This is a genomic window from Eubacterium sp. ER2, from assembly GCF_000765215.1.
Taxonomy (GTDB): Bacteria; Bacillota; Clostridia; order Lachnospirales; family Lachnospiraceae; genus Claveliimonas; species Claveliimonas intestinigallinarum.
The window spans coordinates 1-42,468 of the sequence record NZ_JPJE01000037.1; the positions used below are offsets into that span (position 1 = coordinate 1).

Annotated in this window: 38 protein-coding genes; 4 read left to right on the plus strand and 34 right to left on the minus strand. The window is 55.9% G+C overall.

Going from position 1 to position 42,468, the window contains the following annotated elements; translation table 11 throughout:
- Positions 1-83: 83 nt before the first annotated feature.
- From NI21_RS0113025 to NI21_RS16135, 13 genes are all read right to left on the minus strand, one after another.
- Positions 84-1,172 (minus strand): DUF3878 family protein, encoded by a 1,089-nt coding sequence (locus NI21_RS0113025; protein WP_033126643.1) that lies wholly within the window; start codon positions 1,170-1,172, stop codon positions 84-86.
- A complete protein-coding gene (locus NI21_RS0113030; RefSeq protein ID WP_033126644.1) occupies positions 1,169-1,828 on the minus strand; it encodes a YkgJ family cysteine cluster protein in 660 nt (219 codons plus the stop codon). The genes NI21_RS0113025 and NI21_RS0113030 overlap by 4 nt, the downstream gene beginning before the upstream one ends.
- Positions 1,829-1,882: 54 nt before the next feature.
- Positions 1,883-5,080, minus strand: coding sequence for a UvrD-helicase domain-containing protein (locus NI21_RS0113035; RefSeq protein WP_369792831.1), 3,198 nt, complete (start codon positions 5,078-5,080; stop codon positions 1,883-1,885).
- 142 nt (positions 5,081-5,222) lie between these two features.
- Positions 5,223-5,861, minus strand: a complete 639-nt coding sequence (locus NI21_RS15915) for an Rpn family recombination-promoting nuclease/putative transposase (protein ID WP_052084102.1) — start codon at positions 5,859-5,861, stop codon at positions 5,223-5,225.
- Positions 5,804-5,962, minus strand: coding sequence for a hypothetical protein (locus tag NI21_RS17115; RefSeq protein ID WP_205155364.1), 159 nt, complete (start codon positions 5,960-5,962; stop codon positions 5,804-5,806). The genes NI21_RS15915 and NI21_RS17115 overlap by 58 nt, the downstream gene beginning before the upstream one ends.
- Positions 5,963-6,269: 307 nt before the next feature.
- Positions 6,270-7,220, minus strand: coding sequence for a D-alanyl-D-alanine carboxypeptidase family protein (locus NI21_RS0113045; RefSeq protein WP_033126646.1), 951 nt, complete (start codon positions 7,218-7,220; stop codon positions 6,270-6,272).
- A 133-nt stretch (positions 7,221-7,353) separates the two neighbouring features.
- Entirely contained in the window at positions 7,354-8,409 is a 1,056-nt protein-coding gene (locus NI21_RS0113050) for a sensor histidine kinase KdpD (protein ID WP_052084103.1), read from the minus strand.
- Positions 8,396-9,091: a response regulator transcription factor gene (locus NI21_RS0113055; RefSeq protein WP_033126667.1), complete on the minus strand. Its 696-nt coding sequence runs from the start codon at positions 9,089-9,091 to the stop codon at positions 8,396-8,398. The genes NI21_RS0113050 and NI21_RS0113055 overlap by 14 nt, the downstream gene beginning before the upstream one ends.
- Before the next feature lie 247 nt (positions 9,092-9,338).
- Complete coding sequence (locus NI21_RS0113060) at positions 9,339-9,944, minus strand: sugar O-acetyltransferase (RefSeq protein ID WP_033126668.1); 606 nt, start codon at positions 9,942-9,944, stop codon at positions 9,339-9,341.
- A 98-nt stretch (positions 9,945-10,042) separates the two neighbouring features.
- The gene (locus NI21_RS16785) at positions 10,043-10,216 is read right to left on the minus strand and encodes a hypothetical protein (RefSeq protein WP_156111854.1); all 174 of its coding nucleotides are present in this window, start codon (positions 10,214-10,216) and stop codon (positions 10,043-10,045) included.
- An 85-nt stretch (positions 10,217-10,301) separates the two neighbouring features.
- Positions 10,302-10,841, minus strand: coding sequence for a prolyl-tRNA synthetase associated domain-containing protein (locus NI21_RS0113065; protein WP_033126647.1), 540 nt, complete (start codon positions 10,839-10,841; stop codon positions 10,302-10,304).
- Between the two features lie 5 nt (positions 10,842-10,846).
- Positions 10,847-11,062 (minus strand): hypothetical protein, encoded by a 216-nt coding sequence (locus NI21_RS0113070; RefSeq protein ID WP_033126648.1) that lies wholly within the window; start codon positions 11,060-11,062, stop codon positions 10,847-10,849.
- A gap of 4 nt (positions 11,063-11,066) precedes the next feature.
- A complete protein-coding gene (locus NI21_RS16135; protein ID WP_147581198.1) occupies positions 11,067-14,186 on the minus strand; it encodes a SpaA isopeptide-forming pilin-related protein in 3,120 nt (1,039 codons plus the stop codon).
- Positions 14,187-14,530: 344 nt separating this feature from the next.
- Here NI21_RS16135 and NI21_RS0113080 point away from each other — a divergent pair, with 344 nt between their 5' ends.
- Positions 14,531-15,478 (plus strand): L-lactate dehydrogenase, encoded by a 948-nt coding sequence (locus NI21_RS0113080; RefSeq protein WP_033126649.1) that lies wholly within the window; start codon positions 14,531-14,533, stop codon positions 15,476-15,478.
- Positions 15,479-15,541: 63 nt separating this feature from the next.
- Entirely contained in the window at positions 15,542-16,444 is a 903-nt protein-coding gene (locus NI21_RS0113085; protein ID WP_033126650.1) for a DegV family protein, read from the plus strand.
- On the opposite strand, the gene NI21_RS0113090 is transcribed toward NI21_RS0113085, so the two are convergent.
- From NI21_RS0113090 to NI21_RS0113175, 18 genes are all read right to left on the minus strand, one after another.
- Entirely contained in the window at positions 16,441-16,806 is a 366-nt protein-coding gene (locus tag NI21_RS0113090) for an MGMT family protein (RefSeq protein WP_033126651.1), read from the minus strand. The two genes, NI21_RS0113085 and NI21_RS0113090, sit on opposite strands and share 4 nt — an antisense overlap.
- Before the next feature lie 4 nt (positions 16,807-16,810).
- Positions 16,811-17,554 (minus strand): peroxide stress protein YaaA, encoded by a 744-nt coding sequence (gene yaaA / locus NI21_RS0113095; RefSeq protein WP_033126652.1) that lies wholly within the window; start codon positions 17,552-17,554, stop codon positions 16,811-16,813.
- On the minus strand, positions 17,551-18,402 hold the full coding sequence (locus NI21_RS0113100) for a Cof-type HAD-IIB family hydrolase (protein WP_033126670.1): 852 nt from the start codon (positions 18,400-18,402) through the stop codon (positions 17,551-17,553). Before NI21_RS0113100 ends, yaaA begins: the two co-directional genes overlap by 4 nt.
- A gap of 38 nt (positions 18,403-18,440) precedes the next feature.
- On the minus strand, positions 18,441-19,163 hold the full coding sequence (locus NI21_RS0113105; RefSeq protein WP_033126653.1) for a hypothetical protein: 723 nt from the start codon (positions 19,161-19,163) through the stop codon (positions 18,441-18,443).
- Positions 19,164-19,204: 41 nt separating this feature from the next.
- Positions 19,205-21,337 (minus strand): ATP-dependent helicase, encoded by a 2,133-nt coding sequence (locus NI21_RS0113110; protein WP_033126654.1) that lies wholly within the window; start codon positions 21,335-21,337, stop codon positions 19,205-19,207.
- A complete protein-coding gene (locus NI21_RS0113115) occupies positions 21,321-24,005 on the minus strand; it encodes a DEAD/DEAH box helicase (protein WP_033126655.1) in 2,685 nt (894 codons plus the stop codon). The genes NI21_RS0113110 and NI21_RS0113115 overlap by 17 nt, the downstream gene beginning before the upstream one ends.
- Before the next feature lie 72 nt (positions 24,006-24,077).
- Positions 24,078-25,124, minus strand: coding sequence for an RQC-minor-1 family DNA-binding protein (locus NI21_RS17120; protein ID WP_242842867.1), 1,047 nt, complete (start codon positions 25,122-25,124; stop codon positions 24,078-24,080).
- A 9-nt stretch (positions 25,125-25,133) separates the two neighbouring features.
- A complete protein-coding gene (locus NI21_RS0113125) occupies positions 25,134-26,834 on the minus strand; it encodes an SWIM zinc finger domain-containing protein (protein WP_052084105.1) in 1,701 nt (566 codons plus the stop codon).
- Entirely contained in the window at positions 26,831-27,157 is a 327-nt protein-coding gene (locus tag NI21_RS0113130) for a hypothetical protein (RefSeq protein ID WP_033126656.1), read from the minus strand. The genes NI21_RS0113125 and NI21_RS0113130 overlap by 4 nt, the downstream gene beginning before the upstream one ends.
- 224 nt (positions 27,158-27,381) lie before the next feature.
- Positions 27,382-28,185 (minus strand): MerR family transcriptional regulator, encoded by an 804-nt coding sequence (locus tag NI21_RS0113135; protein ID WP_033126673.1) that lies wholly within the window; start codon positions 28,183-28,185, stop codon positions 27,382-27,384.
- Positions 28,186-28,295: 110 nt separating this feature from the next.
- Positions 28,296-28,898 (minus strand): hypothetical protein, encoded by a 603-nt coding sequence (locus tag NI21_RS0113140; protein WP_147581199.1) that lies wholly within the window; start codon positions 28,896-28,898, stop codon positions 28,296-28,298.
- Positions 28,899-28,982: 84 nt separating this feature from the next.
- On the minus strand, positions 28,983-31,538 hold the full coding sequence (locus NI21_RS0113145) for an ABC transporter permease (RefSeq protein WP_033126658.1): 2,556 nt from the start codon (positions 31,536-31,538) through the stop codon (positions 28,983-28,985).
- The gene (locus tag NI21_RS0113150) at positions 31,528-32,220 is read right to left on the minus strand and encodes an ABC transporter ATP-binding protein (RefSeq protein WP_033126659.1); all 693 of its coding nucleotides are present in this window, start codon (positions 32,218-32,220) and stop codon (positions 31,528-31,530) included. The genes NI21_RS0113145 and NI21_RS0113150 overlap by 11 nt, the downstream gene beginning before the upstream one ends.
- A gap of 114 nt (positions 32,221-32,334) precedes the next feature.
- Positions 32,335-33,255 carry a sensor histidine kinase KdpD gene (locus NI21_RS0113155; protein ID WP_033126674.1) on the minus strand — a complete coding sequence of 307 codons (921 nt, stop codon included), beginning with the start codon at positions 33,253-33,255 and terminating at the stop codon, positions 32,335-32,337.
- Positions 33,252-33,986, minus strand: a complete 735-nt coding sequence (locus NI21_RS0113160; RefSeq protein ID WP_369792833.1) for a response regulator transcription factor — start codon at positions 33,984-33,986, stop codon at positions 33,252-33,254. Before NI21_RS0113160 ends, NI21_RS0113155 begins: the two co-directional genes overlap by 4 nt.
- Positions 33,976-34,272: a hypothetical protein gene (locus tag NI21_RS0113165; RefSeq protein WP_033126660.1), complete on the minus strand. Its 297-nt coding sequence runs from the start codon at positions 34,270-34,272 to the stop codon at positions 33,976-33,978. The genes NI21_RS0113160 and NI21_RS0113165 overlap by 11 nt, the downstream gene beginning before the upstream one ends.
- Positions 34,273-34,301: 29 nt before the next feature.
- Positions 34,302-35,420 (minus strand): 4-hydroxybutyrate dehydrogenase, encoded by a 1,119-nt coding sequence (locus NI21_RS0113170; RefSeq protein ID WP_033126661.1) that lies wholly within the window; start codon positions 35,418-35,420, stop codon positions 34,302-34,304.
- Between the two features lie 79 nt (positions 35,421-35,499).
- On the minus strand, positions 35,500-36,534 hold the full coding sequence (locus NI21_RS0113175; protein WP_033126662.1) for a low specificity L-threonine aldolase: 1,035 nt from the start codon (positions 36,532-36,534) through the stop codon (positions 35,500-35,502).
- Positions 36,535-36,736: 202 nt separating this feature from the next.
- On the opposite strand from NI21_RS0113175, the gene NI21_RS0113180 reads away from it, so the two are divergent.
- Positions 36,737-39,034 (plus strand): glycoside hydrolase family 3 C-terminal domain-containing protein, encoded by a 2,298-nt coding sequence (locus NI21_RS0113180; RefSeq protein WP_033126663.1) that lies wholly within the window; start codon positions 36,737-36,739, stop codon positions 39,032-39,034.
- Positions 39,035-39,504: 470 nt separating this feature from the next.
- Here NI21_RS0113180 and NI21_RS0113185 read toward each other — a convergent pair whose 3' ends face one another.
- The 3 genes from NI21_RS0113185 to NI21_RS0113195 all read right to left on the minus strand — a co-directional run bounded on the left by NI21_RS0113185 (position 39,505) and on the right by NI21_RS0113195 (position 41,449).
- Positions 39,505-40,797 carry a glycoside hydrolase family 3 protein gene (locus tag NI21_RS0113185; protein WP_052084106.1) on the minus strand — a complete coding sequence of 431 codons (1,293 nt, stop codon included), beginning with the start codon at positions 40,795-40,797 and terminating at the stop codon, positions 39,505-39,507.
- 14 nt (positions 40,798-40,811) lie between these two features.
- Positions 40,812-41,006, minus strand: coding sequence for a DUF6472 family protein (locus NI21_RS0113190; protein ID WP_033126677.1), 195 nt, complete (start codon positions 41,004-41,006; stop codon positions 40,812-40,814).
- Positions 41,007-41,092: 86 nt separating this feature from the next.
- Entirely contained in the window at positions 41,093-41,449 is a 357-nt protein-coding gene (locus NI21_RS0113195; protein WP_033126664.1) for a hypothetical protein, read from the minus strand.
- A 170-nt stretch (positions 41,450-41,619) separates the two neighbouring features.
- Between NI21_RS0113195 and NI21_RS0113200 the strand changes: the two genes are divergently transcribed.
- Positions 41,620-42,468: phosphoribosylaminoimidazolesuccinocarboxamide synthase (locus NI21_RS0113200; RefSeq protein ID WP_255349852.1), on the plus strand; the 849-nt coding region annotated here is incomplete at its 3' end.

Here is a 42,468-nt window from a genome sequence, read left to right on the forward strand (position 1 = left end):
TTATTGTCATACAGTTTTCAAGGTACTGATTGCAACGAAAAGTCGTTGCCACTTTTTTACTTGACTTTCTTTAATAGTTAGTCTTATTTTTCCAGCTCTCCCATGAGCATGTCCAGATCATCCTCAATCCGGCCCTCACGTCCTCTGCCCTTGAAAAAGCCGCAGTTTCTTCCCATATCCTTCTCTTTTTTGCACCGGGAGACCATGAACCGGATGCGGAAGGTGAAATCCTCCGCCTCCATGGTGGTAAAGGGATGCTCCTCCGCGGCCACCACTTCCACGTTTCCCCTCGTATAGACGGGATACTTCCCGCAAAATCCGGCCCGGTGCAGTCTCTGGTGAACACGCTTTCTCGCCCTCAGGATCTCCCCGTCCAGGGCCTCCCCGTAGACTCTCTTCGGATATTTCAGGGAAGCGGCCCTCACCTTCCCGTAGATCGTCTCGTACAGTCTCTGCCTTGCCGGGTCACACAGCTTCCTTGCCAGCTTTTTCTTTAAAAATCCGAAGGGGAACCTGGCATACAGGCCGGCCAGCCTGGCGTAGCTCTTATCCCCCGCCTCCAGCGCCAGCCCCCGCATGCACAGGGCTCCCTCCCGGGTGGAGGGATACCGGTCGTCCAATGGCTCGTCTATGGGGGACCAGTAGCGGAAGGGCGGGAATTCGATGAGACGCATGAATTTCTTCTCGCCCTCATTGCAGGCCGCGTCGCCCAGATACTGGTACTTCTCGTAGACCGTCCCCGCCATATAGACGAGCTGTCTCCACTGCTCCTGCCCCTTTACCCAGAAGTGGCCGATCCGGTGATACTGATAGCACTGGAACACCTCTGTCAGCTCAGAAAACCAGATGGTAAATACATTCTCCCTGCCCTGCTTTACGATGAGAGCCGACCGGTCATCCCTCCAGGCAAGCTGCCCCTGTATAGGGTACTCCTCCTGATCCAGATCCAGATAATCTCCGGTCATCCAGGCATCCCTCAGCACCAGATAGCACTCCAGGGCATCGTTCATCATGTAGGGGATATAGTAATCCACCTTCCTGCCCCTGTCTTCTCCCAGGTGCAGTTCAAACACATGAAACTGAAAGATCTCCGCCAGCTTCCCGTAGCTCTCCGGCATGTCCCTTTGAAGCCCCGGCAGAAATTCCTTCAGCTCTTCAAATCTTTCTATCATAAACCAAGCTTCTCCTTTACCTGCGCCAGGCGTCTGTAGAACTCCCCATAGAAGTCCTCCCCGTCCCAGGGCGTCTGATAAAATGCGCGAAGCAGATACATCTGCAGTATTTTCAGGCTGTCCCCGTCCAGCCCCTCTGACTCCCTCTCACAGACTTTCAAAAAGCTGTGCCAGTCAAAGATATAGGTCTCATATCTCTTGAGATCCGGAATGTCCAGCCAGCTCCTGACCCTGACCTTGGTCCGATCCTTCTTGGGGCACTCGTGCACCTGGAGGAAATAGCGAAATCCCGTCTCCTCATAGTACCGCCCCAGGGGAAACATCCGGCAGATCCCCGGCCTGAAGGGGTGGATGGAGCACCGTCCCTCCCGGTCCAGAAAGGTGCAGGTCTCCTCCTTTCCCGCCATCCGAAGACAGGGCAGGACAATCCCGTCCGACAGGACAAGCTCTGCATGCTCTGCCAGAAGTCCCTCAAAGTCCTTCCCGGTTCCCTTTGTCAAAAGCCAGATATCCCGCGGATCCAGCAGGATGGAGCTTCCCATGCCTTGACAGCAGGCAGAGCATCCCTGGCATCCCCGGCAGTCCGCCCGCACCATGTCCTGCGCCGTGTAGAGCTTTCCGTCAGAGATATCCTTCAGTCTTACATTTCTCCTCATCCACTCATCCTCCTGTTTCTTCCTTCTGTTCTGTCCGGCTGCTGCCTTTATTCCTTAATTTCCCAGCTCAAAGAGGCTCATCTGATGGCAGGTCTCCTCCTTTTTTACCGGGATCTCCTTCTCCCGTTTGAGAACTGTCTCAGGCAGCTCTGCCAGGAACCTGGACTCCTCCCCGGAGCAGGTGAGGATCAGCTCCTCCTTTGCCCGGGTCATGCCCACGTAGAGAAGTCTTCGCTCCTCTTCTTCATCCGACGGACGCTTCTCATTTTCCAGAGGGATATTCCCCTCTCTGGCGCCGTAAATGAACACTGCCGGGAACTCCAGGCCCTTGGAACCGTGGAGGGTCATCAGGGTAACAGCCCCTGACGTGTAATTTTTCCCGCCGCATCGCTTCAGGTCGCTCTCCACGCCCAGCACAAGATCCCGCAAAAAGTCCGGCATGGTCTTGTAGAAGACGGTCATGGCTGCCAGCTTCTTCACAGCGTCCTCCTTCTGAAGGCCCTGTTCCTCCATCCACATCTCCAGGAATTTCCCCGGCTTCTTCTTTTCAAAGAGAGGGCGGTATTTCTCCGCCATGGCACGGATCATCTCCTCTGTCAGCTGGTTCCAGGAAAGTCCCAGGAGAAGCTCCGCCGCCATCTGCGCCGCAGACTCGTTCTCCGGATTTTCCAGATACTGAAAGAAGCAGATGCTTCCCTGCACCTTGTCATCCTCCAGAAATCCCTCCCTGCCGGCCACGATATAGGGGATCCCCTCTTTTCGCAGGCACATTTCCACCAGATCCGCCTGCCGGTGGGTCCTGGCAAGGACAGCGATCTCATCAAAGGACCTTGTCTGTCTCTCTTTGCTGCCGGACAGCTCCTGAGCCTCCAGCATGCCGATGCCTCCGGCCATACGCCCGATCTCCTTGGCGATGAAAATGGCCTCCCCCAGCTCGCTTCCCGCTCTCAGAAGACGCACAGGCGCTCCCTCCGGGCAGTTGGGATGCAGAGGCTCACAGCCCTGCATCCTGCGGGCTGCCTCCAGGATCTGGGGCGTGGAGCGGTAGTTCTCCCTAAGCTCCACCAGACAGAACTCCCCGCCGGCCGCCTCCACATCCGCCCGCAGCCGCTCAAAGCAGCCGGCGTCTGCCCCTCGGAAGCCGTAGATAGACTGGTTCGGATCCCCGATGACAAAGAGCTCTCTGGCATCCCGGTCCCAGGCTCTCACAAGTCTGTACTGGAGGGGATCGATGTCCTGAAACTCATCGATAAGCAGACAGGTGAACTGCTTTCCCGCAGGGGCGCCGCCCTCCAGCAGCCTCAGCGTCTCCAGAAGCAGGTCGTCAAAATCAAGGAGCCTCATCTCCTGCTTCTTCTTTTTGTAGAGCTCTTCCGCCTGCCGAAAGCGCTCCTCCTCACACACGGACAGGCCCGCCTGTTTCCGCGAGAGGCTCTCCAGAAATTTTCCGGCACCAACGGAAAGCCCCGCCTCCGACACAGCCTCCCCGGCCATCTGCCGGCACTGAGCCTCGCTTGCCAGGGAGAATTCCACTCCCGCCTTCCGCAGAAAATGCAGACAGATGCTGTGGAAGGTGCCGATCTGCAGACCGCTGACCCGCCGGCTTCCCATCTCCTTTTTCAGCCGCTCCCGCATCTCACCGGCAGCCTGGTTGGTGAAGGTAACCGCGGTGATCTCGGAGGGCTTTACCTTCCTGTGCTCCAGCAGATACTGGATCCGGGACACCAGGGTCTTTGTCTTTCCGGTGCCCGGCCCGGCAACCACCGCCAAATGCCGGCAGATCCTCCTCACAGCCTCCCGCTGCTCCGGGTTGAGGGAAGGAGCGCCGCCGGCAGCTGCCTCCTGCCGCTCCTCCTTCAAAGCGCTCACCGGCTCCTTTTCTGAAAGGACGGGCTGCGCCTCCCTCTGCCCCTTTTCGAGGGCTTCCGGCTCCACGCCGATGAGGCTGAAGAAATCCATCTGCCCATCCGTGTTCTCAAGCTCGTCCGCCGTAAAAAGCCGGATTGTCCCGTACTCCCCGTCAAATCCCGGGATCCGCTCCACCTTTCCCTGCCTGAGCCGCATGATGCCCTGGGCGATCCGGTGGCCCGCCGCCTTCTGGATATCCTCCTGGGGGATCGTCCGCAGGATCTCAAACTCCGGCCCCAGCTTTCCCAGCATTTCCTCATACTCTCTTAAGACCTTGCGGCTGACCGAAGAATGACCCAGAGATGCGCCGATGACCTCCGGCAGCGGCACCAGGCTCTCAAAGGCAGCGCCGTCAGTCCTGACATAATCCTCCGGCCGGTCGGCCAGCTCCTCCACCCGGTGGGAGACGCCGATGGTAATCTTCCGACCGCACACCGGGCAGACGCCGCCATATTTTTCCGTCTCAGAGGGCGTCAGGCACAGGCCGCATTTCCGGTGCCCGTCCAGATGGTATTTCCCCTCCTCCGGGAAAAACTCAATGGTACCCTGAAGCCCCGTCCCATCCTGGATAGCCCTGCGCAGCCCCTCGTAGGACATCTCGATGTCAAGTAGGTTGGCCTCCCGCCCCAGCTTAGCCGGGGAGTGGGCATCTGAGTTGGAGATGAGATGGTATCTGTCCAGGGCAGACACTCTCCAGTTCATGGGTGGGTCTGACGAGAGTCCCGTCTCCACTGCGTGAATGTAGGGCGTCAGATCCTCAAAGCACTCCTCCACCGTGTCAAAGCCGGAGAAAGCCCCGAACAGGGAGAAGTGGGGCGTCCAGATATGAGCCGGCACATAGATGCTCTCCGGGCAGGAGGTGAGCAGGATCTCCAACAGGTCATGGCAGGAGAGCCCCAGGATAGGCCGGCCATCAGAATGGATATTTCCGATCTCTTCCAGCCTGCCCGCAATCTCCTCCGCCGCCTCCAGACCGGGCAGAAGGATCAGGCTGTGAACCTTGCGCACTCTCCCTCCCTTTTTGTAGATGGAGCTGATTTCCCCCGTAACAACAAAACGAGGAGTCATACTGCCCCTCACTGTCTCATCCTCTATCCTGTATTCGTCTTTCAGCACGTACAGCCCGTCCTCCGCGGGCTTCAGTTTTTCCTTCAGCTCCTCCCTCCAGGCCGGGTGGGTGAAATCTCCGGTTCCCACAATGTGGATCCCCTTCCGCCTGGCCCACAGATCCAGGTGCTCCGGCGTACAGTCCTTACTGGTAGCCCGGGAATACCGGGAGTGTATATGAAGGTCCGCTATGTACATGATCATTCCCTCTTTCGTCTGCGCCCTGCCCGTTTCCACAGCTCCGCTTTCCCGGGCAGGGCTTATCTTATTTATTATAATATGGATGGCGGAAAAATACAATTCCCGGAGATTTCTATTCTGGATTTTCTATATATAGATTTCTATTCCACATTTTTCACGCATCCCGTCACAGGCAGGCCTACATGTTCCGGGCCTTTTCCACTTCCTCCTCCGTGGCCCCGGTGAGGCGCATGATCTCTTCCGGGCTGGTGCCGCCCTCCAGCATCCGGCGGACTATAGACAGCCGGCCCTGCTCTCTGCCTTTCTGCAGACCTTTCTCCATTCCTTTCTCCATGCCGGTCTCCCAGGCGCTGCTCATGATGGCATCGTGGTCCCGAATGGCCTTCTGCCGGGCCTCGTACTCCAGCCTGGCCCTCTCGTCCGCGCTCATCCTCTCCAGTTCCCTGTAGGCCTCCTCGATATATTCGCTTGTACTTGCCATATCCTCCAACTCCTTCCGGTCCTTCCCAGCCAGGAAGCGCATCCACTGGATGACCTCATCGTCCTCCCGCAGATCCCCCGGCAGCTTCTTCAGCTCCAGGATCTGCAGCTCCAGAAGGTCTGTGTACTTTTCCCCTGTCTGCTCATCGCACAGGCTGATGGTCCGGTGGCATTTCCTGTCATCCGCAAAGCGGATAAAGTCCAGTATGCTCACATGGATACACTTTTTCAGCTTCGTGTAGGGATCGCCCCTCCCGATCTGATCTGTGTACATTTTACTCAGATAAAACAGGGATCTGGCGTCCCACTGCCCGAAGGGGTACGCCTGCATCTCCATGTTGACCTGCGCCCCTTTCTCACCTTGGGATTGTACATCAGTCCCTTAAAGCACACGTCCACGGTGGGAAGCATGATAAACTTGTCGTTTTTCTTCGTCACTTGCCTTCTCCTTTCCTGGGTAGCTCATGCAGAAAAGGGGCATGTCTGTTTTTTGGCATATCCGGTCCGAATACCGGAGGCACGGCCCTCATTTCCTGCTCTGTTCAGTTGTGCAACAATCGGGTCATGCCTGGAAATCAGGCTCCGAATAGCCAGATGCGCCGCCTTGACTTTGCGGTGCACTTGATGTGTATGCCTGGCGGCAGATGCGCCGCCTTGACATATTCAGAATAACATAATTCATTTTGGACTGCAATAGAAAATTTGTATTTAAATCCGGTTGTTAAATCTGATTGAAATTCATTTTTTACTCCGCGTTTTCTCCGATCCGCCCGTACACCTTCACCGCGTCCAGCACGTGGTAGGGCTCACTCTGGTGATCTCCCGGCGCCCCGGCTGTCACAAGGACATACTCTTTTCCATTCACCTCAGCCAGGCTGGCCAGACAAAGGCCCGCTTCTTGCGTGTACCCGGTCTTTCCTCCCAGTATCTCTCCCCCTGTGACGGACGGATCTGAAAGGCTGGCAAAGAGAGTGCTTGTCACGGTAAATCCCCCGGGATGAAAGGCGGTGGATGCCATGGTGTAGGATCTGCTGGTAAAGGCCTGCCGGAAGGTGTCATTTTTCAGGGCATACACCACAAGCCGGGCCATATCCTCCGCCGTAGAGTAATGCTTTCTGTCGTGGAGCCCGGTGCAGTTGGTAAAATGGGTGTCCCTCATCCCCAGCTCCCGCGCCTTTTCATTCATCATCTCCGCAAAGCCGCTCTCGCTGCCCGCAATTTTCTCCGCAAAGGCCATGCAGCACTCCGCCCCGGAGGGAAGGAGCGCTCCGTAGAGAAGCTCCCGGTACGATACCTCCTCACCCGGCTCAAATCCGGCCATGGAGGCGTTTTCCTCATAGAGCTGCCCGTAGAAATCTCCCGGCATGGTGATAGTCTCATCCAGGCTGGAGATGTGCTCCAGCGCCACCACGGCGGTCATGATCTTAGTCATGGATGCAGGATAGATCCGCCTGCTCCCGCCGGCGGCTCCCAGCTTCTCACCGGTTCCGGCATCCACCAGAGCCGCCGAGGGACTGTACAGATCCTCCAGACAGGCGGACAGCCTCCCTCCGTCCCCGGATCCGGGAAGTCCCAGTCCCTCCATATTCATATAATTTCTCGCTCCAAGCCATATGAAAAACAGCATCAGCACCAGCAAGACAGCGGTGAGCCGGTTTCTCCTGCGTCTTCGCAGCTTTTTCTTTCTTCTATCCATAGCGTTCTCTCCCTTCTTCTGGCTCTTAATCTACCAGAGGAGGGAGAGTGGAACTTTAATATGAAATTGTTTGATTGCTAAGAAAAGATTAAGACTTTGTGAGTATCTGAAAGGATTTGCCCGGCAGCTGCGCCTAACACCAGGCCGGCAGGCGCACCTCGAACCTGGTAATCCTCTCCTCACTGTAGGCGGCGATGCTGCCGCCGTGCTGGCTGACGATCTCCTTCGCAATGGCAAGCCCCAGGCCGGATCCCCCTGTCTGGGCACCCCGTGCATCGTCCAGGCGGAAGAATTTGTCAAAGATCATCTCCAGCTTTTCCCCGGGTATGGTGACCCCTGTATTTTCAAAAATAATAGCGATCTCCTCCCCTGTTCGCTGGGTCCATATCTTAATGGGGGTATCCCGGTCGCTGTAAGCCGCCCCGTTCTTCAGCAGATTGTTAAAGACCCGGGCCATCTTCTCCGGGTCAGCGTAAATATACTCCTCCTCATCCACCTCATTTTCCACTTCGTTTCCGTGCTTTTCAAGGGCAGGGTAGAGCTCCTCTGTCACCTGCACAAGGAGGGCGCACAGATTGACCCGCCGTTTTTCCAGAGGCATTTTCTGGAGATTGTACCGGGTGATGTCAAAAAATTCATTGATCAGCCCCTCCAGACGCTCCGCCTTGGAGAGGGCCGTGTGCAGGTATTTTCCCCGCTGCTCTCCCGGCATGTCCGGCGCCTCGTCAAGAAGGCTCAGATATCCGATGACTGAGGTGAGGGGCGTCTTCAGGTCGTGGGCCAGGTAAGCGATCAGATCATCCTTTCGCCGCATCTCGTCCTCGATGACCTGGGCCTGCCTCTTCTGCTCTTCCTTCATGCTGTCCATACTCTCCCTGGCCTCCTGCCGGATTTTTGCCGTATTTCTCTCTGTAAAAACAAAGACAAGGAGGATGACAGCGGCCGCCACCACGGCCATGCTCCAGAAGATAAAATTTTTCAGGGAAGGCCAGAAAATCTCATCTCTCATAACCGTGTTCCCTGTCTGGGGATCATACCAGGCCGGCACCGAGGTGACAAAATTCCTCGTAAACCACTCTACAAACACGCCGTTGCAGACATAATCCACAAAATCAAACAGAAAATAGAGCGCCAGCAGAGCTGCCAGGACCCCGCCCGCTGCCTTCCAGTACTTTTTACTGTTCTTCAATTTTGTAACCACACCCCCAGACTGTCTTAATGTATCTCGGATGGTCGATGGAGTCCCCCATCTTCTCCCGCAGATGCCGAATATGCACGGTGATAGTGTTATTTTTCCGACTGTAGTACTCGTCCTTCCATATGGCGTGGAACAGCTCCTCGGAGCTGACCACGCTGCCTCTCTTCCGGCACAGGATCTCCAGTACGGAAAACTCTGTGGGAGTCAGCTTTAGGTCCTTTCCCCCAAGGGTGCACTGATGGGTTCTCACATTCAAGGTGAGGCCTCCCCGCACAAGCAGATCCTCCTCCTGGCCGGGACAGTTGTACTTCTTGCAGCGCCGCAGCTGGGCCTTCACCCGGGCCACCATCTCCAGAGGGCGGAAGGGCTTTGTGATGTAGTCGTCCGCCCCCAGAGCCAGGCCGTTGATCTTGTCGATCTCCTCCCCTTTTGCCGTCAGGAAAATAACCGGATAGGTGTCTTTTTTTCGTATCTCCCGGCAGACCGTAAGGCCGCTCACCCCCGGCATCATGATGTCCAGGATGGCAAGGTCCGGCTTCTCCCGGCGTATTTCCTCCAGCGCCTCCTGGCCGGAATAGCACACTCTTGTCTCATAGTTTTCGTTCTGAAGATAAAGGCAGACGAGATCCGCGATATCCGGTTCGTCGTCTGCCACTAAAATCCTCTCGTTCATCTGTTTCTCTCCTTCCTGCCCTCCCATAAATAAAACAAATGGGAAAGGTACCACCTCCTGTAAGAAATGGTACCTTCATGATAGCAGGAAGACTTTAATGTTTTCCTTGCAAAATCTTAAGATTTTATAAATCCTTTTTCCCCTTTCTGTGCTTCACGCACTCTGTCAGGAGATACTCGATCTGCCCGTTCATGGAGCGGAAGTCGTCCTCCGCCCACCGGGCAATCTCATCGCACAGCTTTTTTGTCTATAGCCCCCTGTCGTAGGGAAGCTTCTTGAAATAATACTTTTTGTCCTCCTCCGTGATACAGCGGATCACCTTTGCCGGGTTTCCTCCTACGATCACGCCGTCCGGCACGTCCTTTGTGACCACGCTGCCGGATGCGATGACGCAGTCATTCCCAATGGTCACTCCGGGATTGATCACGCTTCTGCCGCCGATCCACACCCGGTCTCCGATCTTCACCTCCATGGCGTACTCCCACTCTGTACAGCGGGTCTCGGGGTGCACCGGATGCCCGGCTGTGTAGATATCCACGTTGGGGCCTATCATCACATCATGCCCAAAGGTCACCTTCGCACAGTCCAACACGGTAAAGTGCACATTCGAATAAAAGTTATCTCCAAACTCTATGTTCGTCCCATAGTCACAGTAAAAGGGCGCCTCGATCCACGTGTGCTCCGCCTGCTCACCGATAATCTCCTTCATGATAGCGGCCCGCTTCTCCATGTCCGCAGGATCACATGTATTGTAAAGGTATGTCAGATGCTTTGCCCGGATGCGGGCCTCACAGAGCTCCCGATCTGCTGCGTTGTACAAAAGTCCCGCCAGCATCCGCTCTCTCTGTGACATTTTCTGTGTCGGTTTTTCAGCCATTGCCTGCCTCCTCCTTATCCTTCATGCATGTTCAGTCACGGTTAACGTTACACCCTCTGCGGATAAAAAGCAAGCTAATTGTGATACACCTCGTAAAAGCATCTGGCACAGAGCTGGCCCGCCCCCTCCACATAGTATCTTCTGCCTGCAATATGACTGTCTCTGCGCACCGGAACCATACGCCCGCACAGCACACATTTTTCCATCAGCTCTTCGTCCTCTGCGGCCTGGCGGTATGTCTCCTCCATCCTGCATGTCCCCTTTCCGGCAAGTCCTGTTTTTTACAGTCTATACCAGAAGAGGAAAATATATACCATCTGCCTGGAGTCCTTTTTATCTGCTCAGCTTTACGGGTATATAGTCGTGATGCACTGCCTTCAGAAATTTTCCCAGCACATCCTCTGTCTTCAGCCGGATGCTGGACGTGTTGACGCAGGGATGGCAGGCAAAATACTCCTCTCCCAGCACCTCCTCATCTATCAGGAGCTGTACCTTGTTTTCCGGATCAAAGATCAGCCCCATGATAGTGGCGGACCCAGGCGTCACATTCAGATATTTCTCCATATCCTCCCCGGACGCAAAGGAAAGCCTGGATGAGGGAATCTGGGGCGAAAGCTCCTTTGCCTGCAGATTTTTCCCGCCCGGCATGACGAGAAGATAGTAGTTTGTCTTCTGCCGGTTGCACAGGAACAGGTTCTTGCAGATCTCTATGTGCAGCGCCTCGTCCACCTCCCTGCAGGCCTCAATAGTCATCACAGCCTCGTGGTCGGTCCGGACATAGGGTATCCCCAGTTCGTCCAGAAGATCGTAGACCTTCATCTCCTTTTCCAGTCTGCCCACCGCCTGGGCCGGGCGGCCCTCATATATCCGCATTGCTCTCACTCCTTCGTCCTGTATCCTGGTATGGTTCCTTTTGATGGCTCCGGAACGGGTCTTCCCCTATCCCTTCCCTTATTATATCCGCATTTATCTTCCATGACAACGCCCGTTTCGCCTGCAGTATCTATCGAAGTGCCCAGCACAGCATACCTGCAGTTCACGCACACATGGGTCCCCTCCGGGACAATCCTTCCGCAGATCACACAGTAATCCATCCTGTCACTTCCTTTTCCTTATACGCAGCGCCCACAGCATCAGGGCAAGGGATCCGGCCAGCGCCGCTCCAAGCCATGGAATATAAGAGATATCTCCTGTCCTTGGAGCCTTCACCAGTAGCTGATCCAGCATCTCCACCTTCTGTTCTTCTCCCGTCTCCTTAAGAGTGAAGCTTACAGGCTCTGCCTTCTCATAGCCCTCCGGCGCCTGCTCCTCTGTCAGCACGTACTCCCCGGGCTCCAGTCTGTCAAATTTCTTTTCCTCTTTACCGGAAGTCCAGCTCTCCACCAGCTCCCTTTCTCCGCTCTCCAGAACTCTCTCCAGCTTCAGCCCGGCCCCGGGCAGATACTGGCGGTTTCCCCCGTCCAGCTTGGAGACGCGCAGCTTGGTATAGTCGTTTTCAAATTCCACCACACAGACAGCCTTATCCTCAATCTGTCCCCGGGAGTCCACACAGATCTCACGGATCGTACCGTCGGGAATATATCCCGGCAGAGCTTCCACCTCCTGTATACAATAAGTGCTGTCCGGCAGAAGATAGGGGATTTCAATCCTTCCTTCTTCGTCCGTCTCATAGACCTCTTCCAGTGTGTATCCAGGATCCACCGTATCCGCCTGCATGACTGTGTCCTCTCCCATGACTGCCTCCTCTTCCACAGCCTCATCCTGCTTCAGCCACACCTTAAACCTGACTCCTGCCAGGGCTGTCTTCTCCTCCGAGCCCTTTTCATATTTCAGGAGCACAAGAGAAGTCGGCTCATTATAGACAGTGAGATGCTCCTCCACCACAGGGGTCGTCTGATCCTTATATTTCAGCTCCACCTGGAACGCTTTCTCCGGAAGAGCAAATCCGGGAACCTGCTTTGTCTCCCTGACCGTATATTTCCCGAGGAACAACTCCTCGGACACAGCTGTCTCATTCCCCGTCGTTAGGGTCCCGGCCAGCTCCCCCTTTTTCAGGCGAACCGTCCCGTCAGGCGTCACGATGTCCTCCGCTGCCTGTATCTCAAACTCTGTTCCCGCTAGGTACTCTTCCTTCCCCTCCTCATACTTGTCGATGCTGATCCTTCCCATGGCGTTCTCATCGGCAAACCGCACGGTCAGAGGACTTCCCCAGTCCTTGTCCTCCTCCACGGTGAAGGCAAGCTCCTCCCCGTTCAGGAGGTACCCCTTGGGCGCCTTCACTTCACGCAGATAATAAGTCCCGTATTTCAGCTTTTCTGGGAATGTAAAACGCCCTTCCTCGTCTGTGACAAAGGTCTCGTACACCTGATATTCCGGATAGTGCGATGTCATAGTCACCACATTCCGGTCTGCGTCCAGCAGCTGGAATTCCGTCCCCGCGACGGGGATCGTCTTACCCGTGGAGGCATCCACCTTCAGCACCTGGATGGGACTGGTGATGAGCGTGTCCTGCCTGTATATGCCGCTGACCGTCACATTTTCTTCCGAGATCTCCACCTCAAAGGGCTTGACGGGATTGTACCCTTCCGGCGTTTTGGTCTCTGTCACCAGGTAGGTATCATACACCAGTCTGCCCCTTGGATAGTCCTCGCTCCTGGTGGTGGCCTTCCCCTCGCGGTCCGTCACGATCCGCAGGACCTCCTGCCCTGTTGTCCTGGAAGTGAGCGTAAATTCCACTCCCTCGATGCCCTCCAGCACATCCTCCTTTTCCTCCTCATTTTGGTACACCTTGATGAGCTCCAGGTCTCCCCGGATCACATCCTCCTCAAAGGCCGGCGTCTGGTATGTCTGCACCTGCTCACCGGTTCCCTCCGGCGTAACGCGCACAAGCTGCGTCTCACTGTTCAGATTATATCCCTGTGGAGCTTTTGTCTCCTGTATCGTCACTGTTCCAAGAGGGAGGAAAAATCCGCCGTTTCCGTCCCGCCACACCGGATCTCCCTCCAAAAAATACTCCTCCTGTGTGGACACAAATCCCCTGTCGTTGCTTCGGAATACCCAGGTCCTGGCAGGGCTCACTCCCTCCAGCTTTTCCAGGCTGTCATAGTCTCCCGTGTAAAACCGGAAGGTAAATTCCGCTCCCGCCAGAGAGGCCGCTCCCTGAGGCGCATTTCCCTCCTCCTGGAAATCCAGCTCTCCGTCATATTTCTTCAGCAGCACCTCCACCGGATTTTTCTGGGGAATGTCCTTTGCGCTCACCTGGGCTGTCTGTCCTGCCTGGACGTCCACCCTGTACACGGTCCCATCCAGGGCGTAGCCTCTGGGCGGTGTCTTTTCTTTTACATAGTAGGTTCCCGCGTTGACGGACAGAAGCCCACTCTTTCCGGACGCGTCTGTCACCAGCTCCCCTGCCTGGGCCGTGCAGCCTGCGTCTGTATACACGCCGTACACAGCCCCCTCCAGGCTATAGCAGGAGTTTCTCTCCGTTATGTCGATCTGTGCGGACACCTTCTGGAGCTGCACATTTCCCTTTGGCTGCTCCTCCAGCCAGACAATGTCCTGCTGATCATTGTAGGCAATGTACACCTGATACCGGTCCAGATTTTCGTGGATCTCCGGCGCCCAGGATCCCTGCACAGCAGCTGTGGCATAGTGGACCATGTTTGTCACACCTGCCTGCATGCTGGCGCTCAGGCCGGTAAGGCTTCCCTCGTAGGCGTAGCTCAGCGCCGCGTGAGCGTAGGCATAGGTATTGTTGTCAGCCTCATTATAAATAATTTTCCCATATGCCTCATAATAGGGATAGCCCGGTGCCATCATCAGGAGCGCCTTCATCACATCGTTGTCAAGCCGGGACACCTGGTATGTCCCCGAGGGTGGCGGGCTCATAGGCTGCACACAGTACCCCGTATAGTTTCCTGTCTCAGCCGCCACGTAAAATTCCCTCGTAAACCAGCTCCCGTAGCTGTGGCTGGCGCCGTAGGAGATGGTGCAAAGAGAGCCGACCGCTGACCTGGGCATAATGCCTCCCTCCGTCACACCGAGCCGGTCCGTCTCCACTCTTTCGCTGTCTCGCCCCAGCGTCCAGCTGATCTCACTGCCGCCTCCCGGATCTGTCTCCGGGCTGTCCTCCTCCGCCCGGGACTGCAGCGCAGAGCTGCCCAGAAGGGCTGCAAACAAAAACAAAGCACAACAAAGAATACATACAAATCTTTTCAATTATGTTTACCTCCGTTTTTCTGTAAAATGCCTGTCGTCTAAAAACAAAGTTTGCTTGCAGATCACCTCCCGTCTCGGCTGAACCTGTAAATGTTCTGGTAATTGTCCGGCGAAACGCCTGATTAAGTAAATAGAATATAGTGATAAATAAGAATAGCAGAACTGCTTTTCTATATGTACAAAGTTAACATAGCCTTTCGAAAAATGCAAGAGAAAAATACATTTATCAATATTTTTATACGCCGTATAAAAGACCGCCTGCCAGGGAAAGCTAAAACAGGCCGAAGCTTCTCTCGCATATAGAACATATATAAATACATAAAAACTGAAAGGAGACAGAGCAAATGAAAGCAGAAAAGAGAAAAGTTGTCATTGTAGGCACCGGCATGGTGGGGATGAGCTATGCCTACTGCCTCCTGAACCAGTCCGTCTGCGACGAGCTGGTTCTCATCGACGTGAACCGGGAGCGGGCCGAGGGGGAGGCCATGGACCTCAATCACGGCCTGGCATTTGCCGGCTCCAATATGCAGATCTACGCCGGGGAGTACCAGGACTGCCGCGACGCGGATCTGGTGGTCATCTGCGCGGGGGTAGCCCAGCAAAACGGAGAGTCCAGGCTGAACCTCCTGAAGAGGAACGCAGCCGTCTTCCGCTCTATCGTGGAGCCCGTCACGGCCTCCGGCTTCCTGGGCATCTTTCTTGTAGCCACAAACCCGGTGGACATTATGACAAGGATTACCTGCGACCTCTCGGGCTTTCCCTCCCAAAAAGTATTCGGCAGCGGCACCGCTCTGGACACCGCCCGGCTCCGCTACCTTCTCGGCGACTACCTGAAGGTGGATCCCCGCAACATTCACGCCTACGTGATTGGCGAGCACGGGGACAGCGAGTTTGTCCCCTGGAGCCAGGCCCTGCTGGCAACCAAGCCCATCCTGGAGCTGGCCAGAGAGACAAAGTACCACACCTCCCCCGCCCGCCTCATGCAGATTGAGGAGGAAGTTCGCACCGCCGCCTACAAGATCATCGAGGCAAAAAAGGCCACCTACTACGGCATCGGCATGGCTCTGGCCAGGATCACAAAGGCAGTCCTGGGGGATGAGCACAGCGTCCTCACTGTTTCTGTCAAGGCTGACGGCCTCTATGGGCAAAGGGATGTATTTACCGGCATGCCCGCCATCATCGGCCAGACCGGCATCCAGGGGATCCTGCCCCTGTCCCTGACAGAGGAGGAGCAGGACAAGCTGAACGCCTCCTGCGACACTCTTTGCCGCAGCTACGAAGGCATCATCTGACATTTCCCCGAATTTATGCTATGATAAGGGCAGGATAATCAATAACAGTAAAGGGGGATTTCCATGGATACGAAATTTGCAATCGTCAGCGACGGCTCCTGCGACCTGCCCGCAGAGGAAGCCGCAAAAAACCACATTCACATCGTCCATTTTCTCGTCTCTTTCGATGGACAGGCCTACAAAAGGGAGGGCGTAGAGATCGAACTGAAGGATTTCTATCAGAAAATGGTGGACGAGCCCGGACATTTCCCCAAAACCGCGGCCCCTTCTCCTGAAGACTTCTATCAGGCCTTTGCAGACTGCGCCAGGATGGGTCGGCCCATCCTGTGTATCTGCATTTCCACCAAACTGAGCTCCTCCATGCAGTCTGCCCAGATTGCAAAGCGGATGCTGGAAAATGAATACCCGGACATCCCGGTCATCGTCCAGGACTCTCTTTGCGCCACCCTGATGCAGAGCGCCTACGTGCTGGAGGCCTGTCGTCTGCGGGACGCAGGGTACACGCTGGAAGAGGCCGCCGACCTTCTGTCAGGCCTGCGCAGTACCGCCCGCATCCTTTTCACGGTAGGCAGTCTGGACTACATACAGCACGGCGGACGCATCGGCAGGATGACCGGCATAGCGGGAACTCTCTTACAGATCAAGCCCCTGATCACACTGCAGGACGGGGAAATCCACTCCTCCGGCATCCGCCGGGGCAGGCGCAGATCCATAGAAGGCGTGGTGGATCTCCTTGTCTCCTACCTGAAAGACAACAGCCTGGCCCCCTCAGACTGTCGCATCCTGGCCGGCTACGGATATGACCGGGAGGAGGCAGAGCGCTTTCGGGATCTGACAAAATCCCGGCTTCTTTCGGAATTTGGCCAGACACCCGACCTGCCTCTCTGCCAGATCGGCGCCACAATCGGCGTCCACGCAGGTCCCTACTCCGTCGGCTTCGGCGTGATCCAGAAAAGCAGGCTCTAAATACCCATTTTCCGGAACAGGGTGCGGAATTCTTCCGCATCCTTCAGGGTATGCCTCCATCCAAACCGCTTCATGTCCACCTGCCATCCATCCCTGGTTCCAAAAACCTCCACCCCTTCTCCCTCCAGAAGGTTTTTCTGCATGTCAAATGTCTCAAAGGCCGCTGCTCCGCTGAGCAGCCCTCTTCCATTGACCACCCTGTGGGCCGGTACATCCTCCCCCAGCTTTCCCCTGTTCAGAGCGTACCCCACCTGTCGGGCGTTCTTCGGCTTTCCGCTAAGAAGAGCAATCTGCCCGTAGGAGGCCACCTTCCCCCTGGGAATACACCTGCACACAATGCCGGCTCTCTGATAAAAATCCACTTTTTTACTCCTTTATGAATACATATTCCGCCGGTCCGGAAAGCTCTTCCCTGAACCGGTATCCCAGGCGGTCAAATCCACGGGCATCCTCGGGCTCCCGCCCCCCTGTCTGCGCCAGATAGCGCACCATCTCTCCCCGGGCCATCTTGGCCAGAGTCCCCTTCTGGCGCACCTTTCCATCAACCAGCTCCCCGAACACACAGGTCACAAACCGATCCCCCGGCCCCAGATACTTTTCTACACATTTAGAATACTCTTTGGAGGCCAGATTGAGGATAGTCCCATCCCCTGCCGTCACCGCCCGGCAGATTGCATCTCCCCAGAACTCATAGAGGTTCCTTGTCCCGGCCACCGCCGCCTTTGCCTGCATTTCCAGGCGGTAGGGCGTGACTCCGTCCAGAGGCCGCAGGACACCGTAAAATCCCGAGAGTATGTACAGGTGCTCCTGGATATACTGAATTTCCTTTCCCTCGAATACGGACGGAGCCATATACTGGTACTGGATCCCCTCGTAGGAGAGGATGGCCGGCGTCAAGTTCTTCTCCAGCTCCATAGTCTGAAAGCGCTGATAATTTTCCCGGGCAATGGCGTCATTGCATTTCCACAGCTCCTTTGCCTCCTGGCAGGTCAGCTTTTTCATCCACTGCGCCAGCTCCCGGGTCCTGCCCAAAAAGGCTGGCAGCCCGCTGCAGGGATACAGATCCGGCTCACTTTTCATTTTCTTTGCGGGTGAGATAATCATTTTCACAGCTGTTCCTCCTTCTGCATGGCCAAAAGCCATTCAATGAACCTGGCCACTCCGTCCTCATCATTGGAGCCTGCGATGTAGTCCGCCGCCTGCAGGCAGCCCTGAGATCCGTTGGAGACCGCAATGCCAATCCCCGCAAACGCCAGCATCCCCCTGTCGTTGTCCCCGTCTCCAAAGGCTGCCGACTCCGTCTGCTCCAGCCCCAGATACCGCAGCAGAAACTTAAGAGCAGACTCCTTGCCCGCATCCCTGTAGGAGATCTCCAGAAGCTGGGGGACTGAGGAAGTCACATAGATATCCGTCACCTCCCGCTCCAGGAGGCACCACAGACTGCGCTTTTTCTCCTCCCCCTTCACCACCACGTCCAGACAGTCCAGCTTCCCTTCTGCCGCATGCGCCCGGATAAAGGCCTCCATACCCGCCACCGGCTCCCGGGTTCTCTGGATATAGCCGATGGCTGCGGGCATGGCTCCATACCGCACCGGGTCTTCCACATACTCCTTCTGGGCATAGGGCTTTCCATCTATAAAAGCCTCAAAGACTACATCCCTGCCGTCCATGAGCCAAAGGATCTTCTCCACAGACTCCTCTGTCAGCGAGAATTTCCGCAGGTACTCTCCCGTATGAACCTCCACCACAGCTGTCCCGTTGGAGGTGATAGCATATCGTATCCCGGAGATGCTCAGAATCTCCTCCGGCAGGGAATCAAAGGAGCGTCCGCTGGCCGGGATGACACAGATTCCTCTCTCCAGCGCCTCCGCAATGGCCCGCCTTGTTCTCTCGCTCAGTATGCCCCGGCTGTTCAGCGTAGTCCCATCCAGATCCAGGGCAATGCTTGTGATCTTCATAGTCTGCTCTCCTTTGTTCTGTCTGTATATTGCACTTGTCATCCGCACACCTTCCGCAACTGCTTTTCATCTGTCTCAGGGTACAGCTCTCTCACATGATCCAGTATCCTCTGGAAGGATTTCTCCGGCGCTTCCCTGTAGGCGGATGACACCAGCTCATACCCCCACAACGCCTCTGGAGCGGCATAGACGGAGGCCGCCATCCCGTAGGCCTGTCCCTTGCGGTTCCTCTTCTGGCGGAAGTCCTTTGTCACCAGGTAGGTCTGCATCTGCAGCTCCGTCACAATGCCGCTGAAATTCTTCTCCCCGCCTTTGCCAAAGCCTGCCTCCTTCTTCAGCTCGTGGGAGGCATACTCCTCCCTCGCCTCAAAGAGATCCATGATCTTCTTGCTCCGGTATCCGGCCAGGCCGTCCTCCCACCTGGCGTCGAAGTCGTAGCCGTCCCGCCTGTAGTTGGCAAACCAGGGAAACCACTCCAGGGAAATAAAACCGGCCTTTTTGTTGAAAAATTTCCCGTACGCCACTCTCCCGCTTCTGGCAACGATGGCACGCCACTCCCAGGGATCCTGCTCCGGATCCCCGGTCCACCAAAAGAGGGGCGAGGTCTTCTCCTCCACGGAAAACCCCTTCACCTCATTTTGAAACAGGGGAAGAAAGCCAACCCTGTCCACGTAGTCTATCAGCTCCCTCCAGGAACGGATCCGCTCCGGGCTGTCCCAGGCCGTGCCGTGTAGGATCCACTCTCCATTTTCAACTGCCATGGTCATCATCTCCTCTATATCACAGCTGTATCAACAGCCTTTCACCCTATCTCTTCCACTTCCCCCAAAGCCTTCAGGAACTTCTTGCGCCCGTAGCCCTCAAACTCCACCTCGACCATCATCTCATCCTCCCCCACAATGGTTCCTTCTCCATACTTCCGATGTCGGGCTCTGCGGACCTCTTCCTCCGCCGGATGTGCATCTCCCACACAGGACTCCATCGGTCTGGAGCCAGGGTTAAGGTCTGTCTTCCGCTCTGCGCGGCTTTTCCGCATCTGCGCCGCCACCTCTCTTCGGAGCTCCTGCAGATCAGCTTTCTTTTCCTTCTGACTCCGAGCCTCGCTCCAGTCCAGTAGATGCTCCGGGATCATCCGCAAATAGGAGCTGTATCCCTCCAGCACTCCTGGCTCTCCGGGATTTGTGTAGTAGGACAGCTCCAGATGGTTCCTGGCTCTTGTAATGCCCACAAAGAAGAGCCGCCTCTCCTCTTCCTCCTGCTCATAGCTCTGACACCGCAGAGGGATCAGCCCCGGGTTCACGCCAATCAGAAACACTGTATCAAACTCCAGCCCTTTGGAGGCGTGGAGCGTCATCAGCCGGACGCCATCGTCCTCCTGCTCGCTCCCCTTCAGGAACTCCAGTCCATAGAGCATGGAGCTGTCCAGGAAACGGCGCAGGTTTTCCAGAAAGGAGCCGTCCTGCTCCCGGCAGAACCGGCACAGATGCTCCAGCAGCTTCTCGGCTTCCTTGGCATCCTTTTCATAGTCAGCCGAGGTAGGGTGCAGTCGGGTACAAAGGTCAAAGTAATCGAACAGCCACTGGGCTGAAATTCCATCCTTATCTTTATCCTTTTCCACCGCTGCCTCCTGGAACCCGGTCATTCTGTCAAGGAGAGGCAGGGCGCCTCCCTCTCCCTTTTCCAGGATGGAGGCTGCTCTCTTCGGAGTGGCTTTCTCTCCATATTTCCGGTTCGTCAGCACCTGCAATCCCGTCTGGCGGTCAGCGGGATTGACAGAGAATTTAAGGATCTTCACCAGGTAGTCCAGTACTGGCACATCCCCCAGTGTCTTTTTCAGTGAGAGACTGCAGAGGATACCTGCCTTCTGAAAAACCTTCTCCAGAACCTCCGACTGTCGCTGCAGCCGGTAAAAGACAGCTATCTCTCTGTAGGCCAGCCCGTCCCTGTGGAGACTCTCTATCCGGTCAGCCAGATATTCCGCCTCCTGGAATGGATCGTAGTGGTTGCGGACCGTGATCTTTTCACCCCCGCCCCGGCTTCCCTCAATCTTCCCTCCGAACTGGAGAAAACGGTTCGCCGCCTCCAGGATCGAGGCGTTGGACCGGTAATTCACAGGGAGGGAGAGCTCCTTTGCCTGGAATCTGTGCTTGAGAAGAAAAAACATATTTTCCGTTGTCCCCCGCCAGCTGTAGATCACCTGGTTGGGGTCGCCCACGGCAAAAAGCCGGGACCGGCGCTCTCCGGCAATGTCTGTCCCCAGCGCCTCCAGAAAATCCATCTGGAGGGAGTCGCTGTCCTGCACCTCGTCCACAATGATCCACTCCGGGCACCTGTTCTCTTTATTCAGAAGGGCTGTGCTCACCCGGATCAGGTCGGAAAAGGTCATCTTGTTCTGTCTTTTCTTTTCCTCCTCCAGCAGAGGGAACAGCAGAAAAAGCTCGTCCTTATACCTGGGATTTCTCCCCTTCAGCCAGGAAGCGTACTCCTGCTCCAGACGCTTTTTCAGTCTGTTTTTATACTTGATCTTCAAGCCCCGCTCCGCCGCGATGGCCAGGGCAAGCTCCGCCTCCTCATCCGGATCCATCACCGAGAACTCCCTGGTCCACCCCGCCTCCTCTGTGGGAAGGCAGTTTTTCAGCAGATACAGCGCCACACTGTGAAACGTCCCAAAGCAGGCTGTCTCTTCTTTTGTGACAGAGGGCTCCCGCTGGGCAAGCCGCTGCAGGATCTCATCTGCGGCTTTGTTGGTAAAGGTCAGCACCACCATGTCCTTAAGGGGCACCTGCTTCTCAAAGTGCAGGTGGAGGATCTTCTCAATGAGCACCGTAGTCTTCCCGCTCCCCACATTGGCGTTGACCATACAGGCGGGACTCTCATCCAACACCGCCTCCATCTGATAGGTATTCAGCCGATATGTGTTATGAAAGTCTGTCATCGTATCTGCGCCTCAGCTTTCCCTTTGTCTTTTCCACCCGCTCTGCGTCCTCCTCCACCCGGAAGCGCACCTGCATGTCCGCCGGACAGACCGCATAGTATCGCAGGGTATTCTCCAGGCCCCGCCGGTTGTCCGGATCCTCCAGCCAGGTCTCGTAAAAGCGGCTTCCAAGAGTCAGAGTCAGGCAGTGCCCCTCCACCTCCACTTTCCGGATCATTCCCAGGAAGGCACCTCCGCTCTCCCCGCTTCTCACTACCCGGTCACAGAAAGCAGGCCACTGATCCGCCAGCCTGAAAAAGGAAAATTCCTTCTCTATAGCAGGCACCTCCGCCTCCATCTGTTTGCCGTGAAAGGCCGGGGGCTCTGTCTGTTCTCTCAGGTTTTCCAGGCCCCACAGGACCATCTTTTTATTCAGGCTATAATCCCCCACACAGGCGGGGCAGCCGTCCTCGCAGGCACATCCTCCTACCATCCGGATAGCCGCGTCCACGATCTGGGGGATCAGGTCATAGATCTTCTCGGAATAGCCCAGCCCGCCCTCATATTTGTCGTAAATAAAGAGAGAGACCTCCTCTTCCCTGCTGCCGTTTGGGATAATTGCGTTGTTGGAGACGATAACATCTATATCGTCCCGCTCTGTCATGGTCACCATCATAGCTGCATTTTTAATAGCGTAAGCCAGTCCTTCGAAGTGGTTATTCAGCGCCAGCTCTCCCGTCCTGGTGGGGGCCAGAAGGCTCCGGTAGGTCTGAACCACATTTTCCGGAATCCTGATCCAGGTGCTCTCCGTGTCATAGTCCTTCTGCAGGGGAACGGTCAGAGAGACATAGCCCAGGTTCTGATGGTTGTGGAACTGGAGCTTTTTGTACATGGAGATTACCTCGTTCACATTGATGTCCCCGAAGCAGATATGGCTCCGCTCAAACTCCTCCTGCTGGAACACCTGAAGGATTCTGGTCTCCTGGGTTCCCGAAGGCACAGTGTAGTAGTTGCCCTCAAAGGGCACTGCCTCCGCGGTCCGGCGTACAAGATCCAGCTTCAGCACCTCGTAGAGCTCCCCATCGTGCATGTAGACCGCCCCCGGGTGAAGCTCATGGTAGGCCTGGGACTCATCCATCTCTGTGATCTCCCGCATGTCCCCATCTTCCCCTGACCGGAGGAGCAGCTTGTACCTTGTCTTGTCCATGTTTCTCAGACTGTAATCTCCTGCCGGGAAGGCAGGGCCTGACCAGGCAAATCTCCCCGCCAGTGTCCTCACTTCCTCTGCTCCAAGGAGCACCGGGATCACCTCCCCCAGATCCGGAAAAAGAGCCGCGTCGTCCAGCGACAGGGGGAGCTCCGCCGCTGCCGCCCGTATGTGGGAGAGCTGGATCAGCAGGTTGTCCGGATCCACAATGGCATTTTCGCTGCCGCCGGCAAAGAGCCAGTCCGGGTCGATGGCAATATACTGATCAAAGGGCTGATTTTCCAGGATCAGATAGTTGACGCACTTCTCCCCGTTTCTCCCGGCCCGCCCGGTCTGCTGCCAGAAGGAGGCTCTCGTCCCCGGGTAGCCCACGATCACCGTGGAGTCCAGCTTCCCGATGTCGATCCCCAGCTCCAGAGCGTTGGTGGACACGAGGCCCAACAGCTCACCGGCAGCCATCTTCCCCTCGATCTTTCGCCTCTCCTGTGGGGTGTAGCCCCCTCTGTATCCGGCGATCCGGGAGCTGTCCGCCCTGGACAGAAATCCAGCTCCGTCCAGCCTGTCCCTGGCCTCCTTTAAAATGACCTCCACATTTCTCCGGCTCTTTCCAAAGGCGATAAAATGGTGCCCCTCCTCCGCAAGCCGCGGGATCAGCTCCGCCGCCACGGAAGAGGCGGAGCGCCTGCCGTACACCTTGTCATTGCTGCCCTTGATCCGGGGCGGCTGCAAGATCCGGTACTCCTTCTCCGGAGCCGGAGAACCGTCCCTGTCGATCAGCGCAAAGGGCACTCCGCATATCTTTTCCGCCAGCTCCACCGGATTGGCGATCGTGGCCGAGCTGCAGAGAAACTGAGGCCCGGACCGGTAATACCCGCAGACTCTCTTCATCCTCCGGAAAATATTGGCAAGGTGGGCCCCAAAGGCGCCCCGGTAGCTGTGGAGCTCGTCGATCACCACGTATTTCAGATTTGCAAAGATAAAGTCAAATCCATATTTACTGTGATTGGGAAGAAAGGCCGCGTTCAGCATCTCCGGGTTTGTAAGGATAATGTTGGCATTCTTCCGGATCCTGCTCCTCTCAGCAGGCAGAGTATCCCCATCGTACACCCCCGCCGAGATACGGCCCTCCCCGAAATATTCCAGCACCGGCTGCAGCGCCCGGTACTGGTCGCTGGCCAGAGCCTTTGTGGGGTAGACAAAAACAGCTCTCGTCAGAGGGTCTGTAAGGGCAGCCTGCAGCACAGGCAGCAGAAAGCTCAGCGTCTTGCCGCTGGCCGTGGATGTGGTGATGACCACGTTTTTCCCTGCGGCTGCCTTCTCGAACATCTCCGCCTGGTGGGTGTAGAGCCTGGAAATCCCCTGCCCTTCCAGATAGGCCCTTATTTCCGGCAGGAGAGCGCTGGGAAAGTCCGCATACTCTCCTGTCCGCGCCGGAACGGTCTTTGTGTAGATTGTCAGGTCTTCGCTCGTCTGCTCTCGCACTGTAGCCACTTCCTTTTTTCGAACATGTGTTTGTCTATGTATCATAACATATTGTGGTGCCGGATACAATCCTCAATGCAGCCTTTTTTCCATAATCTCGTATACAAGCACCGCCCCGTCGAAAACAGACATGCTCTGATGGGAGACCGTCTTATACCCGAGCTTCTCGTAAAAGCAGCAGGCCGGGAGAGAGGCATCCAGCACTGCCCTGTCATGGTGCTTGCGGATTTCCTTTTCCAGTTCCCCCATGATCCAGGCGCCATATCCCTTTCCCTGGAACTCAGGCAGCACATACACTCTTGTAACGTGCTCCTCCTCCAGGCTCCCGGTTCCGATGATGCGCCCGTCCAATCGCAGCACCCACACCTTCCCCTCCAGTATATCCTGCGAAATCCTGTCCTTGCTGTGAAACATAGCGAAAAAATCTGCCACTGCCTGCGGATAATATTTGGGGTAAACTGTCCGCACTGTCTTCTGCACCAGTTCCGAAATTTCCCTGGCGCTGGTCTTCCCCGCCTTCACAAACGAAACGGTCGGCTCATATGCAGGGCTGCCCAGCGATTTCTGAACACTCTCTATCCTCTCCCGAACCTTGCGCACTTCAACCTTCTTCCAAGCTTCCAGCAGAGGGATAAACTCTCTTTTCCCGCTGTTTCGGATCATTTCCAGCACATCAAACACCACCTGCCGGTTAATATCCTTCATCCTGGTGATGACAGACTGTTCCCCCTCGCTCAGGGCACGGCAAAATTCTGCGTAAATCTCTTCCGCAAACGTCTTCTCCTCAATCCCCCATCCTTTTTCGGAAAAAACAAGCATGGGAAGCCTTCCGCTGTACTCAATCCGCAGATAGTCCTCCTCCAGAGTCCAGTCCACTCTTCTGGATATTTCTTCCATCGTCAGGCTGCGGTAATATCCGTATACAGGACACTCATCCAGGTGATGCTCCAGGATTTTCTTATCTTTGGAGCCCTTCAATATTTTCACCAGCATGCTTCGTCCTCCCACACCGATCAGCTCATCCGCCGCCCGCAGAATGGCCCGTATCTCCTCGTCCCTCAATTTTACAACATCTCCCGAGTCCAGGGATACCCCGACTCTCTGCCGTCTTCTTCCCATAAAGACCTCCTAAAATCCAGCCCGTCCAAGCTCGTCCATCATGGCGGATCTTCGCCGGTACTTTTGTTTCCATTCGTCTGCAATCTTCCGGGCCATCTTCTCTCCGTCAGGATATCTCTTTATCTTCTTTAAATATACCACAAGCTCCTTATACATTTTCCTGTAGGATGTCCTTTCCGCCTGACTCTGCACATAGCGGATATACATATCCCTTACTCTCTCCGGGAAATGCTCCTTCAGCACTTTTTCATACTGGTCAAGCCGACTGATCCATCCTTCCCTCTCTATTTCCGCCAGAAGCCGCCCGTATAGTTTCTCATGCTCCAGCAGCATAAACTTCACAGGCTCTCTTCCCGACTGCTCCAGATATTTCTCCCGGTATCCGTTCCATTCCTGTTCAGTACATATTTTTTTTAGTCTCATAAGACGTTCCAGGTCGCTCTGTCCACAGTGAAATATATTCCAGAGGAGCTCCTTCCTGTAAGAAACCTGATCTCCCGTCCTTTCATAGATGTCGATCAGCTTCTGACTGTAATCTGACACCAGGCCGCACTTGTCCTTATCCAGCTCTTTGCTCTCTCTCAGCACCTCCGCAGCCTTATCATAGTCTCTATCCTGCTGGTACTCTCTGACTTCCTGCATGCGTATCCCGGAGAATTGTCGGTACTGGTCTCTGTACGTCCGTATGTCCTGCCTGGAATATCCCAGACGCTCCATAATGCTGATCCGGCGCAGGACTGCCTCCTCACACTGATATCCGGCATACCAGTCCTTGTCCACGCTCTGCTCCAGCTCCCTGATCTGTCCATCCAGATCCCGCAGCTGTTCGTGGAGCAACTCCTCATTGCCAAACTCACTTATCATGAACTCTTCCATGACATCCTGCAGGTAGTCCAGGACATACCATTTCCGATGCTCCTGAAACCACCGGATCATTTCTTCCTCTTCCCTCTCATCTGACGCATCCAATATCCGGCGCCACATCTCATAGCACGCGCCTGCCACCTCCATCGTCCCACCATCAGAATCGTCCATATCCCTGGTCCCAATTTCGTGGAAGACATGGTTGGTCAGTTCAAATGCCTCCTTCAGACAATTTCTCCCGATCAGCTCAGGCACGTGCTCGTATAGGACATCCTGTAATTCACATGCATAATCATAGGCTTCCTCATAGTCCACAAAGCCGCTCTGGTCAGAGTGTCGCCATCCGATCTCATCCACCTCTTTTTCCAGACGCACAAGCATCATCGGATCCCTGGGTCCGTATTTTGTCAGGAGAGTATTGCAAAAAGATGTATCCTGACGCGCCAGGGATATGACAATACCCCGAAGCTCCTCCTCAGGAATAGACGCTACGATTTCCTGTATCTGATCCTCTTTTTTATTTTTGCTTTTCTTTACTTTATCAGCCTGGGCACTCTTGCCGCGGTTTCCGGAGGCGAAGACTTCTACATCTTCCTCCTCCACCGCGTAGAGCACTGCCGCCATATGCTTGCAGTAATTGCCGTCGTCCGCATAGGGGCAGTCACAGTACATTTCTGCAATCTCATCCCCATCCAACTCAATCTCCACCTCATAGTCCTCTGTTCCCGACACAGTGGCCCTATAGCCTGTAGGCGTTGTGGTGAAAGACTGTACCGCACCGTCCTTATAATAGTTCCAGCCCCGCTCCAGGATGCGGGGAAGAAAATATTCCTGCCAGTTTTTCATTGGTGTTCTCCATTTAATATTTGCCCTTCATCTTTAACATATATATCAACTTTTTTTAGCGCTGTTGCCAGTACTGTCAGTAAATTCTCTATAGCTTCATAATAGAATTCCAAATCCGAAATTTTCATATCATACAAATGGCCTTCCCCATTTTCATTCCCCCATATCACATCTCTACTTTTCAGATAATCGATTTGTACACTCTTATCCGATGCAAATTCCAAAAAATTTTTAAATTGATAAAATCCGAAAAATTGTGTTGACCACAAATTTGTAAAATCATATGTTACCTTGCTTTTTTCATTTTGTGCCTTTTCAAACATTTACTCTCCTTATCTCTTTATCCAGAATATAGTGTTTAATCACTGTTAAACACGCAAACAAAATTAGTATGATCATTGTACCATTATTAAATTTAATTAACAAGAAACTCACTTCCTGTTATCCACCCATATCATAACAGAAAGTGAGTCCCATAAACCGGACTTAATTGTCCCTCCAGCCTTCTTTGATTGTAAGTCTTAACGCTATGATTATTTCTCTCCCTTTATTTCCTCCTCACCGGAAAATACACCTCCGTCTCCCAGTCCTCCGGGGAAAGTGTGTCAAACTGGGTCCTGAGATAGAGCTCAAAGGGCTCCCCCGCCATCTCATAGCCGTTCTCCATGATCCAGGAGACCACCGCCCCGTAGGCCTCCGAGAGGGTGGAGTAGCTGCCCCTGTGGAGCGTCATGGCGCACAGGCAGGGCTCCATCACCTCATCCGCCTTGTCCTTCTCTTTTATTCCGATAAAGAGCTCAATATCCGAGGACTCCCGGTCAAACTCCTTGTCGTAGTACCTGGACCCGTTTATTCCGGTGGGGGTCACCCGCTCCTTTGGCACCCGCTCAAAGAGGGGGCTGTAGTACTTCCCGAATTCATCCACGCTCATCATGGCCCGGTTTGTCAGCACGTTCATGGCCGGCGATTCCTTCACTTCGATCCTGTAGCCTTTCTGGTATGTCATCATGTCACCTGTCCTTTCAAATACAGAAATATGTGTCTGGAGCTCGTTCAGGATGAGGGCCCTCTCCTGCTGCTCCCACTTGATCTTTTCTTTCTGCTGCCGCAGCATGGTCAAAATCTCTCTGTCCTCTGAAAGGGTGAGCAGCTTCTGTATCTCCTCCAGCGAAAACCCGTAGCGCTTCAGGCGCTGGATATAGTTCATGACATCGATCTGCTCCGCCTCATAGTAGCGGTACCCTGTCAGGGCGTCCACCTTTGCAGGTGCCAGGAGCCCGATCCTGTCATAGTGGTGCAGCGTCTTGACGCTCACCTGGCATATTCTTGAAAATTCACCAATCTGAAGCATATTCTCTTCCCCTTTCCGCAGCTTTGTGATCCGGATCTGATACCAGTGTAGGCCCTGCCCCAGGAGGAGGGTCAATCCCTTTTTGCAAATTTCCTTTTATTTTTAGCAGATCACATCACAGCTCCCCGAAGCCGCCTCTCAAAGGCAGCTGCCAGCTCCCCCTCGTTCTCATATCCGCTCACCAGCAGGTAGCTCCTCTTCCCCTGCTTTTTATTGGGGTATTCCACCAGGCATCGCACCCGCAGGCCGTCTCCTGCAGGCCGTATCTTCTCTACAGACAGGATCTGGGTCTCCACACCTGTGAGGCTGGGGCTCTGGCGCAGATACCGTTCCAGGATGTGATTTTTCTTCATATTGGTCTTTGCCTTCTGCATCTGAAAGAGCATCTGGATAAACCCGGGCAGGCCCCTCTGGTATCCCACAAATTTCCGGATATCCACTGCAAAGAGTCTTCCCTCATCGTCCTGGCAGAAGACCGTGCAGTATTGATGAACCTTCCTCCCGATCTGCCTTGCGAAAAACAGCGCCAGCGCCACTCCGATCAGGCAGGCTGCCATTGACACCTCCGCCACCGGCCAGTCCAATATCAGGGCCAGTACGACAATCCCGCAGGGCAGAGCGATGACGGCAGCCACCAGCCCCGCAAAAGCCAGCGTGATCTTTGCCGCAAAATGGTCCCTCTCCCCCGCCTGTTCTTCCATCCAAATCCTCATATTCCGTACTCCTTTCTCTCCTGCCCGGCCTTCTCTCCACGCCCCAGCCCGAGGCCCACAGCCTGCTCGACTCCACGCCCCTATTTACTCCACAGCCCGGATCCGCTCCACGATGCTTCCGCCCCGCATCAGGGCCCGGCCGCAGGCCAGGGGCACCAGCACACAGATAAAGACCGCAAAGACGGCCATGCCGGCCACGGGCCAGAGGGGCACATAGAAATCTGCTCCCATATAATTCATGGACTGATAGATCACGTAGGTGACTCCAAGCCCCAGGGTTCCCACGAGAAGGAGGGAGCCTGCCGCCACCAGAAGCCCTTCCATGACCAGCATCCGCCTCATCTGCCGGTCCGTCATGCCGATGCTTTCCAGGGCCGCCAGCTCTCTCTTCCGGCTCTGGATATTGCCGATCACCGTGTTGATATAGTTGAGGATGCCTATAAAGGCCAGGACGGCCGCCACGCCGATGCCCACCTCCATCATGTTCCCCTGGGCGCTCTTGACAGTTTCCGCCTCGCGGATCCTGGACGTATAGGAAAAGTCCTTTGCGTCCGGGCTCGCATCCATAAGGGAGAGGACCGCGCTCTCCGTCTCTTCGTCGTAGCTCTCCTTGTACTGCACCGCCGCCTTGGACACGTAGTACCTGTCTGTAAACTCCCGCACCGCCTGCTCGCTCACAATGACCACGGGCGGGCAGCCCAGCATGGGGCCGGTAAAATAGCTCTCATCCGTCAGGCCTGCGATCTCAAAGCTGCAGGTGTTTCCAAGGGCCTCCTCGTTCAGGACGGCGTCCGCCTCCCCGGCAAGGCCCTCCACCGGGTATTCCCCGCATGTCACCGTCTTTCCCATCACGTCCGCATCGGTGAGTTCCAGGCTGTTCCGGTACAGGACGCAGGTCTTGCCCGCCAGGAAATCCTCTCTGTCAATCTCCGCGTCCACAAAGTCCGTCAGATAGTCAAGATCCGACTCCGTGATGCCCACCAGGAAGGACCCAAAGTTTTCCGGGTGTTCCTTATACTCCTGCAGGTCATCCTCATAGGGGATATACATCCACATGTCATAGAACTCCCGCATCCACATGTCCGCGAAATCCGGCTCCCATGGCACGGTAATCTGGGCCGCCAGCACCGGACTTACCCGGGACACCCCCTCCGTGTCCGACAGCCGCTCCAGGAAGTCCCCTCCCAGGATGTCCTTCCACTGCCGGTTGTCCGCCCTGGCCATGGTCTCATTGTCAATCTCCATGTCCTGATCCATGAAGTTGGAGACGTAGGTCCGGGGGCCCTGACTCTGTATCATGGTGACCAGGCACAGGAACACGGAAAAGCCGGCCGCCAGAGATAAAATGATGACCGCTGACTTTCGTTTGTCCTTTGTGAGCTGCTGCAGCGCCAGCCGCCACAGAAGGCGGCCCTTCCCGGTTTTTCGCACGCTCTTCCCGCCGTACACCGGCCGGTAGCCCGCCGCCTCGATGGGGGAGACACAGACCGCCAGCTTCACCGGCTTGCGGCTGCCGATCCAGACCGTGGCTCCGGTCAGGAGGATGGTCAGAAGGAAGACCGCCGGGTGGAAGCTGATCTCTATGGGCCCCGCCTCCTTCGCCCTCACTCCGAGGAACCGGATGATGGAGGGGATGAGGAAGAAGGACACCCCTGTCCCGAAAAGCAGCCCCGCCGCTATGCCGGCACCGCCCACAAGGACGCTCTGGCGCCCCATCAGAGCGCGTATCTGCCGCCCTGTCATGCCGATGGTCTGGAGGAGTCCGTAGTACCGGACATTCCCTGCCACGGACAGGTACAGGATGTTGTAGATCAGAAGGCAGGCGCACAGGCAGGTGACAAGGGCAATGCCCCCAAGCCCCAGGACAATGGGGATAGAGTACCCGGCCTCCACAGAGAAGAAAATATTCTGCTGCTTCTCCAGGTCCATGCTGTCGATGAAGGCCGTCTGCTCCTCCTGGGTCCAGAAATTCCTGTGAAAGGTCATGAAATAGCGGCCGGAAGCCACCTCCGACAGTTGGTAGCCGCACTGGTCATAGAAGGCCTTGGACACGTAGAACTCGTTCTGCGACCCGTAGCCCTCCCAGATGCCGGAGATTTTAAACTCCCTCTCCATCTGGTTGCCCTGTCCGTCCTGCCAGAGGGCCCGGAAGGTGTCGCCTATGCCCAGCCCCATGTCCTCAAAGCCGCAGGTCTCAAGCGCCCCTTGCGTCAGCATGACCTCGTTTTCCTCCTGAGGATAGGAACCCTTCACCTGGGTCCTGGCAGGCGCCATGATATCGTTCCAGTACACATCGTCCGCCCAGATGCAGCCCACATTGACAGTATTGTCGTAATCCGTGGAGAGGACGGAGCCGGCCACGGCGGCAATGCCGATCCTGTCGATGTCCGGATTTTCCTCACATTTCTCCCTCTGCTCCTCTGTCATGCCGTACATGACCGCGTCAAAGTCCCCGCCTGCCAGGCGGATATTCTGGAGATGGTACATGTGGAACCAGGTGATCCCCACAGTGAACACAGAAAAGAGCATAAAGGCCGACAGGGCCACGGCCAGGCCCATGATGACGGTCCTGCGCCGGCTGCTTGCAAGAGACCGTCTCGCCATCCGGCGGATGACTCCCTGATTGTTGTTAGCCAGCATAGGTATCACCTGCCTTCACGATCCGTCCGTCCTCGATGTGCACGATGCGGTCCGCCATCTGGGCGATGTCGCTGTCGTGGGTGATGAGGATGATAGTCTGCTGAAACTGTTTCGCCGCCACCTTCAAAAGCCCCATCACGTCGTGGCTGGTGGCCGTGTCCAGGTTGCCTGTTGGCTCGTCTGCCAAAATGATGGCGGGCTTGCTGGCGATGGCCCGGGCAATGGCCACCCGCTGCTGCTGTCCCCCGGACAGGGTGCCGGGCAGGGCCTCCCGCTTTTCTTCCAGTGCCAGTAGGGACAGGATCTCATCCACAAACGCCCGGTCGATCCTGCGCCCGTCCAGCTCGATGGGCAGGACAATGTTCTCATACACGTTCAGGTCCGGCACCAGGTTGTAGCTCTGGAAGACAAAACCCACCTTCCTGCGCCGGAAGACGGCAAGCTGCTCCCGGCTCATGCCCGCAAGCCTCCGGCCGTCCACGTACACCTCCCCGGAGGTGGGCTCATCCAGCCCTCCGATCATGTGCAGAAGAGTGCTCTTGCCGCTTCCGGATTTTCCGATAATGGCCACAAACTCCCGCTCTGCCGCGGCAAAGTCCACTCCGTCCAGGGCCTTCACCGTGTTCTTTCCAAGCTGATAGTATTTCTTTAAATTTTTCGTCTTTACGATCCAGTTATCCACTTTTACGCCTCCTTTTCTCGTCCGGCCATAGATCCCTCTGGCCATGGCTTTATTGTAAAGCGCAAAAGTCACAAACCAGTCTCAGTTCCGAATCATCACAAAACTGTGACCGCGTCACTCCCTCTCCTGCAGGGGAAGGCAGATGGCAAAGTCGGCCCCCTCCCCTTCCCGGGAGCGGACCTCCACATATCCGCCCTGGAGCTCTGCGATCCGCCTTGTCAGGTACAGGCCGATCCCGATCCCCTCCACGTCGTGGACCTCCGGCTCCCGGTAAAACCGGGTAAAGATTTCCGCCTGCCTCTCCAGAGGGATTCCTTTTCCCGTATCTTTCACATGGATTTCCGCAAAGATTTCCCCCTTCTTGACAGACAGTCCTATCCGGCCTCCCCGCCCGGTGTACTTCACCGCGTTGTCCAGAAGGTTGAACACCGCTTCTTCTGTCCACCTGGGGTCGTGGGATAAAAGGAAAGGCCCCTCCGCCTCCGCCCGGATCTCGATATCCTTTGCGGCAGCGGCGGCCACCACGGCGGAGATGGCCCGCTTCAGCGTCTCCGCCAGATCGCAGTCCCTCTTTTTTATCTGGATGATCCCCGTCTCCAGCCGGGACATTTTCACCAGGCTGCGAAAGAGAAAGTCCAGCTTGTCCGTCTGGTGCTCCAGCCTGTCTAGAAAAACTCCGGTCTCCTCCGGGAGCTCCTCCCTCCTGAGGATTTCCAGGCAGAGCTTCTGATTGGCGATGGGCGTCCTTGTCTGATGGGAAATATCTGAGATGAGCTCCTTCATCTGCTCCTTGGCCTCCAGGCTCTCCTGCTCTCTTCTCTCCTGGATATGCTGGATGCGGGCCAGTTTCTCATTTACCTTCCCGGACAGGGTATCCCTGGTCTCCTGGTCATTTTTCAGGGGTTCCCCCGCAAGGAGGGCATCCAGGTTCTCCTCCAGCTCCTCTGTAAATGTATATATATCCTTTTTCTGCCGCCCCATCCTCCAGATGGAAATCCCTGCCAGGACAAGGGCCGCGGCTGTGATCGCCATCATCTGATCCACTGATATCCCATCCCGTACACATTTGAAATATATTTGTGGTCCTCGTCCTCTATCTTACCCCGGAGGCGGCCGATATTGACCGTCAGGGCGTGCCGGTCCACGATCTGACTGCCGCCCTCCCAGAGCCGGTCCAGCAGCACGTCGTAGGTGAGGAGCTGCCCTTTATGGGAGAGGAATTCCTTAAGGAGCCGGAATTCCGTGGGCGTCACCGGACAGGGCCGGCCCTCCACCTCCGCCTTTGCCCCCAGAAGGTCCAGGCGCAGATGCCCGTCGTCAAAAATCTGCCCCGCGTCCTTCTTCTCCCTCCTGAGTATCACATCGATCTTCTTCAAGAGCACCTTCATGGAAAAGGGCTTGGTCACATAGTCCTGGGCTCCCAGCTCATAGCCCTTCAGCATGTCCTCCTCCAGGTCCCGGGCCGTGAGGAAGAGGACCGGGGTCCTGCTCCGGCCTCCCCCGCTCTCCGCCAGATACCGGCAGAAGTCAAAGCCCTCCCCGTCCGGCAGGTTCACATCCAAAAGTACCAGGTCCGCCCCCTCTCCCCGGTGCAGTCTCCCGGCCTCCGAAAGCGAGCGGGCCACAAGGGGGATAAAGCCCTCCTTCTCCAGCATCCAGGCAATCCCCTCTGCCAGCTCCCGGTCGTCCTCCACAACCAGGATCCTCCCGCCCGGCATCTTCCCCGGTGCCATGCCTGGTCTTTTGTCCGGCATCTTATCTCTCATCTTTCCACTCCCTCTTTAAAAATTCCGCAATGTCCACCGCCTTGGGCGGGCAGCCTGCCAGTGATCTCCGGAAGCAGCGGGTGCAGTTTCCCACACCCAGCTCTCCCTCCTTCCCCCGGAACCCCTGGCCGATGGCAATACTCTCTCTTACCTTTCCCTTAAGGTACCCCGTCTCGTCCAGCCGGTCCGGGGCGTAGATGAGGGAGCCGTAGCAGGCCTCCAAAAGCTCCCTGGTCATCTCACAGTAATCCTTTCCCTGAGTGATATAAATATCCGTCTTCTCCATATTCCGTCACTCCCATCCGGCGTTTCTTATCAGTACAGCTTCCGGTAGATTTCCTCCATCTCGTCCGCCGTGAATTTCACATAGCTCTGGTTTAAAAGCCGCTGCTGAGTCGCCTCCACGCTCTCGGCAAAGGCCCTGATCTCCTCCTCCTTCATGCCATATTCGCGGAGGGGCTTTCTATGGATCAGGCTGCCCAGAAGCTCCTCTATCTCCCGGTAGACACGCCCGGGCCCGCATCCCAGGATACCTGCCAGGAACTCATTGAGCCCACCTATGTCGCCCTCCGGGGCCTTCTCCTGGTAGGCCTGGAACACGGCTGTGAGGAACTGGTAGTTGGCCTCCCCGTGGGTCACATGGTACACCCCGCTCAAAGGATAGGACATGGCGTGGACAGCGCCGGTCCCCGCATTGGCAAAGGAGATGCCCGCCATGTTGCTGGCCACAAGGAACTCCTCATACAGGCTCTCTCTGCAGCCCTGCCCCTCCCCTGCCAGCTTCCGAAAGCCTCCAAGCAGCATTTCCATGGCCTGCTTTGCAAACATCCTTGTGTAGAGATTGCTCTTGGGCGACACATAGGACTCAATGGCGTGTATCAGGGCGTCGATGGCGCTGGTGACAAAGAAATGCCAGGGCAGCTCCTTTAAAAGCTCCGGGATCAGCACCGCGTGGTCCGGGTAAATCTCATCACAGGCCAGTCCCAGCTTTGTGTGCAGCTCCGTCACCTCCGCGATGGACACGCTGGACACCTCCGAGCCGGCGCCGCAGGTGGTGGGCACAGCCACCAGGGAGCGCACCTTATTAAGCTCTGTCCTTCTCTGGTAAATATCCGCTGCCGGGGCATCTCCGTCCAGCACCAGTATCTTGGCCATATCGATGACCGCACCGCCGCCGATGGCAATGATCCTTCCACAGCCTGTCTTTCGGAAGTCCGCAAGAAGCGCGTCCACCATCAGGTCTGTAGGCTCTCCCTGGCCATACCGGCTCTTGCAGCGTATCACTGCACCGGTCTTCTCCAGCCCCGCAAAATGGGCCTCAAGCACGGATTTCCCCGCCAGGACAAAATCCCCTTCCCCAATCTGGAAATCCTCCACAAACTCCTGCGCGCCGCCGTACTGATGCACCTCCGGCTTCTCCTGAAATAGTTTCATATCCTCTGTCCTCCCGTCAAAATCAGCTTTTGTATCATTGTATCATATCTGTCCGCTTTTTCGGCAAAATCCTCTCCGTCTAGAGCGCCCTGATATCCCTCAGGAGGGCCTGCACATCCGCCTCCTTTGTGCTCCAGCTCGTGCAGAAGCGGACGCAGAAACGGCCGTCCCTGGTCTGGAACTGATTTTCAAAGATATGGTTTTTGGCCAGCTTTTCCTTCTGCTCCTCTGTCAGAAGGAGGAACTGCTGGTTTGTGGGGCTGTCGATGTAGGACTCTATGCCCTTTTCGGCAAAAGCCCGGCGTATGTCCATGGCGTACCCGTCCGCCCGCTCTGTGATGTCAAAGTAGGTGCCGTCCCTGAACAGGGTGTAGAACTGGAGACCCAGCACCCAGCCCTTGGCCAGCAGTCCCCCGTTCTGCTTCATATAGCTGCGGAAATGGTCCTTCAGCTCCTCATTCACGATGACCACAGCCTCCCCCATCATGGCCCCGCACTTGGTGCCGCCTATGTAGAAAATATCCGCCGCGGCCGCAATGTCCGCCAGGGTCACGTCATTTCCCTCAGCGCCCAGCCCGTAGCCCATCCTGGCGCCGTCCACCATCAGGTACAGGCCGTACTTGCGGCAGACCCGGCTGATGTCCGAGAGCTCCTCCTTTGTGTAGATAGTCCCGTACTCGGAGGGGAAGGACAGGAATACCATCTTCGGCTGGGTCACATGCTCCGGGATGTCGCTTGAGCGGTAGTCCTCCGCCTCCCTCTCCACAGCCCGGGCCGTGATCTTCCCCTTCACCCCCGGGACTACGTGTATCTTGTGCCCGGTGTGCTCCACCGCCCCGGTCTCATGGACCTGGATGTGCCCTGAGTCCGCGCAGATGATCCCCTGGTAGGGGCGCAGCGCCGCGGCGATCATGGTGTAGTTCACCTGGGTGCCTCCCAGCATGAAGTGGATGTCTGCATCAGCCCCTCCCAGGTGCTTCTTTATCTCACCGGCTGCCCGCTCGCACCACTCGTCCATACCGTAGCCTCCGTAGCTCTCGCCGTTCGTATCCATAAACGCCTGTAAAATAGCGGGATGAGCCCCGCAGTTGTAGTCATTGTTCCATCTGATCATTTTCCCTCTCCTTTTTTACCTCTTTGTATCAATCTGCAGGCATCATAGCCCCGGGCTTTTGGCCTTAACATCATTTTATACAATATCATTTGCCGCCGCAATCCGAAAATTTTCATCTGTCATTTCCCCTCTCTTTATGCTATGGTAAAAGAAAAGGCAGCGCCGGCAGACCCCGGCGTTTTAGAAAGGAATGGTATATCATATGGAACGCGATATCAGAACCATTGTCAGCCAGATGACTCTGGAGGAAAAGGCCGGCATGTGCTCCGGCAGGGATTTCTGGCACCTGAAGGGCGTGGAGCGCCTGGGCGTCCCGGAGGTCATGGTGAGCGACGGCCCCCACGGCCTGCGCAAGCAGAACGAGAAGGCGGACCACCTGGGAGCAAACGAGAGCATCAAGGCGGTCTGCTTTCCCACCGCCTGCGCCACAGCCTGCTCCTTTGACCGGGAGCTCCTAAGAGAGCTGGGGGAGGCGCTGGGAGACGAGTGCCAGGCGGAGGACGTGTCCGTCATCCTGGGCCCCGCGGTGAACATCAAGCGCTCCCCCTTATGCGGGCGCAATTTCGAATATTTTTCCGAGGACCCCTATCTGGCCTCCCAGATGGCAGCCGCCCACATCCAGGGCGTGCAGTCCAAAAATGTGGGCACCTCCATCAAGCACTTCGCAGCCAACAACCAGGAGTACCGCCGTCTGTCCTGCTCCTCAGAGATCGACGAGCGGACTCTCAGGGAAATCTACCTGGCTGCCTTTGAGACGGCCGTCAGGGAGGGAAAACCTGACACCGTCATGTGCTCCTACAACAAAATCAACGGCACCTTTGCCTCCGAAAACCACTGGCTCCTGACAGAGGTCCTGCGGGACGAGTGGGGCTTTGAGGGCTATGTCATGTCCGACTGGGGCGCTGTCAACGACAGAGTCCGGGGACTGGAGGCCGGGCTGGACCTGGAGATGCCCGCCAGCGGCGGACACACGGACGCAGAGATCGTGGCCGCTGTCAAAGACGGGACCCTGGACGAGGCTGTCCTTAACAGAGCCGTGGAGCGCATCCTGCGCATCATCTTTAAATTCGCGGACGACCGCAGGCCCGGCGACTTTGACAAGGAGAAGCATGACAGGCTTGCGGAAAAGATTGCGGAGGAATCCATGGTCCTCCTAAAGAATGATGGTCTTCTCCCCCTGCCGAAAGCGGGAAAGAAGATCGCCTTTATCGGAAAATTTGCCCAGAAGCCCAGATTCCAGGGCGGCGGCAGCTCCCACATCAACTCCTGCAAGATCACGGGAGCCCTGGAGGCGGCAGGGCAGCTGCCGGAGATCACCTCTGATATCACCTACGCCCAGGGCTACGATACAGCGGAGGACAGGACCGACCCGGCCCTCCTCGCCGAGGCGGTAAAGGCCGCAGAGGAGGCGGACGTTGCCGTCATCTTCGCCGGCCTCCCGGACGCCTTTGAGTCCGAGGGCTACGACCGGTCTCACATGCAGATGCCAGAGTGCCAGAATGAGCTTATCCGGGAAATCCTCCGAGTACAGAAAAACACGGTCGTCGTCCTCCACAATGGCTCCCCGGTGGAGATGCCCTGGGCCGGCGATGTAAATGCCATCCTGGAATCCTACCTCTGCGGCCAGGCGGTGGGCGCCGCCCAGGTGCGCCTCCTCTTCGGCCTTGCCAATCCCTGCGGGAAGCTGGCTGAGACGATCCCCCTGAAGCTGCAGGACAATCCCTCCTATCTGAATTTCCCGGGAGACGGGCAGACGGTAGAGTACAAAGAAGGAGTGTTCGTGGGCTACCGGTACTATGACACGAAGGAGATGGACGTACGCTTCCCCTTTGGCCACGGGCTCTCCTACACCACCTTCCAGTACAGCGACATGCAGCTCTCCAGAGGACAGCTCTCGGACCGTGACACCCTGACCGTATCCCTCAAGGTGAAAAACACCGGAACCGTGGCCGGAAAGGAGATCGTTCAGCTCTACGTGGCAGACCGGACAGGCGCTGCAAACCGGCCGGTGAAGGAGCTGAAAAACTTCACCAAGGTCTTCCTGGAGCCAGGACAGGAGAAGACTGTGGAGATGACGCTGGACAAGCGCAGCTTCGCCTGGTACAACACGCGGATACACGACTGGTACGCGGCCACCGGCGACTACGAGATCCTGGCCGGGGCCTCCTCAAGGGACATCCGCCTGACAAAGACCGTCCACTTTGTCACAGAGACACAGCTTCCCTTCCACATCCACAGGAACACCACCGTGGCAGAGCTTCTGGCCGATGAGCGGACCGCCCCTGTCATCCGCTCCATGATGACCAGTCTCGCCTCAGACATGACCGGAGGCGGGGACAACTCCTCAGAGGCCGCTTCCGAGGCGATCACCCCGGAAATGACTCTGAAAATGCTGGAGAACTCTCCGCTCCGCTCCTTCAAGAGCTTCTCCGGACTGTCGGAGGAGGAGCTGACTTCCCTCATCCAGACACTCCAGGAGGCTGCCGACACCGTCAGGTAGCCCCTGAGATCCACACAGGAGCAGACCTTAAAGGTCCGCTCCTGTTTTATCTGAAAATTTTGATTTTTATATGCAAATTAAAAATTTTATTTTGTTTATAATTCTTTTTAATCTGTTATTTTTGTTATTTATTTTATTTTTTCTGTTTTTTTATATTGACATTTCCAGTTTTGTGAGGTATTATAATGACAACAAAAGAAAAGGAGGACGGACCACCGAAAACTTAATCTTAAATCCAAATTATCAACAAAACTAATGAAAGAGGTAAAGACCAATGGGAAAGTAATTTAAATCCAAAAAATTCACTATTTGAGATAATAGTTTCAAATAGATATCAAGTAAATAAGGAGGTAAATTCCAATGGATGGAATAAGTTGAAAATCCACTGTACCTTTAAAAATCAAAAGATACAGTGGATTTTCTTTGTGCTCTTATTTACTTTTCAGGAGCATGTCCAACATGCGGAGGGGTCACATGGAAAGCTTGATCCTCAGTATCCTCTCCACAGACTGGTCTATCCGCTCTTCTGTCAGCCGTCCGTCGCTGACCGCCTGGAGCACTCCCTGGAAGGCGCTCTCAAAATCCTCCGGCATGAGCAGCATGTCCACTCCCGCCTGCAGTGCCTTCACCGCCGCGTCGGCGGAGGAGTACTGCGAGGTGATGGCTCCCATATTGAGGGCGTCTGTCATGACCATCCCGTCAAATCCCATCTGACCGCGCAGCACATCCGTGATCATCACGGAGGACAGCGTGGCCGGCGTATTGTCTCCTGTCACGTTGGGGCAGGCAATATGGCTCACCATGATGACCTGCACCCCCTTGTCGATGCCGTCCTGAAAGGGCACCAGCGCCTGGCTCATGAGCTGCTCCAGATTTTCCTCCACATAGGCATACCCCTGGTGGGAGTCCGCCATGGTCCCTCCGTGGCCCGGAAAATGCTTGTACATGCCGATGATGCCCTGCTCCCGAAGCCCCTGCAGCTCCGCCTCCGCCATAGAGGCCACAAGCCGGGGGTCCGATCCGAAGGAGCGGTATTTCACCACCTCGTTGGCAGGGTTGGTCAGCACATCCGCATCCGGCGCCGCATCCATATTAAAGCCCAGGTCCCGCAGGTAGGCCCCGATCTGACTCCCGATGTCATAGGCCTCCTGGGTATTTCCCCTCTGCCCCACCTGGCTCATGTACTCAAAGGACGGAACCTGGAAGGCAGGATTTGAGGCAATCCTCGACACCTGGCCTCCCTCCTCGTCTACGGAGAGGAATATAGGAAAGCCCGCGGCCTCCTCCCCATACTGGCTTGTATTAGCCAGCATCTGCCGGGTCTGGTCCGGGCTCTGCAGATTCTGGGCAAAATAGATCACACCCCCTACCGGGTGCTGCTCAAGGGCCGCCCTGGTAGCCTCCCCCGCCTGCACAGCCGTGCCCACTCCCGTCAGCTGCTCCGGTGTCACCATGAAGAGCTGGTTCACTTTTTCTTCCAGTGTCATCCCATCCAGCGTCTCCTTCACTCTCGCCGCCAGCTGCTCCTCCGGGGTCTGATCCTCGGTCTCTTCCCCGGCTGCATCGTCCTCCTCTGCCGGCCGTCCCTCTTCCTCTGCCTGCCGGCCGTCCTGGTCTGTCCCGGCTGTGTCTGTTTTCCCCTGTCCGCCGCCTCTCAGGAGTATCCAGGCCGTCCCGCACAGCGCCGCCGCCAGCAGGATACCAAGGACCGCCAGCGCCGCCTTTTTCTTTGCGGAGGAGCTTCTTCCCTGTCTTCTCATCATCTTACCCTATTCCCTTACATTTGTTTTCGTACGATCCTGTAATCATCCCCGCTGCGGTAGTAGGGACAGGCATAGCGGCTGTCCGATATGAGCCGGACATACTCGTCCTCGTCCATGTTCACATCGCAGACATAGCCGCCGTACTCCTCATCGTAGCTGTAGTAGGTACAATCTGCACAGCTCCGGACCGTTTTCTTCTTATCTGCCATACTTGCTCCTGTTTTCATTTGATTTCCGTCGGGAAATGTAGTTTCGGACCTCTCTCCCGGCTTCAGATACGTGTTGCCCTGCCTACTCAGGCCAGCATCTCCTCTTTCTTCGCCAGGATAGCCTCCACAGCCGCGCAGGCCGGACAATCACAGTACTTTTTCCCGGCAGCCTTGAGCTCCCTTCCGTGCTCTGCCACACCCCTGGCATTGTCCCCGAACACCTTTGCTCCCATATCAGACTCGGCAAAGGCGATCAGGCCATCCAGTGGCATGATGTCTGCTTCCAGCTCAGCGATATATTTCTTTGTCTCCTCGGCCTCCCCTTCTGTCCCCACAGCGTCAAGCCATGCCTGGGCAGCCTCCTTTGCCTCCTTGCTGCAGGTTTGTGCCTCCATCAGCTCATGGGTTTTCTCTGTAACATAGTCTTTTACTTCTCTGGTCATATCAGACACCTTCCTTTTCTTTTTTCTGTCTCTATCTTATCACAACAGCACTGATTTACAAGAGGGCAATCCGACTGCCGGCGCGTTATTGGCATGATTATAAGCACTTATTATAAAAGCTAATAAAAGAATATGTAAAAATTAGAGCAAATAATAATTTTTGTGTTATAATCTCTTTAGTATCAACAGATCATAGAAATGAGGTATCGAATATGAAGCCAATCAAAGAAGGAAAAGTACGCGAGATCTACGACAACGGCGACAGCCTGATCATGGTCGCGACAGACCGCATCAGCTGCTTTGACGTGATCCTTAAAAATGAAGTGACCAAGAAGGGGACTGTGCTGACACAGATGTCCAAATTCTGGTTCAATATGACCCAGGACATCCTGCCCAACCACATGATCTCCACAGACGTAAAGGACATGCCGGAGTTCTTCCAGCAGCCCAGATTTGACGGCAACAGCATGATGTGCCGCAAGCTGGAAATGCTCCCCATCGAGTGCATTGTCCGGGGCTACATCACGGGAAGCGGCTGGGCCAGCTACCAGAAGGACGGCACTGTGTGCGGCATCAAGCTGCCCGAGGGCCTGAAGGAGTCCGACAAGCTGCCTGAGCCCATCTACACACCGTCCACAAAGGCAGAGATCGGCGACCACGACGAGAACATTTCCTACGAGCAGAGCATTGCCCACCTGGAGAAATATTTCCCGGGAAAAGGCGAGGAGTACGCGGCCCGTCTCCGGGATTACACTATCGCCCTCTACAAGAAATGCGCTGATTACGCGCTGACAAAGGGGATCATCATTGCGGACACCAAATTCGAATTCGGCCTGGACGAGGAAGGCAACATTGTCCTGGGCGACGAGATGCTGACACCGGACAGCTCCCGCTTCTGGCCCGCAGAGGGGTATGAGCCGGGACACGGACAGCCCTCCTTTGACAAGCAGTTTGCCCGCGACTGGCTGAAAGCCAACCCGGACAATGACTGGACTCTGCCGGACGACATCGTGCAGAAG

Bases quoted from the DNA above. Each gene is read 5' to 3' on its own strand.
- NI21_RS0113025 (WP_033126643.1), bottom strand. From the start codon at position 1,172: ATGATAGAAAGATTTGAAGAGCTGAAGGAATTTCTGCCGGGGCTTCAA.
- NI21_RS0113030 (WP_033126644.1), bottom strand. From the start codon at position 1,828: ATGAGGAGAAATGTAAGACTGAAGGATATCTCTGACGGAAAGCTCTAC.
- NI21_RS15915 (WP_052084102.1), bottom strand. From the start codon at position 5,861: ATGGAGATGCAGGCGTACCCCTTCGGGCAGTGGGACGCCAGATCCCTG.
- NI21_RS0113045 (WP_033126646.1), bottom strand. From the start codon at position 7,220: ATGGATAGAAGAAAGAAAAAGCTGCGAAGACGCAGGAGAAACCGGCTC.
- NI21_RS0113055 (WP_033126667.1), bottom strand. From the start codon at position 9,091: ATGAACGAGAGGATTTTAGTGGCAGACGACGAACCGGATATCGCGGAT.
- NI21_RS0113060 (WP_033126668.1), bottom strand. From the start codon at position 9,944: ATGTCACAGAGAGAGCGGATGCTGGCGGGACTTTTGTACAACGCAGCA.
- NI21_RS16785 (WP_156111854.1), bottom strand. From the start codon at position 10,216: ATGGAGGAGACATACCGCCAGGCCGCAGAGGACGAAGAGCTGATGGAA.
- NI21_RS0113065 (WP_033126647.1), bottom strand. From the start codon at position 10,841: ATGCGGATATATGAGGGCCGCCCGGCCCAGGCGGTGGGCAGACTGGAA.
- NI21_RS0113070 (WP_033126648.1), bottom strand. From the start codon at position 11,062: ATGGATTACTGTGTGATCTGCGGAAGGATTGTCCCGGAGGGGACCCAT.
- NI21_RS0113080 (WP_033126649.1), top strand. From the start codon at position 14,531: ATGAAAGCAGAAAAGAGAAAAGTTGTCATTGTAGGCACCGGCATGGTG.
- NI21_RS0113085 (WP_033126650.1), top strand. From the start codon at position 15,542: ATGGATACGAAATTTGCAATCGTCAGCGACGGCTCCTGCGACCTGCCC.
- NI21_RS0113100 (WP_033126670.1), bottom strand. From the start codon at position 18,402: ATGAAGATCACAAGCATTGCCCTGGATCTGGATGGGACTACGCTGAAC.
- NI21_RS0113105 (WP_033126653.1), bottom strand. From the start codon at position 19,163: ATGGCAGTTGAAAATGGAGAGTGGATCCTACACGGCACGGCCTGGGAC.
- NI21_RS0113110 (WP_033126654.1), bottom strand. From the start codon at position 21,337: ATGACAGACTTTCATAACACATATCGGCTGAATACCTATCAGATGGAG.
- NI21_RS17120 (WP_242842867.1), bottom strand. From the start codon at position 25,124: ATGGGAAGAAGACGGCAGAGAGTCGGGGTATCCCTGGACTCGGGAGAT.
- NI21_RS0113125 (WP_052084105.1), bottom strand. From the start codon at position 26,834: ATGAAAAACTGGCAGGAATATTTTCTTCCCCGCATCCTGGAGCGGGGC.
- NI21_RS0113130 (WP_033126656.1), bottom strand. From the start codon at position 27,157: ATGTTTGAAAAGGCACAAAATGAAAAAAGCAAGGTAACATATGATTTT.
- NI21_RS0113135 (WP_033126673.1), bottom strand. From the start codon at position 28,185: ATGCTTCAGATTGGTGAATTTTCAAGAATATGCCAGGTGAGCGTCAAG.
- NI21_RS0113140 (WP_147581199.1), bottom strand. From the start codon at position 28,898: ATGAGGATTTGGATGGAAGAACAGGCGGGGGAGAGGGACCATTTTGCG.
- NI21_RS0113145 (WP_033126658.1), bottom strand. From the start codon at position 31,538: ATGCTGGCTAACAACAATCAGGGAGTCATCCGCCGGATGGCGAGACGG.
- NI21_RS0113155 (WP_033126674.1), bottom strand. From the start codon at position 33,255: ATGATGGCGATCACAGCCGCGGCCCTTGTCCTGGCAGGGATTTCCATC.
- NI21_RS0113160 (WP_369792833.1), bottom strand. From the start codon at position 33,986: ATGAGAGATAAGATGCCGGACAAAAGACCAGGCATGGCACCGGGGAAG.
- NI21_RS0113165 (WP_033126660.1), bottom strand. From the start codon at position 34,272: ATGGAGAAGACGGATATTTATATCACTCAGGGAAAGGATTACTGTGAG.
- NI21_RS0113170 (WP_033126661.1), bottom strand. From the start codon at position 35,420: ATGAAACTATTTCAGGAGAAGCCGGAGGTGCATCAGTACGGCGGCGCG.
- NI21_RS0113175 (WP_033126662.1), bottom strand. From the start codon at position 36,534: ATGATCAGATGGAACAATGACTACAACTGCGGGGCTCATCCCGCTATT.
- NI21_RS0113180 (WP_033126663.1), top strand. From the start codon at position 36,737: ATGGAACGCGATATCAGAACCATTGTCAGCCAGATGACTCTGGAGGAA.
- NI21_RS0113185 (WP_052084106.1), bottom strand. From the start codon at position 40,797: ATGATGAGAAGACAGGGAAGAAGCTCCTCCGCAAAGAAAAAGGCGGCG.
- NI21_RS0113190 (WP_033126677.1), bottom strand. From the start codon at position 41,006: ATGGCAGATAAGAAGAAAACGGTCCGGAGCTGTGCAGATTGTACCTAC.
- NI21_RS0113195 (WP_033126664.1), bottom strand. From the start codon at position 41,449: ATGACCAGAGAAGTAAAAGACTATGTTACAGAGAAAACCCATGAGCTG.